The following is a 46,757-nucleotide window of genomic DNA, read 5'->3' as shown; positions in this document are numbered from 1 at the left end:
CCGTGCCGCCGAGGCGACCGCGCTGCTGACCGCCGACCTGCGTGCGCCCCAGGCCGACCTGGCCGCGCTGGCGCGCAGCGTCCGCCGTGGCCCGCAGGAGCGGGCCTGGCGGGTTGAGGCCAGGCGTCTGGAGAAGGCTGCACGTCGGCACCCGGCCGGGAGACACGCCGACCCGCCTGCCACCGCCACCCAACCTGGCGCCGACCGCAGCGGGGCCGGCACGAAGCCGGCCGACGACCCCGCCACCGGCTTAGGCGGCTTGGTCGGTCCGAGTGCGGCTGACGCCGTCGGGCTGGTTGCGGCATTGGCCCACCCGGAGTGGATCGCCCGCCGTCGCGGCCCCGCGCCCGGCGCGGGGCGTCCGGCCAGCTACGCCAGCGTCGGCGGGACCGGGCTGCGACTGCCCGCGGACTCACCGTTGGCCGCGGCGGAGTGGCTGGCGGTGGCCGACGTAGACCGCGCCCCGGGAACCGCCGAGGCGACGATCCGGGCGGCCGCACCGATCGACGAAGCGCTCGCGCTGGCGGTGGCCGACGCCTGGCTGTCCGAGGACGCGCACACCCGCTGGGATGGAGACCGGCTGCGGGTGGAACGGGTGCGCCGTCTGGGCGCGATTCAGCTGGCATCCGTTTCCGATGGGGCGCCGACACCGGCGCAGGTGGCGGACGCCATCGTCGAACGGTGCCGCGGCGAAGGGCTCGGAGTGCTGCCCTGGCGTGGTGCCGCCGAGCTGCGGGCGCGCTTGGCGCTACTGCACCGGACACTGGGCGAGCCCTGGCCCGCGGTCGACGACGCCGCGCTCCTACAACGCGCCGACGAGTGGCTGATTCCGGACGTAAAGGCGCTGGCGGCCAGGTCCGGCGGGCGCTTCGACCTGAGTCGACTGGACATAACGGCGTGCCTGCGTGCCCTGCTGCCCTGGCCGGCGGCCGCGCGACTGGACGAGTTGGTGCCGGAGCGACTGCAGGTGCCGTCGGGCTCGCAGGTGCGCGTGGACTATGTGGGTGAGCGGGGCGAGGCGCTGGAACGTCCGGTGCTGGCGGTGCGGGTGCAGGAGTGCTTCGGCTGGGCGGACACCCCGCGGATCGTCGACGGGCGCGTGAGCGTGGTCATTCATCTGCTGTCGCCGGCGCGGCGGCCGGTGGCGATCACCGATGACCTGCGCTCCTTCTGGCAGCAGGGCTACCCACAGGTGCGGGCCGAGCTGCGCGGACGCTACCCCAAGCACGCGTGGCCGGAGGACCCGTGGACAGCGCCGGCCATCCGCGGCACCGGGCGACGCCCGAACTAGCGGCGTCCCTTCGTTTCTGGACCTAGCCCTTGTCACCAAATGCACCACTTTCCGAGCGCCGACCGCCGTCAAGTGACGACTAACCGCGTGTCGCCGCGAGCGAGTCGGCAGATGCGACAACGGCTGGGCGTAAAGCGGTGCATTTCATGACACCGTCTAGAAACGGCTGGCGTCCAGGCGGCTGAAGCGCCAACCGGTTGGGTTGCGCGCGGTGCTGGCGGCGGGATCCGGGACGACGTACCCGACGATTTGCAGGTTCCAGGTGCCGCGCACGCCCCAGACCGTCGCGTTGGTGCGGGAGCGACCGCGCACCACGGGGAAGGCGTCGATGGTGTCGGGCTCGGCGGAGACGAACTGCGAGGAGTGGTAGGTCAGGGTTCCATCGCGGATGTCGGACAGCCACTCGACCTTGGGCTGGGGGTAGCCGGTCATATGGGTCAGGACGCAGTCCTCGGTGAGCAGGGCGTCGATGGCGGCCGTGTCCGCCGCAACCATGGCGTCGCAGAGTAGGCGGTACAGCCGGATCGACGCGCCTTCGGAGTCGGCCGGGTGCACGGGCGGTTTCATCGCAGGCATAGTCCGGACTTTATGGCTTGACGACGACGCCGAACCAGGCCCTGGCAGGACACCCGAGGTTGTGCGGACAACGGCGGGCGGGGCAGGTCGGCCCTTGCGAGTCCGCTCCCGGGCATGCGTCTGGTACACCGCGGCTCGTACACGAGTTCCCCGCAAAGACACGAGTCTTGGAGGTTGGTGGGTGCAGGGCACGTGCAAAGCTCCGAAACTCGTGTTCCTGACACAAACGCGTGTGCGTGGCTCCAGGGCACTAGCGGTCACGCCGCCCGCCGCGCGGGCCCAGGCCCGCACCCGGGCGACGCTCGTTCCGTTGTACCCACTGGGACCCCACCGCGACATGAAAAGATCCCCGGACTCCGACTTCTCGTCTGGACTCCGGGGATCGGTTTGGCGGTAGCGCTGGGATTCGAACCCAGGGTGGCTATGAACCACACAGACTTTCGAGATCTGCACCTTCGGCCGCTCGGACACGCTACCTAGCAGTCCGACAGGTTACACGTCGTGCCACCCAATGCCCAACCCCAGCTGCCTGCGAGGTCGCTCACGGCACCGCGGCGGGCCGCCTACTCCGACTGACCGGGCCGCCGGATGGCGAAGAAGTCCCGCAGCAGGGCCTCCGCGTCCTCCCCGCGCAGCCCCGCCACCACCTCCACCTGGTGGTTGCGCGCGGGTCGCGCAGGACATCGCGCACGCTGCCGCACGCCCCGGTCTTCGGCTCCCACGCGCCGAACACCACCCGCGCCAGGCGGGCCAGCTGCACGGCCCCGGCGCACATGGTGCACGGCTCCAGCGTGACCACCAGAGTGCAGCCGTCCAGGTGTGAGCCACCCAACGCCGCGCCCGCCGCCCGCAGGGCGCGGATCTCGGCATGCGCGGTCGGATCATGCTCCGTCTCTCGCGCGTTGGCGGCCTCGGCCAACACCTCGCCGTCGCCCCCCAGGACGACGGCACCCACGGGCACCTCCCCGGCCAGCCCCGCTGTCCGCGCCAATTCCAGCGCCCGGCGCATGGCGGCGTCGTAGCGCTGGCGGGTCAGACCGGGTAGGTTCACGCTCCCACCCTGCCACAGTTCACCCCTCCTTCCGGCGTCCGGACACGGCCGGACCAAAGTCCTACTCGACGGCTCGAAAACACCACAACATCGGGCGGCCCGTGAGGCTCGGAAGGGAAATGTGGGAAGAATCTCGCCGACACCCGTTTATCCCCGACCTCATGCGGCCGTCAAGTCCCCCCGCCACCCGCATTTCGGCGGCTTTCGCTTGCCAATCCGCGGAATCCCTGAAAGATTCACAATCTTGTAAACGCCACCACGGCCGTTTGCACACGGCCACATGTGTGCCCACGCATCACCAATGCATCCCCATGCATCAAGGAGTGCAAGTGCCTGATTCACCCAGCAATCAGACGACGCCAACAACATCCGAAGCCCCTGAGCAGCGCCGGCTGAACCCGGTGGTCTTCGCCGTCTCGGCGGCCATCATCGCCACCATCGCCGGCGCCGCCATCGTGGCCCCGGAGACGGTCTCCACCGCCTTCAATGCCGCCGTATCCTGGGCCGGACGCTGGTTCGGCTCCTTCTACATCCTGTTGGTAACGGCCGCGTTGCTGTTCGTGATCGTCCTGGCGTTGTCGAAGTTCGGGAAGATCCGCCTGGGACCGGACAACTCCACCCCGGACTTCTCCACCTTCTCCTGGGCCGCCATGCTCTTCGCCGCAGGTGTGGGGACGGGAATCATGTTCTACGCGGTCGCCGAGCCGGTGGCCCAATACATGAACCCGCCGACCGGTGACGCCCAGACCGTCGAGGCGGCACGCAACGGCATCGTGCTCACCCTGCTCCACTACGGCATCAGCGGCTGGGGCCTGTACTCGATCCTCGGTATGGCACTGGGCTACTTCGCCTACCGGCGGCACCAGCCGCTGGCCGTACGTTCCACCCTGCGGCCGCTGCTCGGCGACCGCGTGGACGGCCTGCTCGGCGACGTCGTCGACGCCGCCGCCCTGGTGGGTGGGGCCGTCGGCATCTCCGCCTCGCTCGGTGTGGGCGTCGTCCAGTTGAACGTAGCCCTCACCATCCTGTTCGGCCTCCCGCAGGGGACCGCCACCCAGATCGGCCTGATCGCACTGAGCGTCATCATGGCCACCGTCTCCGCCGTTTCCGGCGTCGACCGGGGCGTGCGCGTGCTGTCCAACATCAACGTGCTGCTCGCAGTCGGACTGGCCCTGTGGGTGCTGCTGACCGGGAACACCGCCTTCCTGATCGACGCCCTGGTCGGCAATATCGGCGACTTCGTCACCCACTTCCCCGGCCTGACCCTGGAGACCTACGCCTACGACCGTCCCACCGAGTGGCTCAACAGCTGGACACTGTTCTTCTGGGCCTGGTGGATCACCTGGGCCGCCTTCGTCGGCATGTTCCTGGCGCGCATCTCGCGCGGCCGTACCGTGCGCGAGTTCGTGGTCGGCTCCCTGGTACTGCCCTTCTCCTACGTCACCATGTGGGTGTCGATCTTCGGCAACAGCGCCCTGGACCTGATCCGCTCGGGCAACCTCGACTTCGCCGAGCTGACGGTGGAGCAGCCGGAACAGGGGCTGTACACGCTGCTCAGCTACCTGCCCGGAGGGAAGTTCCTGATCGCACTGTCCCTGTTCATCGGAATCCTGTTCTACGTCACCAGCGCAGACTCCGGCGCCCTGGTCATGGCCAACCTGTCCAGCCGCGCCCTGCCGACCTACCACGGCGACCCGCAGGACGCCCCCGCCTGGCTGCGCATCTTCTGGGCCGCCCTGACCGGTGTGCTCACCATCGCGATGCTCGTGGCCGGCGGTATCCCCATCCTGCAGCAGGCCACCATCGTCATGGCCCTGCCGTTCTCCTTCGTCATCATCGCCGTCATGGCCGGACTGTGGCGCGCCATGCGTACCGAGCCACCCGCGAGCAGGCCCGCGGCATCGCCAACCGCAACCGGCTGCTGGGGGCCACGGGCACCGCCGCCGGCATGAACCGGATTCCCTGGCGCGACCGGCTGTCGCACACCTTCGACGTCGTCTCCCCGGCCCGCGCCCAGCGCGCCATGTCCAACCGCGTCGTTCCGGCCCTGGAAGCGGTCGCCGACGAGCTGCGCAAGGAGGACCTGGTGGCCGAGGTCGTCGTCGCCGGTCCCGAGGCACAGGATCCCGACGACGAGCGCAACTTCCTGGGCTCCGCCACCCTCGAGGTCACACCCCCGCCGACGCTGGTGCAGGCGACCGAGACGCAGGGCGAGCGTCGCACCGGTTCCCACTTCCGTTACGCGGTGCGCATGGTGCAGGCACCGGTGCCAGCCTTCGGCGTGGTGATCCACGAGGCCGACGACCTCACCGTCCGCCTGGAGGTGCGCCCCCGCGGCGGCGGCCAGGGCTACGACGTCATGGACTGGTCGCGCGAGCAGGTCGCCCACGACGTCCTGGACCACTACGAGCGCTGGCTGGAGTACCTGGGCGCCGCCGAGACCGTCTGAGGCTGGACCTGCGACCCGCCCGCGGCGCGCGTGCGGCATTCAATGACGCCGTCGCCGAGCAACCAGGCGCAATACGTAACGCTGCGCCACTAGCGTCGCGACAGCAAGGGCGAACAGCACGGCCACGGCGATCCAGCTATGGACAATGCACTCGCGCGGCAGCCCCTCAAACTTCTGAAGTCGCGGGTCCAGCATGAATGCACAGCTGCTTCCGCACCATACCGCGCCGCCGCCGGGTCCGGTAGTCTGAACGTCCGCAAGCGTGTACGACCAGGTTATGCCGACCATGACAGCCGCGACTACGGTTGCCAAGACCCTGGCGCCACGGCCGGTACCATGTCCGAACCGCGTCCAGGGAAGTGCAATTGCTGTGACGAACAGCGCACCGAATAGCACATTCACAACAATGCCCAGAAGAATACCGGGGTTCATAGCTATGCTCCTGTGACTAACAGATTACACGACCCGATCGAAGTTCATCCTGAAGACCAGAGAACTCGACGCGCAGTTTCACTAGCATTTCATCACCCACACCACCGACATTCTGGATACGACAACGCCAGATCCACCCACCCTAGCCAATGAACTTAACCGAGAGTGTTATCGGCATTGCATTGACATTCTACCACCGAACCTACCTTGGAAGCATTTCATCACGCTGAAGTCCATACCAGACAATGCTTGTCTTACCCTGAGCCTCAGCATTGCGGATACTCTGAGTCAACGGAATATTGGACCGGTTGGGTGTCTTTTGACTGACCCGCGGAACACCCGTCAGACTGACAGACGTCACCACCATGACATGATCAATAGTCCCGTCCGCGACACCATCTGGATCCCAGTCCACATACAATAGATCACCAGCGGATGCGTTCCAAATGTTATCAAGATAGAAGTAGGAACCATTGACCACATAAGTGTATTGATATGCCGAGTTCACCCATGTCCGCGAAGCGCCAGCGGGCCCCCAAAGATTCGGAGCCCAGAAGCTCGTCGACCATGGATTAATCCCCTGATCGTACTCCCAACCTCCGGCACGCAACACTTGTGAGGCAAAGTTGGCGCAGTTGTTATTTAATACCGGATACTCGGAGTTGAAGTCATCCTCATCATCGCCATCGTTCGGCGAACTCGTCCAAGTCAGCGCATAATTCACCATAGCACCAACGTCGGGAGGTGATGTGTTATAGGCCGGCACGAACGCCACGGGGACCGCAGTACTACCGGCCGAACCGCCTCCCATGGAAGCAGAGCTACTGCGCGTATCGGAGGAGCGCTCTGGGGCGTAGTCGTCGGGGACATCCCCCGTTCCTGCAACTACTTCAGTGCTTTCGACAACGTCCTCAGCCACGCTGTAATTACCAGCATCATCGACCGTTAACTGGATGGAGTGCCGGTCACTCCAAACACCGGGAGCCTCAGAATCACCCATCCCCTCATAGGTGAAGGTTGTAGATATGCTCACCTCCGCCAGGACTGTGCCATCGTCTTGAACCGTCGCCTGAAGCAGAGTCACCTCGCTAGCAGCGGATGCGACCGGGGTACCGTCCTCATTCATCCCGTCACGAACCTCCATGACAACAGACTGAGCGGACGTCAAAAGCGATGCTGTTGTCGCCGTGTCAGGATCAGTCCACAGAGCGTCCAGACTGCTCTGATACTCCTCAACCGCCGCGAGAACCGCATCATCATCAACAACCGAGTTCGCGGCCACCGCAGACGTGAGAAACTGCGGTGTGACCGCGAGAGCGGTGGTGACCAGCGTGGCCGCGCCGAGCCCACGTACGACAACGATCTTCAGTCTGGCCATTGTTGTCTTACTCATCTTCAACCCCCAGGGCAGGTGGTAGTAGTGATCGAACTGGCGGCGCCTCTGTCGATAGCACACTCGCCGCCGCTTTGTAGCGTACACCACACCATGGGAACATGACGCAGCTCTCGAACGATCTCTTAATTCGCTCACGAGGCATCGAGGCGACACTAATATTACGCATAGACTTCATCCTTTAACGCGTTTGTATCTAGCGTTGTGAGGCTACCGGCATCCTGACGGGACCACACTCCGCCGCCCGCTCCGGTCTATTCCACCCTCAGCTCGTTTCGGGCGTCGTAGGCTTGGCCCATGCGCCTGCACGTTGCCGATCATCCGCTCATTGACCACAAGCTCTCCGTCCTGCGCGACGAGAAGACCCCCTCGGCCGTCTTCCGTCAGCTCGTAGACGAGCTGGTCACCCTCCTCGCCTACGAGGCCACGCGCGACGTGCGCACCGAGGAGATCAACATCCAGACGCCGGTGGCAGCCACAACCGGCCGTCACTTGGCCGAGCCACGGCCGATCGTGGTGCCGATCCTGCGGGCCGGACTGGGGATGCTCGAGGGAATGACCCGGCTGCTGCCCACCGCCGAGGTCGGCTTCCTCGGCATGAAGCGCAACGAGGACACCCTGGAGGTGGAGACCTATGCCAACCGGCTGCCGGACGACCTGTCCGGCCGCCAGTGCTTCGTCGTCGACCCCATGCTCGCCACCGGCCACACCCTGGTGGCCGCCATCAACTATCTGCTGGAGCGCGGCGCCCGCGACGTGACCGCCATCTGCCTGATCGCCGCCCCGGAGGGACTGGCAACCCTGGAGGCAGCCGTCGGCGACCGCGCCGACGTCACCGTCGTCACCGCCGCCCGCGACGAGCGCCTGAACGAGCACGCCTACATCGTGCCCGGCCTGGGCGACGCCGGCGACCGCCTGTACGGCATCGTCGACTGAGCGACGCTCTGCCTGTAGGCCTGTAGGCCTGTAGGCCGAGACCACAACAACGCCGAGACCGGCACAAGTTACGCACCCAAACCGGCACAAATGACGCTGCCCGGGAACTTGGTTCCCGGGCAGCGTCACCGTTATGCGCCACTTCTACCGGTCTCGGCACGTCATTAGTGCCGGTCTCGCGACTGGTGGGTGTGGCTCTCAGAAGGCGGGGATCACGGACTCGTCGGTCCAGGTCTCCTCGATGTAGGTGCGCAGTTCGTCGGAGTTCAGCAGCCCGGCGAGCTTGACCAGGTACTCGTTGTCCTTGTCGGCAGTGCGCACAACCAGCTGGTTGGCGTACGGGGAACCCTCACCCTGCTCCAGGACGAGCGCGTCCTCGCTGGGCTTGAGTCCGGCGTCGAGCGCGTAGTTGCCGTTGATGACGGCCAGCTCGGCGTCAGCCATCGACGCGGCCACCTGGGCGCCGTCGACCGTCACCAGATCGAAGTTCTTCGGGTTGTCGGTCACGTCCAGGGTGGTGGGGATCTCGACGTCGGGGTCGAGTGTGATCAGCCCGGCGGTCTCGAGCAGCTGCAGCCCGCGGGCGGTATTGGCGGGGTCGTTGTTGAGCAGGATGGTCCCGCCTTCGGCGGCCTCGTCGACCGAGCTGTAGCCCTTGTCCGTGTAGATGCCCATGGGCTCGATGTGGACGTCGGCGATGGCGACGAAGTCGTACCCCTTCTCGTCGATCTGCTGAGCCAGGAAGTTCGGCGTCTGGTAGAAGTTCGCCGCCAGGGAGCCGTCGTTCAAGGAGGTGTTGGGCGTCTGGTAGTCGTCGATCTCGACGATGTCGAGGTTGAGCCCGGCGTCGGCGGCCAGGTTGTCCTGCACCCACTGGAGGATGGTGACGTGCGGCTGCGGGGTGGCGCCGATGGTGATGGTGGCGACGTCGCCGTCGACACTGATGCCGTCGACGGCGGCCCCGGTGGCGGTGTCATCGGAGGAACCGCCGGAGCAGGCGGCCAGAGTGAGAGCGACGGCGGAGGCGAGGCCACCGGCCAGGACACTGCGACGGGTGATGCTGGAGGTCATGGTGAGAATCCTTGTCGTGAAGGTGGTTGAAGAGATTTGTCAGGCATGCGGGCGACCGACAATTGGCGGTTATGCCGCCCGGGGCCGATCCGGAACGGGGTAGCCGAGCCGTTGGGTCCGTAGGACCTCCGGTGACTCCGGCTGGTCGAGGCTCAGCGGTGGTCGACCAGCCGGCTGAGCATGTCGCCACACACCTGGATGACGGCGACGATGAGCACGATTAGCACGACGACGATCACCATGACGTCAGGGTCGTTCTGCCGGTAGCCATGCTGGATGGCCAGGTCGCCCAGGCCGCCGCCGCCCACGGTGCCGGCCATGGCGGTGTAGCCGAGCAGGGTGATCAGGGTGACCGTGGCGGACTGGATGAGGGTGGGCATGGCCTCGCGCACCAACACACCCCAGGTGATTTGGCGGCCGGAGGCACCCATCATGAGGGCGGCCTCGACCTTGCCGTGGTCGACGTCGTTGATGGCGGTCTCCACCAGGCGGGCGTAGAAGGGGATGGCGCCAATGGTGAGGGGCACGCAGGCCGCGCCCCAGCCCAGGGAGGTGCCCACGAGCATGCGGGTGAACGGGATCAGCGCCACCATGAGGATGATGAAGGGCATGGACCGTCCGATGTTGACGATCTGGGAGAGCACCTCGTAGACGGCCCGGTTGGGGTGCTGGCCGCGCTTGCCTGTGGTGACCAGCGCCAGTCCCAGCAGCAGGCCGATGGCGATCGTCAGTGCGCCGGACACGCCCAGCATCTGGAAGGTCTCCAGGGTGGCCGGGCCGAGTTTGCGCTGGATGGCGGGATTGTTGAACCAGGTGTCGTCACCGCTGGCGGCCAGGGTGAGGACTCCGGCGCGGGCGGTCGAGGCGATCGTCCCGGTGGAACCGATCAGCGTGTTCATGCGCGCACCTCCGCGGTGACGCCCGCTTCACGCAGGGCGGTAAGCGTGCCCGCCGCCTGATCGGCGGGGATGGTGAGGGCCAGACGGCCGACCTGGGCGGAGCCCAGGGTCTCGAACAGGCCGCCGGCGACGTCGGCGCCCCGCTCGGCCGCGAGCGCCAGCACGTGGGCGGCGGCGGGTTGGCCGGGATGGGCGGTGAGCGCAACGTCGATGACGACATTGCCGCCGTCGAGCGCCCCATCGGGGATCTCGGGGGTGGGGACGAGTTCGTGGGAGAGCCGGGAGTCGACGTCGGAGACGACCGTCTCGATCGGCCCGGACTCTACGACGCGGCCGGCCTGAAGCAGGCTCACGGAGTCGCAGATCTGCCGGACCACGCTCATCTCGTGGGTGATGATCACGACGGTGACGCCGAGGCGGTCGCGCACATCCCGGATCAGGCCCAGGATCTGGCGGGTGGTCTCCGGGTCCAGGGCGCTGGTGGGCTCGTCGCACAGCAGCACGGAGGCTGATCCGCGAGCGCCCGGGCGATGCCGACGCGCTGCTGCTGGCCGCCGGAGAGCTGGGAGGGGTAGGAGGAGCCGCGATCGGCCAGGCCGACCAGGTCGAGCATGCGGGCGACCGTCTCGTGGCGCTGCCCCTTGGGCACGCCGGCGAGCGCGAGCGGGTAGGCGACGTTCTGGGCGGTGGTGCGCGACTCGAGCAGATTGGCGTGCTGGAAGACCATGCCGATGGCGCGGCGGGCCTCGCGCAGGTCGCGGGCGGACAGGTCGGTCATGTCCTTGCCGGCGACGCGCACCTCCCCGAAGGTGGGACGCTCCAGGCTGGTCAGGCAGCGCACCAGCGTGGACTTGCCGGCGCCGGAGGTGCCGACGATGCCGTGGATGGAGCCGGCGCGCACGTCCAGGTTCACCCCGTCCAGGGCGCGCACGGTACTCCCGCCCGGGAGCTTGTACACCTTGTGGACGTCGCGCAGGGAGATCATGGGTTCCGTGAACGCGGCCGGTGCGGCACCGGCCGGCGTTTCCGCACCGTCTCCCCCTGCCGCAGCAGGTGGCGGGGATGCAGGTGATTGCGTCACGTGGTCCTCCATCGGTCCTGGCGGTAGCACCCTCACCGCGAACGGGGGTTGCTGCAACGTCGATGAGCCAGGTCTCTCGGTTGCTCTGGATGGTTGGCGCCTACGTTAGGCGGCAGGCGGCGCCCGGAGCAAGCCGACGGTCGAAAACGATGCGCGCATCACTACACCGAGACCGGCACTATGACGTACTGAAACCGACACAAGTTACGCACCGAGACCGCTATGGCGGCGCACGTGACAGGATGCAGCCATGACACCCACGAGCGCAATGACCCCGGCAACGCAGCCGGAACCAACCAGCCACCGATCCTCCCCCACCGCTGTGATGCCCGGGCGGACATCGGAACTAGTAACCGACATCCTGGGCGAGCCGTGGGTCGCGCGCACCATTCCCGTCACCGACTCCCCCGCCGCCCCGGGCGCGGATCACGCCGTGCTCGTCCACCAACGGGAGGCGGTGCCGCCTCCGAGCCCGGAGGGGCGTCCGGGGGCGCCCCGGCATGAGCGCGCGGTGCTGTACCTGCACGGCCGCAATGACTACTTCTTCCAGACCTGGCTGGCCGACGCGTTTTTGGACGCCGGGTACGAGTTCTACGCGCTAGACCTGCGCGCGTGTGGCCGGGCGGGCGTGGGCTACTGGTCCCCGCACGACGTACGCGACCTGCGCGTGCACGATGAGGAAATCGCCGAGGCGCTGCGCATCATCCGCCAGGAGCACGGGCACTCCACGGTGGTGCTCAACGGGCACTCCACCGGCGGGCTGCAGGCCGTCATCTGGGCCGGAGACCACCCCGGCTCGGTCGAGGCGGTCACGCTGAACTCTCCGTGGCTGCAGTTGAACTCCTCCGGCCTGGTGCGCTCCTACGGTTCGGCCTTCATCGACCTGCTCTCGCGTCGCGACCCCGACCGCATAATCGACAACCCCGCCGAAATCAGGCACTCGAGCCGGCCGAGGTTGCTTCCTCCGCGTGGCACACCGAAGGCGGGTCGGCAGGTTCTCCGCAGAAGGCCGACACCGCCATCGCCGTCCCGGTGGACACCGATCCCGGGCCGATCGAAGTGGACATCTACGCCCGCACCCTGCACCGCCGCTGGGGCGGCGAGTGGGACTGGGACCTGTCGTTGAAGCCCTCGCCGTCGTTCCCGGTACGCGCGGGCTTCCTGGCAGGTATCCGCCGCCTGCAGCGGGAGGTGCACCACGGGCTCGGCATCAGCGTGCCGGTGCTGGTGTGCTGCTCGACGGCGTCGGGCGGGCCGGGTATTTCACGCCAGGAGGCGCTGCGGTGCGACACGGTGCTGTCGGTGGAGCAGATCGTGGAGCGCTCGCGGTTCCTGGGGGATGACGTCACCGTGGTGCAGATCCCCGGTGGCGTGCACGACCTAGTGTTGTCGCCGTCCCCTGTGCGCGAGGAGTACCTGTCCACCCTGACGGGATGGCTCACCGAGCGGCTGGGCTGAGCCCGCCGTCGGTCCGGGGCACCGCTCACCTCGCTCCGGGCGCTCCCACCAGTTCCGCGAGGGCGGGGGCCAGGGCATCGCTGACGCGTTCGACGACGTCGAGGGTGTCGACGAAGTCGGCCATGGTGCCGTACCAGGGGTCGGGTACGTCCAGGGTTTCCGCGCGTCCAGATGCGCCGAGTGTGTCTGCCGCTGCCGTCGGGTCGTACTCGCGGAACATGCGAATGCGGCCAGGGTCGACGCCGAGGCGCTCACCGCGGCGCGTCAAGGCGCGCAGATGGGCGCTGGTCATTGCCAGGATGAGGTCGGCCCGGCGCAGTTCGGCGTCGGCAATGCGGTGGGCGGCGTGCTCAGTGATTGCGACGGCGGTGGCGCGAGCGGCCGGATCGGCACCAACGCCGTAGCCTCCCTCGGCCAGGATGCGCCGCGCGCGGGGGTCCATAGGGTTGCCGGACTCCTCGTCGGATACGCCCGCAGAGGTGACGACGACGCCGCCGGGGCCGCCGGTGGGGATATCGGCCGCGATGAGGCGATCGATGAGCACGACCTCGGCCATCGCGGAGCGGCAGATGTTGCCGGTGCACACCATGACGACGCCGTAGGGCGCGGCCGGATCACGCGGCGCGGGTAGGTCGAGGGCCGCAGCGTCGGTCGGCCAAGCGGCACCGGCCGTGGCGCCGTCGTCGGGTGTGGACGTTGCAAAGCCGAGTCGTGAGGTCATGACAGGAGAGTGGCGGACTCAAGGCGAGGTTTCAAGCTAAGACAGGTAGCGGAGCCTCCCCGGCGGGTCATAAGGCCGATCAGCTACTCGTCAACACGCCTGGGGCTCTGAACAGGCCCGGACGAGTCTCTGACCACGAGACTGCCATGAATCTTCTGGTGTTCAGGCCGCATAAAGCTCTCATCCGGTGCCCGATTCGCCGCTATTGCATCGACCAGCCTGTCGGCCGCCAGACGTCCCTTGGTACGGATGGACTGCCGCACCGTAGTCAGGCTCGGACGCGCCCACCGCGCCTCGGGAATGTCGTCGAAGCCAGTGACCGAAACCTGCCCCGGCACGTCAACGCCGCACTCCTCCAAGGCGTCCAGCGCACCGAGCGCAATCACATCGGAGAAGCACAGGAACGCGGACGGACGGTCCCCGGACTCCCAGATCATTCGCACTCCTTGGCTACCTGCCTCACGCGTACAAGGCAGCTCTGTCACGCGCAGTCTCACCTCACCAGTAAGCCCGCGTTCCGCGATCGCCTTACGGACACCCTCATACCGTTGCAGCAACGTGCCGTGCCACCCGCTCGGCCCAGCGTCCTGCCCGGACTCGAACACGAGCAACTGGATGTCACGGTGTCCGAGGTCAAGCAGGTGCCGAGCAACCTCACTTGTTGCCTCGATCTCATCGAGCCCAACCGCCGGGACCTCCGCCAACGGATCACCGTCAATGACGACGAACGGCATTCGTTGCCGTTGAATGGCCTTGATCTCGCTCCTGTCTCGTTCGATGCCAACGACGAGAAAGCCGTCGACTACCGACACGGGCACCGACTTGGCCAGCGACCCCTTCAATGGCGGGATCAAGAGTAGGAACAACCCTTCACGGGTGCAGACCTGGCCAATGCCCGCAATGAGTTCGGCATAGTAGGGGTTGGCGAAGATGCCATCGATCGGTTGCGGAAGCAGCAGGCCCAGGTTCCTGGTGGTCCGGGTCCTCAGCATCCGCGCCGCCGGATCTCGGACGTAACCGAGTTCTTCGGCTGCTTTGTGGATCTGTTCAACCGTGCTCCGAGCCAGCCGGCCCGGATTGTTGTAAGCGAAAGAGACCGCCGACGTCGAGACCCCAGCACGCTCGGCGACGTCCTTCATCGTCGCCCGCGGAGCACGAGGCGTCACCGTACCTCCTCAACGACCCAGACAGACCTTCCGGGGACTGCCAGCCAATCACCGAACACGTGCGTCGGCGGCGTCGCTAAACGACCTTCTACCAGCATCACCAAATCCCGCCCCTGCGGCGGCATCACGTCGGCGGGGAGCACTGTCGGTGCGGAGTTCCGATTAATAAGTGTGATGGTACTCCCCTTCGCGGTCTTGTTCCTTAGCGCGATCACGTCCCCGACAGCATACGGAATCTCCAACTTTCCGCGCCCCAACGAGACCGAATCTCGCCTCGCAGCGGTGAAAGACTTGAAGGCAGCCAGCAGTTCAACACTCCAGTCGCGCTGGTCCCACAGCATACAACCACGGCACCCAGGGTCATTGTCTCCAACCATGCCGATCTCGTCGCCATAGTAGATCATCGGCGCACCCGGGAACGCAAACAGCAGACCAAGCGCCTCACATACCGCCGCAACATCACCCCCACACTCTTGCAACAGCCTTGGAGTGTCGTGGCTTCCCAGTAAGTTCATCATCGCCGGCGCCGCATGTCGCGGGATCTGGTCTTGAAGCGCAAGCGCGGCGGACGCAGTCACGGTCGCATCGGCCGTCCTGGTAGCCGCGTAGCCAAGAGCCAGGTCGCGCACCCCGTAATTCATCGTGCCATCGAACATGTCGCCGTGTAGCCAGCGTGTTGGGGACCGCCACTCCTCACCGATCAGGCAGGCATCAGGGAAGCGATCCTTCACGACAACACGGAACCGCTTCCAAAATGCGTCATTGACAAAATATGGGACATCTAGCCGCCAGCCATCGGCTCCGCGTTCGAGCCAGTGCAGAGCGACCTTGAAGTGATGTTCACGCACATCCGGGTTGCACACGTTCCACTTCGGAAGATAAGCACATCCAGAGCACGTCGCATAGTTGGGCACCGGATGAGACGCCACGGGAAAGTCCTCTACCAGAAACCAATTGACGTACTCCGAGTCAGCTCCCTTCTCAACCACATCCTCGAAGTAGGGGTGGTGCCAGCCGCAATGATTGAACACACCGTCGAGCACAATCCGCATCCCCCGACGGTGCACCGCATCAACGAGCTCGTCGAATGCCGCGTCACCGCCCAGAACCGGATCGATCGCAAAATAGTCCTCGCCGTCGTACCGATGGTTTGTTCCAGCCGTAAACACCGGCGTCAGGTATAACGTATTGGCCCCCACAGCCCGTATATGGTCGAGATTCTTCACAATGCCCTGCAGGTCTCCACCGAAGAAGTTCTCACGAGTAGGCACACCGCCCCATGGCTCAACACCGGCCGGATCGTTACCGTAGTCGCCGTTGCAGAACCGCTCTGGGAATACCTGATAGAACACCGCAGATTCGAGCCACCGTGGCACCAACGCCCGTCTCGCAGTCTGTCGACCTATTGTCATTTCTTCCATGCGAACGCCTTTCATACTCACTGCTTGACCCCACCGGAGGTCAACCCTCTAATCAGAGACCGCTGGAAAAACAGGAACATTACGATCGTCGGGACGGTGGCCATCAACGTGCCAGCCATCAACAGGTGCCATGAGGTGCCGTACCGTCCCTGGAATGCCGTGAGGCCAACTTGGATGGTACGCATCTCGTCGCCGTTGGTAACCAGTAGCGGCCACAAGAAGTCGTTCCACGAGAACAGGGTCGCGAAGATCGTCAACGTTGCCAGCGCCGGACGCGCTAGTGGCAGGACTATCCTGACGAACACTTGAACCCTATTGCAGCCATCAATGCGCGCGGCATCCTCCAGCTCCCTAGGTATCGTTGCGAAGTACTGCCGCAACAGAACAATCCCGAACACATCCGCCAGCCGCGGGACAATAAGCGCGGAGTACGTATCGATCCACCCGAAAGCCACGATAATGGAGAATGCCGGGATGATTGTGACAAAGGTCGGCACCATCATCGTTGACAACAATACGAAGAACAGCAGCTTCTTGCCCGGGAAACTCAGTCTGGCGAACGCATAGGCCGCTAGCGAGTCAAGCACCAGGTGCCCAACAACAATACCCAGGGTCATTAGGATAGAGTTGATATAGTACCGCCCGAAGGGAGCTGCCTGCCAAGCGCGGACATAGTTCTCCCAATGCCACTCCGTCGGGATCACCGTTGTAAACACTTCCGAGCGCTTCTTCAGGGAGGTTAGTAGCATCCACAGGAACGGCGCCACCACTGTGAACGATCCCCCGATTAGCAAAGCATGGCGGAGGTATAGCGTTAGTCGCGTCTCTCTCATTGCTATTCCTTACGCCAGATCCGACTCGCCAGAACCAGACCAGCGCCACTGCACCGCGGTCACGCCAAGAACCAGCAGAAGGCAGACGAACGCTATAGCTGCACCATAACCGAAGTCACCTAACCGGAAAGAGGTACGGTACATCAACATACCAAGGACGTCCGTCCCTCCCGAGGGGCCACCTCCCGTGAGCACATACACTAAGTCAAATGATTGGAAAGCCGTAATTAGAGCCTGGACGACAACGAAGAATGTCATCGGTCGCAATAGCGGGATAGTTATGTGTCGTGTTTTCACCCACGCTCCCGCCCCGTCGAGCGCAGCCGCCTCGTAGCACGATACAGGAAGCGTCTGAAGTGCAGTTAGGTACATGATGGCGTTGAACCCAAGATTCTTCCATACGGTGAGTAGTACAAGCGCCGTTAGGGCACTCCAACGGTGGCCCAGCCAGTCGTAGCCAGCTAACCCCAGCGACTCCAGTGTCTTGTTCAGGATTCCCGAGGGGTCGAGGACATACTTCCAAATAATCGCCGCGGCAACCGACGAGGTCACCGTGGGCAGGAAGTATATCCCGCGGTATATTGCGCGCCCCCTTATCGGAGCGTCCAACAACAACGCGATTGTCATCCCCGATACGACCGACAGGACCGCGACGCCCGCCGCGTATATGACTGTCACCGCCAGGGAATTGATGACGGCTGGGTCGTGAGTCAAGTGTTTATAGTTCGCTAGTCCCGTGAATACCTGCTGCGTACCAAAGCCGCTCCATGATGTCAGCGAGAGGTATGCCGCGGAGACCATTGGGTATATCACGAACACCACAATGACAACGACGGCTGGCGCCAGGAACGCCGCGGCTACCAGGGACTCGCGAGACTTCGCAGAGAGCTGCCGTGACCGGGTCGGGCGCGACGATGACTCTGACGTCGGATTCCCGCGGCGACCCGCGCCCTCCCCGATCACAGCGCGCATGTCAGTTTCCTTCGCTGAGGGCCTCGTTGACTGCATCTTCTGCCGCCTGCAGGGCTTCGTCCACGCTTGCCGACCCGTTGAGAGCCTTCTCAATCTCGACAGCAAAGGCATACGAGGCCTTTGGATACAGCGGAGTTGCCGGCCGCGTGTTCGCGGTGTCCATCGCGTCTACATAAGGCTGCAGTAGTGGTTGCGTGTCGGCAACCCAAGATGTGTAGTCGTCCGACGTTCCGACGTCCTGCCGGACCGGCAGCATTCCGGTGGTCTTGCACCAGTCGAGCACCTGGTCTGGCTCGAGGAACCAGTTCAGGAACGCGATTGCCGTATCTGCACCGTCGCCTTCGAACACCAGAGCTTGCTCCCCACCGAGATTCGTCGCGGCCTTCCCGTCCTCGGGATACGGGGCCTGCCCGGAGCCGAAGTCAAATGGCGGGTCCTCCTGCCAAATCCCGACCATCCACGAGCCTTCCTGGGCCGCCGCCGCGGAACCCTTCTCGAACTCGCCCCATGAAGTAGACGGTGATGGCACTAGTCCCTCATCGATGAGATCGACCCAGAACTGAAGCGCTTTCTTGCCTTCCTCAGTGTTGAACGCCGCAGCGGTGTTGTCTTCGTTGAGGAACTGACCTCCGGCTTGCCACAAGTTGACTTGGAAGTTCCAAGTCAATCCTTCACCGTTGTCGCCGGCCTGCGTGTATAGCTCGTACGCGGGCTTACCCGTCTTGTCGAGAATGGTCCTACCGTTCTCCCGAAGCTCTTCCCAGGTCTCCGGCGGCGTCTCCGGATCGAGGCCGGCTTCGGCGTACAGGTCCTTGTTGTACAGAAGGCCGAGGTTGTTGGCCGACACGGGTACCGATCGCAAGGCGTCACCATCGCTGCCGTACGCCACAAGGTTGGGTAGATGGCGTCGATGACCTCCTGCGACAGCCCACTGGAGAGATCCGCAGTCTTACCTGTGGCCGCGATCTGCGGCGCCCACACTAGATCGCCGATCACCATCGTCGGCAGGGTGTCGGTCTGCGCGGCAGTCTGGATCTTCGTCAGCATGTCCGAGTTTGGGACATTCACAACGGTGAGCTTCACGCCCGGATGCTCGTCCTGGTACCGCTGGACCGCTGCGTCGAACGCGTCCGCGTTTGTCCCATCCCAGTAGTGCCAGATGGTCGCCTCGGTGGAGCCCTGCGAGGCTCCGCCTGAAGACGAGCTGCTACCGCCAGAGGAACCCGGTGCGCAGCCAGCAACCGATGCGAGCGTTCCCACTACCGCGCTCGCGAAGAGGAAGGTGCGTCTGTTCATGTCAACTCCTTGAGGGATGCCGTCACCATTGACTCGATGCTGTGCCCCTTGCCACATGTGCATCGATTTACTATCGTACACCACGAGCTCGGCCGGGTCGACCGAGCCACACCGACAAAGGAGTCAGTCCATGCGATCACGACCTCGTTGGCTTCGTGGTGCGCTTTCGCTCGCCGCCACAGCAGCACTCGCCCTGTCTGGGGCGGCCCTCGCACCCGCCGCCTCTGCAGAGGCATCCACCGCACCTGCCGCCGCGGTAGCATCCACCATCCCATCGCCCGGCCCCCTCGCCCAGGGCGACGTCATCTACCAAGTCCTCGTCGACCGCTTCGCCGACGGAGACACCAGCAACAACGACACCGGCAATGGCGAGTACAACCCGTCAGACCTCGGTTTCTATCACGGAGGTGACTGGAAAGGTCTCACTGACAAGCTTGATTACATCGCGAACCTCGGAGTAACGGCAATCTGGATATCTCCCGTCTCCGAGCAACAGCCTCTATCGAAAGACGGGAACGAAGCGAGTTACCACGGGTACTTTACGCGCGACTTCGCCACTCCCAACGAGCATTTTGGGTCAGCGGAAGAGCTTCAGCAACTCATAGATACGGCACACTCAAAAGGGCTCAAGATGATCCTCGACGTTGTGCCGAACCACACCGCAGACTATCTAGACGCATACGCCACCGAATACTCCTCAGACTCATACCAGCCCGCACAGCCGCTTAATAACGCCGCATACTTCCACCACAACGGCGATTGCAGGTTCGATGGGACCGAAACACAAGATCAAATCGAAAACTGCGATCTTGGTGGGCTCGACGATCTGGATCAGTCGAACCAGGTAGTTTCTGACTACCTTGTCAACACATACAGGGATTGGATCGACATGGGATTCGACGGCGTGAGGGTTGACGCGGCCCGCTCGATCCCCAAGACCTGGTTACAAACCTTCGAACAAGAGATTGGAGTGCCTTCATTCGGTGAGGTGTTCGTTGGAGACGTTGACTATGTGGCCGACTATGAGAACTACGAATGGGGAACACTTGATTTCCCATACTTCTTTACTACTCGCGAAGTCTTTTCTGCTGATACGGATATGACCGCACTTAGCACCCTCTTCGCTCAGGACTATAAATACGCGAACCCGAACCAACTCGAGACCTTTATTGACAATCACGATCGCGCACGTTTCTTAACCTGGGCCAACGACGACTACCAGCGCCTACGCTCGGCACTAGCGTTCCTGATGTCTACCCGCGGAGTTCCAGTCATTTACTACGGCACCGAACAAGCGATGGACGGCAACGGCAACGGCAACGAAGTGCCGATCGCAAACAAGGACAACCGCCAAGACATGACGTCGTTTGACGAGTCCGCAACCATATACACGTACATCCAAAGACTCAACACGGTAAGGGCGGCAGTACCTGCACTCCAGACAGGTACCCAGCGAGAAATGTGGTCAGACTCATCTTTCTACTCGTTCTCGCGACGCGATGACAGTACTGGCCTTGAATCTATCACCACATCCACCAACTCCTGGGACTCACAGACTCGCACTATTCCCCTGAGGGCCGAAAGCAGCCTTTCTGTAGGCACTGTGCTTGTCGATGCGATGAATACCTCGAATACCACGACAGTCACCGCGGGAGGCATAACCGGGAAGCAAATCACGGTTACGATTCCCGAGCACAGCACCGCCATCTTCGTACAGCAGGGAACGGTTTCCGCTTACACGCCGACCACTAATCCGACCACCGTCGTACGGGTGCACTACGACGCCGGATGGGGCAACAGCATCGCAATAAGAGGCAATGCCTACCCTTTCACCTGGGATGCAGGACGAGGAGCACACACAGTCAGCAATGACGTGTGGGAATACCGCACGGAACGAATCCCCGAGAATCAAACATTCGAAGTCAAGGCGCTGCTGAATGACGAAGTCTGGCAGACCGGAGGCAATATCACAGTGACAGGAGGTTCGACAGTAGACATATACCCGAACTTCTGATTGAATCCCACCAGCAGTTCACTCAAGCAGATCAGCGTGGTTCAAGGAACCCAGTTTCCTTGAACCACGCTGATCTGCCGTCTGAAGACAAAGGAGTCACCTGCCGCGGATGATCACGGAGCTGCCCAGGGCGAAGGGGAAGCCCGGGCGCAGCAGGCACTCCACCACCGGCTGCGCCATATCCGTCAGCCGCTCGAGATCCAGTCCTTGCGCCCCCTGCGGCCCTTCCCGGCCGAGCAGACTCTGATAGGGGACGTCCAGATCCAGCAGGGTCATGTTGTCAGCGCGCCTGGCGTGCGCCCAGGCGCCGTCGTCCATGTCCAGCAGGGTGCCCAGATGGAAGTGCATGACCTGGCGGGCGTCCACCTCACTGACCACGGAAAGCAGATGGTGGGCCTCGGGATCGCGCGGGGCGCGCAGCGTGAACAACAGGATCGCGCCGTCGCGCGCCGCCCGCAGCATGAGACGACCGATGTGAACAGAGAACCCGACGAGGTCCAGGCCGGTTCCGGCGCCCATGGCCTCCTCCACCGGCAGGGCCTTCGACAGGCGGATGGGCGCCCCGTCGCCAGGGTCGTTAATAGCGCGGCGACCCGACGGCGTGACCGCGCGCAGCCGCAGCACCGGGCCATCGTCGGAGTCGGGTGCCGCCGGCAGCAGGGTGGCGGCCTCGACCAGCTCCTGCCAGCCGCCGGGCGTGACCGACGGACCGGCTTCGGCCTGAACATGGCCCAGGCCCAGGATGGAGGAGAAGTCGACGTCGTCGAGCGGGCGGTGCCAGGTGATGTCGGCACCGTCGTGCCACAGGGGCAGAATTCCGTTGAACGGAACCCCGAAGCGGACATGCTCGGGCTGCGGCGGGGCGACATGGCGCCCATGGGACCGGCTGCGGCGCGGAGAGGAACGACCGGGAATTTGAGAGCCGGGGGTCGTCGCGGACCGACTACCGTGGAAAGGAGTCCAGGCTCCGCCTGCCCGTTCGGAAGGCCGCCTCGGGGCGCCTCGTCCCGCCTTCCCGCGAAGTACTCGCTCATGGGGCCAGCCTAAGGTGCCGACGCCGAAAGGTGTTACCGCGGCGCGACCCTCCTTTCCCGCGTGCGGACTCTCCGGCAAAGCGCTGGCGGATCGCCCCGACACCCTCCCAGCAGCCGACCACCGACACCGAGAACACGCCGGCGGGCGACTCCTCCAGGTGACGGTGCCGCACTCCGTCTCCCGTCCGGAGAACCCGCACTACGACGACGTGCTGCGCTCCCTGGCCCGGTGCAGTCCCGACTTCTACTACGACCGCCACCTGCACCGCTACACGCGCGCCGAACTCACCAAACTCCTGGACGCCGACCTGGCTTCGACCGACCTCGGTGAAGAGAGGTGAGTCAGTGGGCGGGCGGGGCGGTGGAACCGCGCACTACCAGCTCGGTGGGGATGACGATGCGCCGACTGCCGTCCTGCACGCCGGAGGCGACCTGCTCCAGTACCAGGTTGACCATCTCCACGCCCGCCCGGTAGAAGTCCTGCCGGATGGTGGTCAGCGGCGGGAAGCAGTACTCACCGAGCTCGAGCCCGTCGAAGCCCACCACGGACACGTCGTCGGGCACGCGCCGTCCCTGTTCGTGCAGGGCGCGGATCAGACCGATAGCCACCTCATCATTGGCGCAGAAGACCGCCGTAACCTCCGGATCGACGGCGAGCCTCTGACCGGCGGCATAGCCCGCCGCGGCGTCCCAGTCACCCGGGACGGCCTCGGGCACCTCCCGGCCGGCCTCCTCCAGCAGGCCGCCCAGGCGGCAGAGCGGATCAACGCCGACTGGGAATCGGCCGGGCCGGTGATGTGATGGACGGTGCGGTGCCCGAGCTCAAGCAGGTGCCCCACCGCGGCGCGCACGCCTCCAACCTGGTCGGCCGACGCCGACGGGTAGTAACCCACAAGCGCCGAGTCGGAAACGGCCACGGGCATGCCGGCGGGCAGCGCCAGGTGCTCACGGCCCGCGCGCCCCGCCTGGACCACGACGAGCCCGTCCACCGCCTGCGCGGCCAACCGGTGAACGGCGGCCCCCATGTCCTCGGACTGGGGGCGGTCCACCTGCACCATCGACACGGTGTAACCGGCGTCCCAGGCGGCCTGCAGCACCCCATTGGTGGTCTGAGCCTCGCCGGTGCGCAGGATCTGCTGGGTGAGCACGCCGATGGCCTTGAAGGACCCGCTGCGCAGTGCCTGGGCGGCGCGGTTGGGCGTATAGCCGAGCTGCTGCATGGCATGCAGCACCCGGTCTCGAGTGGCAGGACGCACGTTCGTGGCACCGGCCGAGACACGGGAAACGGTCTGGGAGGAGACGCCGGCCAGGCGGGCGACGTCGGCGACCGACGGCGCACCTAGATCGCGTTTTTTCCCAGCCACCTTCGTGAGCCTAGCAGCCCGCCTGGGCGCAAGCGGCAGCCCAATCCATGACCACGGTAATGATAACGTCATCATAATAGACGCACGCCTCCTCGGTGATGCCTTCGAGTTAACCCACTAGTTGCTGGACAAACTCACATCTTCTCAACTCGTCCCATAGTATGTTAACGTCGACATACGTGGAGCGCCAGCCCCCCACCGCCCACGCGCTTCGCACCGGCGCCACCGGCGTCGTCCGGCACCAGACCCAGGCGAGCCGCCCGGCCCGCCACCGCACACAGGAGAGTCAGCGATGATCCTTCCCGGGCACCACGAGGACCTCACCGTCCTGCACGAAGGCACCCTCCCCCACCGCGCCTACTACATCCCCGCCTCCGAGCCCGCCTGCACCGCACCCTGGCAGCGAGAGTCCTCCGACCGCTTTCAACTACTGGGCGGCGATTGGGCCTTCGCCTACTATCCGGGCTCTTACGCCGTTCCCGAGGAGTTCTGGGCGCCCGCGACCCCCACCGCCGGGCTGGAACGCATCCCGGTCCCCTCCAGCTGGCAGCACCAGGGCTACGACCACCACCAGTACACGAACTACCGCTACCCCATCCCCCTGGACCCGCCCTACGTGCCGCAGGACAACCCCTGCGGCACCTACGTGCTCGACTTCGAACACACCGCCCCGGCTGCCGCCCCGCGCACCCATCTGGTGTTCGAGGGCGTCGACTCCTGCTTCTACGTGTGGCTGAACGGCCGCTACCTCGGCTACAGCCAGGTCTCCCACGCCACCAGCGAGTTCGACGTCACCGACTACCTGCTCCCGGGCACCAACCGGCTGGCCGTGCTCGTGCTCAAGTGGTGCGACGGCACCTACCTGGAGGACCAGGACAAGTTCCGCACCTCCGGCATCTTCCGGGACGTCTACCTGCTGGACCGTCCCCAGGACTGCCTGTTCGACTACGCCGTCGTCACCACACTCGACGGCGACACCGGCACCGTCACCATCCGCGGCGCCTTCCGCGGCCGGCCGGTCCCCACCCGCCTTGAGCTGCGCGACGCCACGGGCGCCCTCGTCGCCGACGGCGAGCTGGAACCTGCCGACGCCGTCTCCCCGTACTCGCATGCCGCCGTCCTGCAGCTGACCGACCCGCACCCCTGGTGCGCGGAGGACCCCTACCTGTACACGCTACACATCACCACCCCCGGGGAAGTCATCACCGAACGCGTGGGACTGCGCGAGGTCACCACCGCGGGCGCCGTCCTGTACGTCAACGGCGCCCCGGTAACCCTGCGCGGGGTGAACCGGCACGAGTCCGATCCGGTGACCGGGCCGGTGGTCGGCGTCGAACACATGCTGCGCGACCTGAAGCTGATGAAGCAGCACAACATCAACGCGGTGCGCACCGCCCACTACCCCAACGACCCGCGCTTCTACCAGCTGTGCGACGAGTACGGCTTCTTCGTCATGTCCGAGGCGGATGTGGAATCCCACGGCACCCAGGTGCGGGTGTTGGCCGACTCCTCCTGGGAGAGCCAGGTGGAGCACTGGAACGAGCCCATCGCGGACAACCCCGAGTGGACCGAGCCCACCCTGGACCGGGTGCGCGCACTGGTGGAGCGGGAGAAGAACCGCCCCTGTGTGATCTCCTGGTCGGCCGGCAACGAGTGCGCCTACGGGTGCACCTTCGAGGCGGCGCTTGCCTGGATCAAGGCCGCCGACCCCACCCGGGTCACTCACTACGAGAGCGCCTTCTACCGCGACTCCAAGCGCAGCTACGACTACTCCGGCATCGACCTGTACGGGCGCATGTACCCCGCGCTAGACGAGGTGCGCGACTACCTGGACGCCGACCCGGACCAGCCCTTCCTGCTGGTGGAGTACTGCCATTCCATGGGAAACAGTCCCGGCGACCTGGAGGAGTACTGGAAGCTGATCCTGGCGGAGCCGCGCATGTGCGGCGGCTTCGTGTGGGAGTGGTGCGACCACGCCATCCGCGCCGGGAGCGTAGACGGGCGCCCCGTCTACCTGTACGGCGGAGACAGCGGGGAGCTGCTGCACGACGGCAACTTCTGCGTGGACGGGCTAGTCTCCCCCGACCGCGTCCCGCACACCGGACTGCTGGAACTGAAGAACGTGCAGCGGCCCGCGCGCGTGGTCGACTTCGACGCGGGCGCCGGCACGCTCACGCTGCGCAACGACCTGGACGCCACCGACCTGGCCGAGTACCTGGAGATCACCTACCAGGTGCGGTGCGACGGCCTCGTCGTCGACTCCGGAGTGGTGCCGTTGCCGGAGTCGGTGCCGCCGCACACCACCGTCACCGTCCCCTGTGCCGCGCAAGTACCCGAGTCCGGCCGCTGCCACCTGCTGCTCTCCTACCGGCTCAGGGCCCAGGTGCCGCTGTTGGAACGCGGGCACGATCTCGGCTTCGACGAGGTACCACTGCCCACCGCCCACCCGCGCCACCTCGTGCTGGACCGGCTGGCCGAACTGGCCGATGCGTCGTCGGACGCGACGGCGGCCACGCCCACGGTGACGACGACGGGACCGACCGGACTGGTAGTGGCCGGAGACTCCTTCAACTACGAGTTCGACACCCGCACCGGCCTACCCAGCCGGCTGGTGGTGGGCGGCCGCAGTCTGCTCACCCGCCCCATGGAGATCAACACCTGGCGCGCCCCCACGGACAACGACGCCGAAGTGCGCAAGCAGTGGGAGACGGCCCAGTACCACCGCACCTCCGCCCGCGCCTACCGAGTGGCCGCCGAGGAGCGAGCGGACGCCGTCGTCGTGCAGGTGGAGCTGTCGGTGGGCGCGCCCGCGGTACAGCCGGTGCTGCGGGCCTCCGGCACGTGGACCATCACTCCCTCCGGGCTGATCGAGTTGGAGGCGCGGGTCCAGCTCGACCCGGCCTTCCCGCCGCTGCCGCGCCTGGGCCTGCGCCTGTTCCTGCCACCGTCCATGACCGCCGTCGCCTACCACGGGCTGGGACCTCACGAGAGCTACGCGGACAAGCGCCGCGCCGCCTATCACGACACCTTCCACAGCGATGTCGACGCCCTCCACGTGCCCTACCTGCGTCCGCAGGAGGGCGGCAGCCACGCCGACTGCGACTACGTCACCGTCAGCGACGACGTCGCCTCTCTGACCGCGGCCGGTCTTGGCCCACTGTCCTTCAACGCCTCCCGGTATACCCAGGAGGAGCTCACCCGTGCCCGCCACGACGTCGAGTTGCGGCCGTGCGCCGCCACGGTGCTGTGCCTGGACCGAGCCATGGCCGGAATCGGCTCCGCCTCCTGCGGGCCCGCCCTGCGGGACATCTACCAGGTCGATCCCAAACACCTGACGGACCTGGGCATTCATCTCTTCCTCCTTCCATCCATCACCCCCACCCGCGGCGAATCTGTGCTCGCGGACTCGACTCACAGTGAGGTCAACTGATGCAAGAGAAGAAGTACCTCAAGTGGTACAACAAGGTCGGTTACGGCTCCGGCGACGTGGCCGGGAACGTGGTGTACGCGCTGCTGTCCGCGTTCGTCATGATCTACCTGACCGACACCGTCGGGCTGAACTCCGGCGTGGTCGGCACGCTCATGATGCTGTCGAAGTTCTTCGACGGCTTCTCCGACATCATCTTCGGGACCCTGCTGGACCGCACCCGCACCCGCATGGGTAAGGCCCGCCCCTGGATGCTATGGGGCTTCGTGGGCTGCGCGCTGATGATCATCGCCGTCTTCGCCATTCCGCCTAGCCTGGGCGAGACCGCCCAGTACGCCTGGTTCTTCATCGCCTACACGCTGCTGAACTCGGTGTTCTACACGGCCAACAACATCGCTTACTCCTCGCTGACCGCCCTGATCACCAAGAACAGCGCCGAGCGCGTGCAGATGGGCTCCATTCGCTTCATGTTCGCCTTCGGCACCAGCCTGCTGATCCAGACCTTCACCGTTAAGGGTGTGGAGCTGCTGGGCGGAGGCGCCGAGGGCTGGCGCACCATCGCCATCATCTACGCGCTCATTGGCCTGGCGGTGAACACCCTGTCGGTGATGTCGGTGCGTGAGCTGTCCCCCGAGGAGCTCGCCGACCGCTCCGGCATGCCGGCCGAGGACGCCGAGCGTGCCGCGGCCGCCGACGCGGCCGGCTCGGAGAAGCTGCCGTTCAGGGAGTCCATGCAGCTGCTGCTGGCCAACAAGTACTACCTGATCATCCTGGTGGTCTTCCTGATGACCCAGATCTTCACCGCCACGCTCAACATGGGCATCTACTTCATGACCTATATCCTGGGCGACGCGAACCTGCTGGGCGTGTTCGCCTGGGCGATCAACATCCCGCTGATCGCCGGCCTGTTGGCCACCCCCTGGGTGGTATCCCGGGTGGGCGGCATGTACCACGTCAACATCGTCGGCTACATCATCGCGATCCTCGGGCGGCTCGGAGTGGTGGCCGCGGCCTACGCGGGCAGCCTGCCGCTGATGCTGATCTGCTCTGGAATCGCCTCCATCGGCATGAGCCCGCTGCAGGGGACCGTAAACGCGCTGATCGCGGAGGCCTCTGAGCACACCTTCCTGCGCTCGGGCAAGCGCATCGACGGATTGATGTTCTCCTGCACCTCGCTGGGCGTGAAGGTCGGCGGCGGCCTGGGCACGGCGCTGGCGGGCTGGCTGCTGGCCGCGAGTGGTTATATCGCCAACGCCCCGGTGCAGCCCGATTCGGCGATCAACATGCTGTACTTCATGTACCTGTGGATCCCGGCGATCGTCAACGGCATCATCCTGTTCCTGCTCTCCCGGCTGGACGTGGAGCGCTCCAACGATCGCCTGCGTGCCCAGACGGTCGAAGGGGCGGCCGCCGCGCAGCCGCTGGAGCGCTAACCGACGTCGGTGCGCCGCTCAGCCTGCGATTTACGACCCCGGGGGTGCGTTTCACGACCTCCCCGGGGTCGTATTTCGTACTCCAAGGTCGTAAAGCGCGCGAGCCGCACCGGTTCACCGCACCGCTCCCGCACTGAGGTGCCGCTACCCAGCGCGCCTCGCCACGATTTCGCATCGCGCCGGTAACATTTGCATCATGCTCCCTTCGGCACTCTCCCGGCAGCAAGACCTCGAGCTCCGCTACCGATCGGCAGCAGTGCGCGATTTGCTGGCCACCGGAGTACGCGTGGCACGCAGCCGTGGCCTGTCGGAGGTCAACCGCGACTCGGTGACCACCACGCTGGCCGTCGGGCTTGGTCGCCTGTACGAGATCGTCCTCGGCCTGCGCAATCTGAAGCTGCACGGGCAGTGGGCGCCGCAGACGGATGGTGTCGGCCCCTTCCTTCCCGACCTGCTGTCCATGCACGACGCGGTCTTCGACTTCCTCAGCCTGTCGTCGCAGGACCCCGGGGAGGCAACTCGTTGGCTCAGCCGGATCAATACCGATCCGACCGTGCCGCGACTCGTATCCGCCCTGAGCGCCTACTGGGACTGCGCCGCGGCCGGCCCCGCCAGCACACACGGCACCGTGCGCGCGTGGAACGACGTCGAGGGGGCCGTGCAACCGACTCCGGAGGAACCCGCACTGAACATTCTGGGCGGTCCCAACGGAGAGCCTGCCGAGTATCTGGCTTGGCGGCGCGCGGTGAGCACCTCCCGGAGCTCCGCGAGATCATCCACCGGCGAGCGGCTGGCCGATGCGGTGGAGGCCATCTGGTTCGCACTGGGCATCTGCGGGCGCGACGGCGCGCTCGGCCGCCCCGGGGAGGTCTTCGCCGCAGAGGTACTACCCATCCGCGCCACGTTGGCTGCGGCCTAGACGACGTCGCGCGGCGAGTGCGACCGACGGCCGGAAGCACACGCCGGAGGCGACCTACACGGCTTCGGCGGCGGGCCGTCCGCTCCTGCCATCGAGTCATCGCCGTCGGCGCCTCCACCATGGCCGTCGCGGCCCCTCAATCGACCCTTTTTATGAGAACCGTTCTCGCATATAATCGTTCGTGCCCGAGCTGGCTCAGCCGCCAACGCCGCGACAACGTCGTCCCGAGCACTCGCACAATCCAGCCAGGAGGCACATCATGCCCACCCAATCGCGCCCCGACCAGCGCGCCCAGATGGACCGGATCCGGCACGGCGCCGGCTTCATCGCCGCCCTCGATCAGTCCGGCGGCTCCACCCCGCGCGCGCTGAAGGCCTACGGCATCGAACCCGATGCGTGGAGCAGTGAGGAGGAGATGTTCGACCTCGTCCACGCCATGCGCACCCGCGTCATGACCAGCCCCGCCTTCACCTCCGAGCGGATTCTCGCCGCCATCCTGTTCGAGCGCACCCTCGACTCCGAGGTTGAGGGCCGCCCCACCGCCGACTACCTGTGGGATGTCAAGGGCATCGTCCCCTTCCTGAAGGTGGACAAGGGCCTGGCCGAGGAGGCTCACGGCGCCCGCGTCATGAAGCCGATCCCGAATCTGGAAGACACCCTGGCCAAGGCCGCGGACAAGCACGTCTTCGGCACCAAGATGCGCTCGGTCATTCTGCACGCCGACACCCAGGGCGTGGCCGCCGTCGTCGACCAGCAGTTCGAGATCGCGAACCAGATCCTCGACGCCGGACTCACCCCCATTATCGAGCCGGAGGTGGACATCCACGCCCCGGACAAGACCGGCATCGAGTTGCTCCTGCTCGCCTCGCTCAACGCCCACCTGGACGACCTGCGCGAGGGCCGCGACGTGGTCCTCAAGCTGACCATCCCGTCGGTCACGGACTTCTACCACGCACTCATGCACCACCCGCGCGTCGCCCGCGTGGCCGCCCTGTCCGGCGGCTACACGCGTGCCGAGGCCGTCCGCCGCCTGGCCCGCAACCGCGGCCTGATCGCCAGCTTCTCCCGCGCCCTGCTGGAGGGGCTGGACGTCTCGCAGACACAGGCGGAGTTTGACGCCGCCCTGGAGGCCTCGATCGCCGAGGTCTACCGCGCCTCGACCACCTGAGCGCGGCCGCGTGGAATGCTGGACCGGTGCGTACCCGACCCGGCTTCCGCAAACAGGACGATCTACCCGGCGCCACCCGCCTGGAGGCGCAGGGACTGGCCTGGCTCGGCCAGGCGATGGCCGACGGCGGCGCGTACGTGGTGCCCGCGCGCGCCGGCGACGGCTGGCTGGAGGAGCCGCGACTCACCGATTCTCGCGTGACGCCGGCCGCCGCCGAGGCCTTCGGACGGGCCCTGGCCGTCACCCACGCCGCCGGGGCGCCCGCCTTCGGGTGTGCCCCTCCCGGGTGGGATGGGCGCACCCAGATGGGGCGCAGCAACATCCGCCTGCGCCCGCACGCGTTCGAGTCCGGCACCCCGCGTCGCTGGGGGGAGTTCTACGCGGCGGACCGCATTGCCCCATACATCCGCCCGGGTCGGGATGCGGGCACGCTCAGCGCCGCCGACGCCGTCCTCCTGGAGCGGGTCTGTGAGCGCCTGGTCGACGGCGACTTCGACTCCGAGCAGCCCGAGCTCACCCGCCGCGCCGCGGCCGGGCGGGGCGCCGCGGTAGCCGTGGCCCGCACACACGGCGACCTGTGGACCGGCAACGTCATGTGGGTGCCCGCCGCGGAGGTCGCCGCCTGGGCGCCCGCCGCAGCCGGGCGCGGACCACGGCGGGAGGACGCCGAAGCCGAGACCGTGCCGACCGTCTCGGCGACCGCGACCACCGGCAATGAGCGCCGTCGGAACCGCGGGGAGGAGGACACGGTCGGCGTGCTCATCGACCCGCTCGCCCAGGGCGCACACGCCGAGACCGACCTGGCGGCACTGGGCGTGTTCGGGCAGCCGTACCTGGAGCGGATCGTGGCCGCCTACAACGAGGTCTCCCCGCTGGCGGACGGGTGGCGCGAACGCGTGGGGCTGCACCAGCTGCACCTGCTGATGATCCACGTGTTCCTGTTCGGGGGCGGCTACGGGCCGCAGGCGGTGTCGGTGGCCCGCCGCTACGCCTGAGCCCTACGGCGGCGGGCGCCGCGGGCGCGCGCAGCTTGCTGCGCGGCCGGCCCGTCCGGCGGCAGGGAAGCGTCGGCCAGCGGCCCGCCGCCGGCCTAACGCCCTACAGGTTCACCTGGCGGGAGATGATGCCGGCCTTGGCGCGGCGCGCCTCGGCGTCGAGCGGGGCGTCGTCTGCCAGGGCTGCCTCGAGGCGCTGCCCCATGGCCCGCATGGGCTCGGTGAGTTCCTCGGCCTCGGTGCCGGGCACGAGTTCCCACACAGGGATGGCCAGGCCGCAGGCGCGGAAGGCGCCGAGGAAGCGGGCGCCCTCCTCCAGGTCGGACTCGCGCGCGGCGTGGACGCGGGCGAAGGCGTTGAAGAAGGCGTCCTCGTCCTCGCCGCGCACCCAGCGGACGAACTCCTTGCCGTTCATGCGGCACCAGTAGGCGTGCTCGACGCCGGGCACCGGCACGGTGGGGGCGATCCCCTCCTTGGCGTCCTCGACGATGCGGACCGCCTCGGGCTCCTCGGCCTGTTCGGCGGTCAGCCAGAAGTCGAAGGACTCGCGCACGTCGATGCTGGGAGTGAAGGCCGCGTCGAGGATGTCCTGGAGGCGCTCACCGGGCCCCGGCAGACCGTTGGCCGACAGCCCGGTGCCGGGCTCGAGGTCGAGAGCCTCCAGCAGGGCGGCGGCGACGTCGCGGCTGGCGTCCCCGGAGCGGACGGTGGTCTGCATGGCCACGAGCACCTCGCCGTCGGCACGCTTCATGGAGCGGGCCAGCTCGGGGAGCAGGGTGACCAACTGGACGTCCTGGCCGCCGTGGTCGGCGTCCAGACGGACCGTCATGGAGGCGGCGGGGATGATCTGCATCATCGCCACCAGGTCCGGCTCGGCGGCCAGTCCCTCGAAGGGGCGGGCCACGAAGGGGATCTGCTGCTTCTTGGCGGCCTTGCGGTCGTCGCGACGCCGCTGGCGGTTCTTCTTCGACATGCGCGCCAGCCTACCGGCTGCGACCGGCGGCGTCCTCCCGCCCGGGCGATGCGGGCCGCGTCCCCGGCCGGTGGCGACGGCGGCAGGTGGTGGCGCAAGGCGGCATCGGTCTAAGTCTCAGAAGCGGGAGGAGGAGCCGGAGCCGTGGAAGCTGCCGCCGCCACCGCTGTGGCCGCCGCTGAAGTGACTGGAGGAGCCGGAACCCGAGAAACCGCCCCCGCCGGAGGAGGAGGGCGTGTAGGTGGCCGCCTTGCTGTATCCGGTGACGAGTCCGGACACCGGCCGCGAGAACTGGGGCACGGCGCCGGCCCCGGTCGCGTGCACGCCTGCGGGGCGCAGACCCGGGGCCCGCAGACCCGGCGACTGGGAGTTGATACGGATCGTGGTGGCAGGGTTGTAGCGCACGCGGCCACTGTGGGAGTTCCACCAGCCTGATAGTCGGCCGCGTCGCGGCGGTATGCACTCCGCACGGAGTCGTACTCGTAGCGGGCAAGCCGATCCCGCCCCAGCCGGGAGGTGTCCGCCGCGAGCGCCCGCCGGGCCAGGGCGTCGCAACGGTGGCGCACGTCTGCGGCGATCGTGTCGAGTTCATCCAGGGCCGCCGCCGGCGTCAGGGTCCTCAGGGCGAGCTCCACCGTCATGGCCGCCAGCCGATCATTGCGGCTGCGGATCCACGCGCGATCCGGCTCGACGTCGAAGCTGACGCGTACCCGTTGCGTGCTGGCGGCGACGGAGGCGCACAGCGCGGCGTAGGAGGCGAGGTCCTCGTGCACCGGGCCCTGCTCGTTCTCCCACACCTTCTCCCAGCCGGGCCCGCGGGTTAGGAAGGTGGAGGCGGCCGCGATGACGTCGTCGACGCGATCGAGTTCCGCAGCGCTGGTCTCCAACTTCTGGGCCCGGCGCCGGCGGCTGTCCACGAACCACTGAGCGCCACGTGGGGAGCCGAAGTCGCGGAAGAGGCGGACGAGCCTGGCGTAACGCTCTTCGAACCAGGCGAAACGGGCCAGTACCTGGGCGCCGTGAGCGTTGTCGGCGGGGATGGTGCCGGCGCGGATCTGGGTGGCATCGTAGTCGGTGGTGATCTGGCCGAAGTGACGACGGGCCTGCCGGAAGGCGTCGCGCGCCACGCGGCGGGACCAGAACATCCACGACAGCAGCGCGATGGCGGCGGCCAGGCTCGCAAACGCCACGAGCAGCGCCACCTCTGTGGAGGCTATCGGCCTGCCGAGTGAGTCGGCGGTGCGCTGGGCCATGGTCTCCAGGCCGACGTCCCAGCGCGCCAGGCGGAAGGAGCCCTTGGCGGCGTCCTGTATCTGCTGCTGAGTGCGCAGGTCGACCTTGACGTCCTCGCCGAAGTAGCAGCCGACCCAGCGACCGTGTGGCGAGACGGCGAGAATTACGAGCCCGTCGGCCCAGACATCGGGGTCTGCGGTGGAGATCCACGACGGTTCGTGCTCTAGGGCGTAGTCGAGGACGGCGTCGTTGAAGACGGTGTCGGAGCTGGCGTAGGGGTCGACGTCATCAGTGGTGAGGATGGCCAGGCGGATATCGTGGCGGAAGCCGATGTCCTCCAGGGCGGTCTGGAGGCGTCGTCGTCGAGCACGTCGGCCTCATCGTGGATCTGGACCGCGGGCGTGTGCGTGGCGCCGAAGGGGTCCAATGCGTACAGCGGCACGAACACGGCGAGCACGACGATGAGCAGGGTCTTAACGGTGAGGGCGGCGACGGCGCGCAGGCCACCCCAGCGGACAATCAGGTCGGACACGGGCACCTCCGGGGCTGTTGGCAGCACCATAACGGCGGGGTCGCTGCGGGGCCATGGGGAGCACTGCCCGGGAGCGGGAGACGTCGGGCCAAGCACCGGTCCCGACGGCATAGGCTCCGTCGGCAACCTACCCCGGATGCCATCCCGGCCTGGTCCACTTCGACGTCGGCCTTGGCGGTGGGCGGGCCCGCGATCGACACGCATTAGTGGTCTACTTCGAGCTTTTGTGCTCTGGTGTGCGGGTACTCCCCGCACACCAGAGCACAAAACATCGCAGCAGAGGACAAAGGCTCGCAGCAGGCCAAGCCAAGCCCGGGACCCACCCCAGGGGCGGGACACCTTGAACGGCCGCCACTTCCCCGGAGCTTCTCAGCCGGCGGGGGTGTGCTTCCAGGTCGGAGGGGTTATATGAGTCCTGCCGCCGGACGGTGCCGGTCGCGAGGGTTGGGGACCCCGAAGACCGACCCACCACCGAGAACCAGGCCGGGTACATGGGAGCCCGCGCCGGTCCGCTCCGGCGAAGGAGGCAGAGCCCCCGGGGATGTGGAAACCCCCGGAAGCGGCCGCCTCACCGCCAAGGCCGGTGGGGCCGGGACAGACAACCCGACCCCACCGGCCAAAACACATCCCGAGCGGGCAACACCCTGCAGGCATCCCCTGGTAAGGGCGCCGATTATCGCCCACTTCGCACTCACGATGATGCTCTCAACCTGGATGTCCGGGGATTCCTGTTTGGGGCGTGCTGTTCGTACAGCCTCGGCGAGTGGCGTGGGTACGTCGGCCGTGGCGGACGACGGCGCCACGGCGCGCGCGGGGTCAGCGGGCGTGCAGCGGCGCAGGCGCACCACCCACTGACACCGCCGATCAGGCACCCGGCGGACGTGGACGACGGTGTGGACGGTGGACCCCCGTCGGGCGTGCCTCGAACTCGCAAGCAGTCGGCCCACAACGCGGTCGAGCCGCCCAGGACGCGGTCCAACGCCGACAACGCTCCCTCGCCGTCGAGAACGCCCTCCGGGTCGGCGTCCTCGACGACTACCCCACGTCCTCGACGGCTTTACCGCCCCTTCGATGTCCGTAGGACTCGTCGCCAACGCACCAACCCGCAAACCGGACAATCCGGACGTCTTCAGTGAGAACCTCACTCTCTAGAGTGACAACGTCACTTTCTACAGTGAGATCCTCACTCTATAGAGTGAGCACGTCACTCTTTCCAACCCACCCCGAAAACCTGGTTGATGAGCAGCACGGGGACCGCACGTCTAGCCGCACTTAACAGACACACTGAGCCCAACCCTCACCGCCCGAAGGTCCTGGCCACCAGCGGGTTGCGCTCCAGGTAGCCGTCCAGCACCCGCCGCGCCACGTTGACGGAGTCAATGAGCGGGTGCCCGGCCAGCGCCCGCCACGCCAGGGTCTCGTCCCCGCTGAGCGCGGCGTCGATCACCAGCTCCTCGCAGCCCTTTACCGTGGCCACCAGCCCGAGCTCGGTACCCGCGAGCGCCCCCACCCGCTGCGGGTGCACGCCGTCACCGTCGACGACGCACGGGACCTCCACCACGGCGTCCTCGCGCAGCTGGGGCACCAGCAGCCCGCCGCCGTCGGCGGAGCATGCGTCGCCATTGCCGACGTCGAGGATCATGCGGGCGGGCACCCCGGTGTGGACGGCGGTCATCAGGTCCAGGGCCACCTGCTGGTAGCCGCCGCCAGCAATGTCCTCCTCGCGGCGCCCGGCCCGGTCGGCGGCGTCGCGAGACTCGGCCATGTACGTGGCCTCCCGCTCGGCGTGCGCGCGCCGCCACAGCTCCCCGGCCCGCTGCGGCTGCGCGGCGACGGCGTCGTAGAACTCCCCCTGTCTGCGCTCCAGGAACTGGCCGCGGGTCTCCGCCTCGGCGCGGATGCGCTCCAGCGACTCCCGGCCCAGGTAGTAGTAGAAGAGGTACTCGTTGGGCAGCATCCCGAGCGCCCGCACCCAGTCGAAGCCGATGACGCGCGCCTCCTCCAGGTGGTCCAGCGCGGCGTCGTCGGCCAGCAGTCCGGGCAGCCGGTCCCGGCCGTCGACGACGAGGCTGCGCAGCCAGCCCAAGTGGTTCAGACCCACGTAGTCGAACTCCACGCCCACGCCCGCACCGACCCGAGACACGCACGCGGCGTCCCCGCCGACCGCCGTCGTCGCCCGCCGCACCAGCCCGATCGGGGTGTCGCAGATGCCGACGACGCGCCCGCCGAGCACCGTGCGCATGGCCTGGGTGATGATGCCGGCGGGGTTGGTGAAGTTGATGACCCAGGCCTCGGGGGCCAGGTCGCGGACCGTGCGCGCCAGCTCCATGGCCGCGGGGATGGTACGGAAGGCGTAGGCGTAGCCGCCGGCCCCCACCGTCTCCTGCCCCAGCACGCCCTGCTCCAGGGCGACGAGCTCGTCCAGCACCCGCCCATGCGTGCCGCCCTCGCGCATGGCGGAGAAGATGAAGTCGGCCCCCCGCACCGCCTCCTCCAGGCGAGTGGTGGAGGCGAGCGCGGGCGCGAGCGGGAAGTCCAGATCGGCCAACACGGCCCGCATGGCGTCCAGGCGCTGCGGGGAGATGTCGTACAGGCACACCTCGTCCACCACCAGGCCCGGATGGGGGCCCGAGCCCGCCCGGGCGGCGGCAAGCACCTCGATCACCTGGGGCACGCGGAATCCGCCGCCGCCGACGATGAGCAGTTTCATGCGAACAGCACCTCCGTGTTGGCGCCCGCCAACTCCGGCAGCGGTGCGACGCCGGGAGCGGCGGTGGTGATGACGACGTCGAGTTCGGTGATGGGGCAGACCGGCAGCAACCCGGATCCGGGAAACTTGTCCGCAGTGGCCAGCAGGCAGGTGCGCTCGGCCGCCGCCCGTAGCGCGTGCTTGACGGGCACCTCGATGCCGGTGGAGTCCAGGACCATACCGTCCGCCCGCACGCCAGAGGTGCCCATGAAGCGATGTCGGCGCTGATCTGCGCCAGGGCGTTCTCGGTCAGCCCGCCCACCAGCGACAGGTAGGAGGGACGCAGCACCCCGCCTAGCACGATCAGCTCCACGTGCCGTTCCTCACGCAGCACGTCGACGACGGCGAGGGAGGCGGTAACGACGGTGACGTCCCGGCCCAGCAGGTGCCGGGCGACGGCGGCGCCCGTGGTGCCGATGTCGATCAGGACGACGTCACGGTCGCGCACGAGCCCGGCTGCCGCGGCGCCGATACGGTCCTTCTCCTCGGCCGCCCGGGCGGCGACGTGGGCGAAGGGCTGGGCGTCCGCCTCGATCGTGCCTCCGCCGCGCACCCGCTGGAGCCTGCCCTCGCGCCCCAGGGCGTTCAGGTCGCGGCGAATGGTGGAGGCGGAGACGTCGAGCGCGCGGGCGAGATCAGTGACCGAGACGCCGCCGCGCTCCCTGACCATCTCCACGATCGCCGTGCGTCGTTGCTGAGCCAACATGGACACAGTCTATCGTATTGACATCAATCATGCGCAAGAGTGAGCAGTTTTAAGCAACTTCGCGTACAGTGGTGTGCGCCGCAGCAACCAGCGCGTCTGACGAGGAGGTCACATGTCGCACCGCGCCGCACCCGCCGACTCCGGTCGCCCGGTCCTCGTCGTCGGCCCGACCTTCCTCGATGTCGTCATGAGCGGCCTGAACCACGCCACCGCCCCCGGCGAGGAGCAGTGGGTCGAGGGCTGCGCCCTCATGCCGGGCGGCGCCGCCAATCAGGCGGTCGCCCTGGCCCGCCTCGGTCTGCCGACCGGACTGTGCACGTACCTGGGCACGGACCCGGCCGGCCGGCTGGTGCGCGACATGCTGGAGTCCGAGGGGATCGGCCTGTCCGGCGCGCGAACCGCCCCGCAGCAGAGCGTCACCGTGTCCCTGGCCCTGGACGGCGACCGCGCCATGACCACCTGCGGGAGCGACGCCGCCCCGGGCCTGCCGGCGAGGGCTCCCGCGCCCGCCGCGCTCGTGGCGGACCTGGGGGCCGTTCGAGCGGGCCGGGAGACGATCGCCCGCTGGCGCGGCGACCTCGTACCCACCATGGTGTTCGCCGACGCCGCCTGGGACCCGACCGGGCGCTGGAGCGCGGACGATCTCGCCCCGCTGGACCGCGTGGATGTGTTCACCCCGAACGAGACCGAGGCGCTCCACTACACCCGGGCCGATAGCGCCGCCGAGGCGGCCCAGCTACTGGCCAAGCGGGTACCCGTCGTGGTGGTCACCTGCGGGCGCGAGGGCGTGATCGCCTGCGACGGGGAGGAGCTGCTGACGCTGCCGGCCCTGGAGGTACCCGTGGTGGACACCACCGGCGCCGGGGACGCCTTCACCGCCGGGCTCGTGTGGGCCCGCCTGCACGGTCTGGGGCTGCGCGCGGCCGTCAGCCTGGCCTCCGCCACGGCTGCCGCCACCCTGGGGCGTCCGGGCGGTTCGCTCAACGCGCCCACACCGGCCCAGGTGGCGGCACTCGTCCGCGCCACGCCCCTGCCGGATGCTTCAGCGCCGAGTTCCTGGACCTCATCGATAAGGACGCAGCCTTCCCGCCTAGCCACGCCGATCGGGGTGTGGCGCAGTGAAGATCAGCACCTACACCGCTCCTGAAACGCACCTAATACTGCCACCCGCAGTTGACCTATGGTGTCGGTCATGAATGAGCCGCCCACCGAAGTCCGGCCCCTTGAGGAAAGGACGCGACAACGCCCCGGCCGCTCCGCAGCACGTCTCCGGGAGGCGATCGCGGGTTATCTCTTTCTCGCGCCGAGCGTGATTGGCGTGTCACTGTTCATGGTTGTGCCGGTCGGCATCGTGCTCTGGCTCACCATGCACAAGTGGGATATGATTTCTGATCCCGAATACGTTGGACTTACGCAGATCAGCGAGGTCCTCGGCGATCCAGAATTCCTCTCCTCCCTGAGAGTGACGTTGCTACTAGTCTCCCTGGTAGTGCCGATTCAGATCGGCTTGGGACTCGCGCTCGCCAATATGCTCACCAAAGGTGTACGCGGCACGAACGTATTGCGCACCCTTATCGTCATCCCCTGGATCTCCTCACCTCTGGCTCTGGGTGTTGTGTGGTCGTGGATCTTTGCACCCACAGGCGGCCTGCTGTCGGCCATCGCCGGAACCCGCCTGGAGATCCTCGTCTCGGAGACGTGGGCGCTGCCCGCGGTCGCCTTCGTCGTCATTTGGAACAACGTCGGCTACACATCCCTGTTCTTCATCGCCGGTCTGCTGTCCATTCCCGCCGAGCTCATCGAGGCGGCATGGGTCGACGGTGCCTCACCCAGCCAGATCTTCTGGCGGATCAAAGTGCCGCTACTGCGCCCGACCTTCTTCTTCGTGTCGGTAACCACCATCATTGCGGCGTTCAATATCTTCGACCAGGTTTTCGCGCTCACGCACGGCGGACCATCCGGATCGACGTCGGTTCTCGCCTATGCGATATACGAGCAGGCCTTCGTCAATTGGGACATGGGCAAGGCCGCCGTCATGGCGGTTGTCATGATGGTCATCCTGATGATCATCACCGTCGCCCAGAATCTCTACTTCCGCAGGAGGACGACCTATGAGCTCCTCTGACGACGCCGTCGTGATCAGCGGCACGGCCACTCCCACGCGACCGAGTCTCGGCCTGCAACGCCGTGGCGGGCGGGAGCCGGGGCCTGCCGGCAGCCGGCGCGGTCCACTCGCCATTCTGGGAATCTACCTGGGACTGGGCCTTGCCGCGAGCGTCATGGTTCTGCCCTTCCTGTTCAGCTTCATGACGGCATTCAAGTCTCCCAGAGACTTCGCCTCCCATTCGCCGTTGGCCCCACCCAGCCCCTGGACGCTCGAGTCCTTCGCCGCGGTGTTGGGCGGTCGTATCGACTTCGCCAGCGCTATCTGGACCACTCTGGCGATGGTCGCCGTCATGGTCATCGCCCAGATCGGCTCCTCCGTTATGGCCGCCTACGCCTTCGCACGTCTCTCCTTCCCTGGACGCGACATCATCTTTTGGATATTCCTGGCGACGATGATGCTGCCCTCCAGCGTGCTCGTGATCCCGCTGTACCTCATGATGGCCAGAGCCGGGATGAACAATACCTTCTGGGGCATCGTCATCCCCTTCATGCTGGCATCGCCCTACGCCGTTTTCCTCCTGCGGGAGAACTTCCGCTCCATCCCGCAAGAACTCATAGACGCCGCGCGCGTCGACGGCGCCGGGCATGTACGCACACTGCTTCAAATAGTACTGCCGATCTCGCGCCCCATCCTGGCGACTCTGACTCTCATAACGGTGGTCAGCCAGTGGAACTCCTTCATGTGGCCGCGTGTCATCGCCAGTCAGCAGCCCAAGGTGATAACCGTGGCTACGGCCGCCTTGCAGTCTCAGTACAACGCCAATTGGACGTACGTAATGGCAGCTACGACCATTGCGCTCGTGCCCCTCATCATCTTGTTCATCGCCTTCCAGAAACAGATCGTAGCCTCGATCGTACTGACCGGACTGAAATAGATCCACCCGCCCAGCCGCATTCCGAACACATCGATCCATAACGCCACTCGCCACCGGCCGGCCCCCGGGAACGATGTCTACACCGAAACCGAGAGTGAGGAAACCTCATGTCACGCACCACCGCCAATATCTCCCGACGCACCGCACTGCACGCCACCGGAATGACCCTCTCCGTCGGCGTCGTCGCGTCCGTACTCGCCGCCTGCGGCTCGTCCTCATCCTCGGACTCGTCCGAGGGCGGCTCGATCACCTTCCGTCTGTGGGACGAGCAGGCGGCCTCCGCCTACGAAGACGCCCTCAAGACCTTCACGGCAGACACCGGCATCGATGTCAGAGTCGAACAGGTCGCCTGGTCGGACTACTTCACGACGCTACGCAATGACATAGCCGCGGACTCCGCACCCGACGTCTTCTGGACCAACAGCTCCAACTTTGTCGACTACGCGGCTGCCGGCAGGCTGCTTAACATCGATGAGACATTCTCCGAGTCCGAACGGGATGGCTGGCTCGACGCCGCGATCACGCAGTACACCCACGATGGCGCTTTGTGGGGCGTTCCGGCTCTGGCCGACCCGAATATCGCCGTGTACTACAACAAGGAACTGCTCGATAAGGCGGGCATAGCCGTCGCCGATCTCGAGGAGCTTGCCTGGGACCCCCATGCCTCAACCGATACGCTGCGGGAGACAGCCGCACGTCTCACCCTGGACGGCAACGGCATGACGCCAACGGAAGACGGTTTCAACCCGAACAACATCGTCCAGTTCGGCTACAACGCCGCGCTCGATCTGCAGGCGATCTACCTCCCCTGGCTCGGCGCCAACGGCGCCTCCTACCAGGACTCCGAGGGCACGATGAACTTCGCCTCCACGGAGGGCATCGACACCTTTCAATACATCGTCGACCTCATCAACCAGGACCACGTGGCACCGTCCGCCGCGGACACCAACAACAACGGCGACTTCTCCCGCGACCAGTTCATACAGGGCAAGATGGGACTGTTCCAATCAGGTGCCTACAACCTCGCCAACGTAAATGACGGCGCGAGCTTCGAATGGGGGATAGTCCCACTGCCGCAAGGGCCTAAGGGTCGGGGAGGCGTCATCAATGCCATTGTCGCGGCGGGCTCCGCCAATTCGGCCAATCCGGCCGCTCAGAAGCAGCTCCTCGCCTGGATCGCCAGCGCCGATGGCTCGAGATGTCTTGGGGAGACCGGCGTCGGGCTCCCGGGCAATACCGAGGCCCAGGAGTCGTGGACGGACTACTGGAATGAGCAGGGAATAGACGTCTCCGCAATGACGGAGATCGATACCGATACGGCTCTGCCGGGACCATTCGGTTCGAACATTCAGGGAGCCATGGACGCCTCCGTGAAGATCCTGTCCGAGGTGTTCCTCGGCCGCCAGGACGTTGCCGAGGGGGTTAAGGCGGCCCAGGATGCCGGGAATAAGGTCATCGAGGGCTGATCTTCAAGCGCGCCGGTCGGCGGACCCCGCACTCTCCCAAGGGGGTGCGTATAGGCGGCGGGGACGACCTCCCCGCATGGAAGGAGATCATCGTGGAGTATCAGCACGTGCTGGGCATCTACGCCCACCCCGACGACGCCGACGTCGGGGCCGGCGCCACCCTCGCCCGCCTCGCACGGGAAGGCGCCGACGTTGTCCTGCTGCTCGTCACCGCCGGAGACGCCGGCGGTTTCACGGCCGAGGGCCAGGAGCGCATGGCCGAGCGGCGCCGGAAGGAGCAGACCGCGGCCGCGGCTCATCTCGCATCAGCGATGTCTCCTTCCTGAGCGGCATCGCCGACGGCCATGTTCGCGAGGCCACAGGACTGGTGCATGAGATCGTCGCCGCGATCCGGAGCCATACCCCCGATCTGATCCTTACCACCTCACCGGAGTACAACTTCAGTTCCACCGCCGCAAACCACCCCGATCATCGGGCGGTGGGACAAGCCGTCGTCGAGGCCGTCTATCCGGCTGCCGGCAACCCCTTCGACTACCGAGATCTCATCGCGCAGGGCTTGGAGCCCCACGACCCGAGCGAGGTCTGGTTCCAGGGACACAAGGAGATCAACTACATATCACCCGTAGCCCAGGACGATCTGGACCGGAAGATCGCGGCCGTGCGCAGCCATGTGAGCCAGTTCCCCGATCTGGACCGGATGGAGCGCCTGCTACGTGAGGCTGCCGTACGCGACGCAGCAGGCGCGGCCGAAGGGGTGAAGTACGCCGAGTGTTTCTTCCGTTGGCAGGTGCACTGACCCGTGTTCATCTTGGAGGCGAGAGGGCGCCGTCAAGGGGTGAGCACGCCGTTGCTCCCCACCTCGGCCGGGGTATAGCGTCGTTGCCATCCTGCCGGAGTCGAAGGAGCTCCATGAGCCGCGACACCCACGCCACCGCCCACACCCCCGTTCCACCCGAGCGCGCCCCACGCTATCCGCACCACCCGCCCGCTCCCGAGACGACGCGCCCCTACAGCGCCCCCATGCCCGACCAGAGCCCGGCCCCGCCGCCGGACGGGCCGGTGCGTTTCGGCGTCGTCGGCGCGGGCTGGCGCGCCCGCTTCTTCCTGCGTCTGGCCGCCATGGCCCCCGCGCGCCTGGAGTGCGTCGGCGCCCTGGCCCGCCGCAGCGAATCGCGCGCGGCCCTGGCCGAGGAGTTCGGCGTCGCCGTCACCGACTCGCTCGACGACCTGCTGGCCCGCACCCCCGAGATGGTCCTGCCGCTGGTCAGCTGGGCGGCCGCACCGGATCTAATCCGCGATCTGGTGGACCACCGTACCCCCGTCCTGTCGGAGACCCCGCCCGCGCCCGACCCCGACTCACTACGCTCCCTGTGGCACGACGTCGGAGCCTCCGGCCTGGTCCAGGTCGCCGAGCAGTACACGCGCATGCCCGGTCACGCCGCCCGCCTCGCGGCCATCCGCGCCGGCACCATCGGCACCCCCACCTGGGCGCAGGTCTCCTCCACCCACGGCTATCACGCCGTCTCGCTGCTGCGGCACTTTCTCGCCGACGACGACGCCCCGCTGGTCGGCCCCGTCACCGTCACCGCCCGCAGCTTCCACGCCCCGCTGCTCCAACCGCTGGACCGCAACGGCTGGAGCACCGTGCCCACGGTCGAACCCGGTCAGACGGTGCTGGCCGCCCTCGCCTTCGACTCCGAGCGCACCGGCGTCTATGAGTTCACCGCCAACCAGTGGCACAACCCGCTGCTGTCCCGGCGGGTGCTCGTGCGCGGCACCCTGGGGAGATCGTCGACGACGCCGTCACCCGCTGGGTACCGGACGCCGGGGCGGTGACCAGCCGAATCGAGTACCGGCGCACCGGGCGCGACCTGAACCTCGAGGGCAACGACCTGGTCCACGCCAGCCTGGACGGGCGCGTCGTCTACCGCAACCCGTGGGTGGGCACGCGCATGAGCGAGGACGACCTCGCCGTCGCCACCATCCTGGCCGACGTCGGCCGCTGGGCGCGCGAGGAGGGTCCGGCCCCCTACCCGCTGGCGCAGGCTTGCCAGGACCACCTGCTGTCCTGCGCCATCGACGAGGCCGTCGCGTCGGGTCGGGACGTGACCACCGACGTCGAGGACTGGGCCTGAGGTCCAGCGCCCACCGACCAGGACTGCCAACTACTGACAACTACTGTTAAGAAATTAACAGTAGTTGTCAGTAGCGTTGTCAGTAGGCCTGTCAACAGGGTCGCGGTCGGTCGGAGCCGGCGCTCCCGGCCTCAGGGCCGCACCGCTACGGCCTCGATCTCCACGCCCGCGCCCAGCGGCAGCGCCGCCACCTGGAAGGCCGCCCGGGCGGGCAGCACCGCGCCGGTGAAGAAGCGCGCGTAGACCTCGTTGACGGCGGTGAAGTCGGCGATGTCGGCCAGCAGCACCGTGGTCTTGACGACGTGCTCGTACCCCAGGCCCGCGGCCTCGAGGATCGCGCCGATGTTCATCAGCACCCGCTCGGCCTGCACCTGAATCCCGCCGTCGACCAGCTTGCCGGTCACCGGGTCGAGCGGCACCTGCCCGGAGACGTAGACGGTGGCGCCGGGGCCCTCCCCGGCGGAGACGGCCTGGGAGTAGGGGCCGACGGCGGCCGGGGCGCTGGTGGTGGCGATGGCGGTCTGTGCAGCGGTCGACATGCCGGCATCCTAGCCGCGCGCTCGCCAAGCGCGTGCGCGACCGGCGTCGCCCCGCGAGACCGGTACCAATGACGTACCTAGCCCCACGCCGTCGCCGCCGCGAGCACCGCGCCGAGTCCGGCACCACTAAGACCAATGCGTCCGACTTCCGGGATTCCCAAGACACACCCAGTGTCCGTGACACACTGCACCCATGCACGAACGCGCAGGACTTCCCGCCCAACCAGAGGACCTCATTGACGTCGATGAGGTCGTGAACGCCTACTACGAACTCGTCCCGGACCCAGCCGTCCCGGCCCAGCAGGTCGTCTTCGGCACCTCCGGGCACCGCGGCTCCTCCCTGGACACCGCCTTCAACGAGGCCCACATCGTCGCCATCACGGCGGCCATCGTCGAGTACCGCCGCTCCCAGGGCACCGACGGTGTGCTCTACATCGGCCGCGACACCCACGCCCTGTCCGAGCCGGCCTGGCGCACCGCCATCGAGGTGCTCTCCGGCGCCGGCGTCACCACCGCCGTCGACGCCCGCGGCTCCTACACGCCCACCCCCGCCGTCTCCCACTCGATCCTGCTGGCCAACGGCGCCGGCACCGAGTCCGGCGTGCGCACCACCGGCCCCGGCCTGGCCGACGGCATCGTCGTCACCCCCTCGCACAACCCGCCCCGCGACGGCGGCTTCAAGTACAACCCGCCGCACGGCGGCCCCGCCGACTCCGACGCCACCAGCTGGATCGCCGCGCGCGCCAATGAGCTGCTGGCCGGCGGCTGGCGGGATGTTCCGCGCGTACCGATCGCCGACGCGCTCGACGGCAACTACGTCATCAAGCACGACTACCTCGAGACCTACGTGGCCGACCTCGAGAACGTCATCGACATGGATGCCATCCGCGAGGCCGGCGTGCGCATCGGCGCCGACCCACTGGGCGGTGCCTCGGTGGACTACTGGGGCGCCATCGGTGAGCGCTACGGTCTGGACCTGACCGTGGTCAACCCCAAGGTGGACCCGACCTGGTCGTTCATGACCCTGGACTGGGACGGCAAGATCCGCATGGACTGCTCCTCCCCCAACGCCATGGCCTCGCTGCGCGATGCCATGACCCCCGACGCCGACGGCAACACCCCCTACGACGTCGCCACCGGCAACGACGCCGACTCCGACCGCCACGGCATCGTCACCCCCGACGGGCTGATGAATCCCAATCACTATCTGGCCGTGGCCATCGAGTACCTGTTCACTCACCGGGCCGGCTGGCCCGCGGACGCGGCCGTCGGCAAGACGCTGGTCTCCTCCAGCCTGATCGACCGGGTGGTGGCCGCGATGGGCCGCAAGCTGGTGGAGGTGCCGGTCGGCTTCAAGCACTTCGTGCCCGGCCTGCTGGACGGCTCCGTCGGCTTCGGCGGCGAGGAGAGCGCCGGAGCCTCCTTCCTGCGCAAGGACGGCACCGTGTGGAGCACGGACAAGGACGGCATCATCCTGGCCCTGCTGGCCAGCGAGATCATCGCCGTCACCGGCAAGACCCCCTCCCAGCTGCACGAGGAGCAGGTGGAGCGCTTCGGCGCCTCCGCCTACGCCCGCATTGATGCCGCCGCCACCAAGGAGGAGAAGGCCAAGCTGGCCGCGCTGTCCCCGGAGGACGTCACCGCCACCGAGCTGGCCGGGGAGCCGATCACCGACCGCCTGGTGCGCGCCCCCGGCAACGACGCCCCCATCGGCGGCCTGAAGGTCACCACCGAGAACGCCTGGTTCGCCGCGCGCCCCTCGGGCACGGAGGACGTGTACAAGATCTACGCGGAGTCCTTCAAGGGCACAGAGCACCTGGCGCAGGTCCAGGAGGAGGCCAAGCAGGTGGTCTCCGCCGCCCTCGGCGCCTGACCGCCTCACGGTAGGCACAGCACCGAACCACAACACAGCCGGGGTCCGGCGACGGTGCTCCCGTCGCCGGACCCCGGCGTGTCCGTCCCGGCTGACCTCCATCGCCGTCC

Annotated in this window: 37 protein-coding genes, 1 tRNA gene, 6 pseudogenes and 1 riboswitch; of the genes and pseudogenes, 21 read left to right on the top strand and 23 right to left on the bottom strand. The window is 66.9% G+C overall.

The annotated features are described in order from the left end of the window. Positions 1-1,291: ATP-dependent helicase C-terminal domain-containing protein (locus tag BW737_RS03840; RefSeq protein WP_276567337.1), on the top strand; the 1,291-nt coding region annotated here is incomplete at its 5' end. A gap of 156 nt (positions 1,292-1,447) precedes the next feature. Here BW737_RS03840 and BW737_RS03835 read toward each other — a convergent pair. The 3 genes and pseudogenes from BW737_RS03835 to tadA all read right to left on the bottom strand — a co-directional run bounded on the left by BW737_RS03835 (position 1,448) and on the right by tadA (position 2,876). Continuing rightward, a complete protein-coding gene (locus BW737_RS03835) occupies positions 1,448-1,858 on the bottom strand; it encodes a nuclear transport factor 2 family protein (protein WP_257210438.1) in 411 nt (136 codons plus the stop codon). A gap of 397 nt (positions 1,859-2,255) precedes the next feature. Then, positions 2,256-2,344, bottom strand: a tRNA-Ser gene (locus tag BW737_RS16010). Positions 2,345-2,430: 86 nt separating this feature from the next. Further along, positions 2,431-2,876, bottom strand: a pseudogene (gene tadA / locus BW737_RS03830) (tRNA adenosine(34) deaminase TadA). 353 nt (positions 2,877-3,229) lie between these two features. Here tadA and betT point away from each other — a divergent pair. After that, a pseudogene (gene betT, locus BW737_RS03825) lies at positions 3,230-5,367 on the top strand (choline BCCT transporter BetT). A gap of 39 nt (positions 5,368-5,406) precedes the next feature. On the opposite strand, the gene BW737_RS03820 reads toward betT, so the two are convergent. Together BW737_RS03820 and BW737_RS03815 are read right to left on the bottom strand one after the other, a co-directional pair. Continuing rightward, positions 5,407-5,799: a hypothetical protein gene (locus BW737_RS03820; RefSeq protein ID WP_086615489.1), complete on the bottom strand. Its 393-nt coding sequence runs from the start codon at positions 5,797-5,799 to the stop codon at positions 5,407-5,409. A gap of 202 nt (positions 5,800-6,001) precedes the next feature. Then, the gene (locus BW737_RS03815) at positions 6,002-7,192 is read right to left on the bottom strand and encodes an amidase domain-containing protein (RefSeq protein ID WP_143233252.1); all 1,191 of its coding nucleotides are present in this window, start codon (positions 7,190-7,192) and stop codon (positions 6,002-6,004) included. Positions 7,193-7,489: 297 nt separating this feature from the next. On the opposite strand from BW737_RS03815, the gene upp reads away from it, so the two are divergent. Then, on the top strand, positions 7,490-8,128 hold the full coding sequence (upp, locus tag BW737_RS03810) for a uracil phosphoribosyltransferase (RefSeq protein WP_086615487.1): 639 nt from the start codon (positions 7,490-7,492) through the stop codon (positions 8,126-8,128). A 198-nt stretch (positions 8,129-8,326) separates the two neighbouring features. Here the strand turns inward: upp and BW737_RS03805 are convergent, their stop codons facing one another. The 3 genes and pseudogenes from BW737_RS03805 to BW737_RS03795 form a co-directional block, all read right to left on the bottom strand. After that, a complete protein-coding gene (locus BW737_RS03805; RefSeq protein WP_086615486.1) occupies positions 8,327-9,199 on the bottom strand; it encodes a MetQ/NlpA family ABC transporter substrate-binding protein in 873 nt (290 codons plus the stop codon). 152 nt (positions 9,200-9,351) lie between these two features. Then, entirely contained in the window at positions 9,352-10,098 is a 747-nt protein-coding gene (locus tag BW737_RS03800; RefSeq protein ID WP_086615485.1) for a methionine ABC transporter permease, read from the bottom strand. Beyond that, positions 10,095-11,083, bottom strand: a pseudogene (locus BW737_RS03795) (methionine ABC transporter ATP-binding protein). The gene BW737_RS03800 and the pseudogene BW737_RS03795 overlap by 4 nt, the downstream one beginning before the upstream one ends. 101 nt (positions 11,084-11,184) lie before the next feature. Beyond that, positions 11,185-11,275, bottom strand: a riboswitch (SAM riboswitch). A gap of 154 nt (positions 11,276-11,429) precedes the next feature. Here BW737_RS03795 and BW737_RS19380 point away from each other — a divergent pair. Next, positions 11,430-12,305 (top strand): alpha/beta hydrolase, encoded by an 876-nt coding sequence (locus tag BW737_RS19380; RefSeq protein ID WP_338063852.1) that lies wholly within the window; start codon positions 11,430-11,432, stop codon positions 12,303-12,305. After that, positions 12,239-12,637 (top strand): alpha/beta fold hydrolase, encoded by a 399-nt coding sequence (locus BW737_RS19375; RefSeq protein WP_420835699.1) that lies wholly within the window; start codon positions 12,239-12,241, stop codon positions 12,635-12,637. Before BW737_RS19380 ends, BW737_RS19375 begins: the two co-directional genes overlap by 67 nt. 25 nt (positions 12,638-12,662) lie before the next feature. On the opposite strand, the gene BW737_RS03785 is transcribed toward BW737_RS19375, so the two are convergent. The 7 genes and pseudogenes from BW737_RS03785 to BW737_RS17590 all read right to left on the bottom strand — a co-directional run. Next, a complete protein-coding gene (locus tag BW737_RS03785; protein WP_086615494.1) occupies positions 12,663-13,226 on the bottom strand; it encodes a low molecular weight protein-tyrosine-phosphatase in 564 nt (187 codons plus the stop codon). Positions 13,227-13,441: 215 nt separating this feature from the next. Then, positions 13,442-14,497 (bottom strand): LacI family DNA-binding transcriptional regulator, encoded by a 1,056-nt coding sequence (locus tag BW737_RS03780; protein ID WP_086615484.1) that lies wholly within the window; start codon positions 14,495-14,497, stop codon positions 13,442-13,444. 23 nt (positions 14,498-14,520) lie between these two features. After that, positions 14,521-15,945: a glycoside hydrolase family 13 protein gene (locus BW737_RS03775; protein ID WP_180272046.1), complete on the bottom strand. Its 1,425-nt coding sequence runs from the start codon at positions 15,943-15,945 to the stop codon at positions 14,521-14,523. A 17-nt stretch (positions 15,946-15,962) separates the two neighbouring features. Next, positions 15,963-16,715 (bottom strand): carbohydrate ABC transporter permease, encoded by a 753-nt coding sequence (locus tag BW737_RS03770; protein ID WP_257210437.1) that lies wholly within the window; start codon positions 16,713-16,715, stop codon positions 15,963-15,965. Positions 16,716-16,787: 72 nt separating this feature from the next. Then, complete coding sequence (locus BW737_RS03765; RefSeq protein WP_086615481.1) at positions 16,788-17,750, bottom strand: carbohydrate ABC transporter permease; 963 nt, start codon at positions 17,748-17,750, stop codon at positions 16,788-16,790. Between the two features lies 1 nt (position 17,751). Next, positions 17,752-18,597, bottom strand: a complete 846-nt coding sequence (locus tag BW737_RS03760; protein WP_257210436.1) for an extracellular solute-binding protein — start codon at positions 18,595-18,597, stop codon at positions 17,752-17,754. Between the two features lie 92 nt (positions 18,598-18,689). After that, positions 18,690-19,046 (bottom strand): annotated as a pseudogene (locus tag BW737_RS17590) (extracellular solute-binding protein); the annotation flags it as partial. 130 nt (positions 19,047-19,176) lie between these two features. Here BW737_RS17590 and BW737_RS03755 point away from each other — a divergent pair. Beyond that, the gene (locus tag BW737_RS03755) at positions 19,177-21,060 is read left to right on the top strand and encodes an alpha-amylase family glycosyl hydrolase (RefSeq protein ID WP_086615480.1); all 1,884 of its coding nucleotides are present in this window, start codon (positions 19,177-19,179) and stop codon (positions 21,058-21,060) included. A gap of 96 nt (positions 21,061-21,156) precedes the next feature. Here BW737_RS03755 and BW737_RS03750 read toward each other — a convergent pair whose 3' ends face one another. Next, on the bottom strand, positions 21,157-22,173 hold the full coding sequence (locus tag BW737_RS03750; protein WP_257210435.1) for a hypothetical protein: 1,017 nt from the start codon (positions 22,171-22,173) through the stop codon (positions 21,157-21,159). Positions 22,174-22,258: 85 nt separating this feature from the next. Here BW737_RS03750 and BW737_RS16005 point away from each other — a divergent pair, with 85 nt between their 5' ends. Next, entirely contained in the window at positions 22,259-22,435 is a 177-nt protein-coding gene (locus BW737_RS16005) for a hypothetical protein (protein WP_180272045.1), read from the top strand. Position 22,436: 1 nt separating this feature from the next. Here the strand turns inward: BW737_RS16005 and BW737_RS03745 are convergent. Continuing rightward, positions 22,437-23,458, bottom strand: a pseudogene (locus BW737_RS03745) (LacI family DNA-binding transcriptional regulator). Positions 23,459-23,750: 292 nt separating this feature from the next. Here BW737_RS03745 and BW737_RS03740 point away from each other — a divergent pair. The 5 genes from BW737_RS03740 to BW737_RS03720 all read left to right on the top strand — a co-directional run bounded on the left by BW737_RS03740 (position 23,751) and on the right by BW737_RS03720 (position 31,400). After that, positions 23,751-26,888 (top strand): glycoside hydrolase family 2 TIM barrel-domain containing protein, encoded by a 3,138-nt coding sequence (locus BW737_RS03740; protein ID WP_086615479.1) that lies wholly within the window; start codon positions 23,751-23,753, stop codon positions 26,886-26,888. Continuing rightward, a complete protein-coding gene (locus tag BW737_RS03735; RefSeq protein ID WP_086615478.1) occupies positions 26,888-28,318 on the top strand; it encodes an MFS transporter in 1,431 nt (476 codons plus the stop codon). The genes BW737_RS03740 and BW737_RS03735 overlap by 1 nt, the downstream gene beginning before the upstream one ends. A 196-nt stretch (positions 28,319-28,514) precedes the next feature. Beyond that, complete coding sequence (locus BW737_RS03730; RefSeq protein ID WP_143233251.1) at positions 28,515-29,237, top strand: hypothetical protein; 723 nt, start codon at positions 28,515-28,517, stop codon at positions 29,235-29,237. Positions 29,238-29,496: 259 nt separating this feature from the next. Next, positions 29,497-30,405: a fructose bisphosphate aldolase gene (locus BW737_RS03725; protein WP_180272044.1), complete on the top strand. Its 909-nt coding sequence runs from the start codon at positions 29,497-29,499 to the stop codon at positions 30,403-30,405. A 26-nt stretch (positions 30,406-30,431) separates the two neighbouring features. Continuing rightward, positions 30,432-31,400, top strand: coding sequence for a fructosamine kinase family protein (locus BW737_RS03720; RefSeq protein WP_257210434.1), 969 nt, complete (start codon positions 30,432-30,434; stop codon positions 31,398-31,400). A 103-nt stretch (positions 31,401-31,503) separates the two neighbouring features. On the opposite strand, the gene BW737_RS03715 is transcribed toward BW737_RS03720, so the two are convergent. From BW737_RS03715 to BW737_RS17580, 5 genes and pseudogenes are all read right to left on the bottom strand, one after another. Beyond that, positions 31,504-32,373 carry a DUF5926 family protein gene (locus BW737_RS03715; RefSeq protein WP_086615476.1) on the bottom strand — a complete coding sequence of 290 codons (870 nt, stop codon included), beginning with the start codon at positions 32,371-32,373 and terminating at the stop codon, positions 31,504-31,506. A gap of 110 nt (positions 32,374-32,483) precedes the next feature. Next, positions 32,484-33,908 carry a DUF5129 domain-containing protein gene (locus BW737_RS03710; protein ID WP_257210439.1) on the bottom strand — a complete coding sequence of 475 codons (1,425 nt, stop codon included), beginning with the start codon at positions 33,906-33,908 and terminating at the stop codon, positions 32,484-32,486. After that, on the bottom strand, positions 33,830-34,168 hold the full coding sequence (locus tag BW737_RS17585; protein WP_257210433.1) for a hypothetical protein: 339 nt from the start codon (positions 34,166-34,168) through the stop codon (positions 33,830-33,832). The genes BW737_RS03710 and BW737_RS17585 overlap by 79 nt, the downstream gene beginning before the upstream one ends. Before the next feature lie 1,267 nt (positions 34,169-35,435). Further along, positions 35,436-36,848, bottom strand: a complete 1,413-nt coding sequence (locus tag BW737_RS03705) for a family 4 glycosyl hydrolase (protein WP_086615475.1) — start codon at positions 36,846-36,848, stop codon at positions 35,436-35,438. After that, positions 36,845-37,557 (bottom strand): annotated as a pseudogene (locus tag BW737_RS17580) (DeoR/GlpR family DNA-binding transcription regulator). Before BW737_RS17580 ends, BW737_RS03705 begins: the two are co-directional and overlap by 4 nt. 148 nt (positions 37,558-37,705) lie before the next feature. Here BW737_RS17580 and BW737_RS03690 point away from each other — a divergent pair. From BW737_RS03690 to BW737_RS16660, 8 genes are all read left to right on the top strand, one after another. Beyond that, positions 37,706-38,740 carry a carbohydrate kinase family protein gene (locus BW737_RS03690; protein WP_086615473.1) on the top strand — a complete coding sequence of 345 codons (1,035 nt, stop codon included), beginning with the start codon at positions 37,706-37,708 and terminating at the stop codon, positions 38,738-38,740. 33 nt (positions 38,741-38,773) lie between these two features. Next, positions 38,774-39,718: a carbohydrate ABC transporter permease gene (locus BW737_RS03685; protein ID WP_257210432.1), complete on the top strand. Its 945-nt coding sequence runs from the start codon at positions 38,774-38,776 to the stop codon at positions 39,716-39,718. Continuing rightward, a complete protein-coding gene (locus BW737_RS03680) occupies positions 39,705-40,634 on the top strand; it encodes a carbohydrate ABC transporter permease (RefSeq protein ID WP_086615472.1) in 930 nt (309 codons plus the stop codon). The genes BW737_RS03685 and BW737_RS03680 overlap by 14 nt, the downstream gene beginning before the upstream one ends. A gap of 107 nt (positions 40,635-40,741) precedes the next feature. Next, positions 40,742-42,100, top strand: coding sequence for an ABC transporter substrate-binding protein (locus tag BW737_RS03675; protein WP_086615471.1), 1,359 nt, complete (start codon positions 40,742-40,744; stop codon positions 42,098-42,100). Between the two features lie 92 nt (positions 42,101-42,192). Continuing rightward, positions 42,193-42,426 carry a PIG-L deacetylase family protein gene (locus BW737_RS19370; protein ID WP_338063854.1) on the top strand — a complete coding sequence of 78 codons (234 nt, stop codon included), beginning with the start codon at positions 42,193-42,195 and terminating at the stop codon, positions 42,424-42,426. Continuing rightward, complete coding sequence (locus BW737_RS03670; protein ID WP_338063853.1) at positions 42,405-42,896, top strand: PIG-L deacetylase family protein; 492 nt, start codon at positions 42,405-42,407, stop codon at positions 42,894-42,896. Before BW737_RS19370 ends, BW737_RS03670 begins: the two co-directional genes overlap by 22 nt. 113 nt (positions 42,897-43,009) lie before the next feature. Beyond that, on the top strand, positions 43,010-43,936 hold the full coding sequence (locus BW737_RS03665; RefSeq protein WP_218961775.1) for a Gfo/Idh/MocA family protein: 927 nt from the start codon (positions 43,010-43,012) through the stop codon (positions 43,934-43,936). After that, positions 43,933-44,235, top strand: coding sequence for a hypothetical protein (locus BW737_RS16660; RefSeq protein ID WP_218961774.1), 303 nt, complete (start codon positions 43,933-43,935; stop codon positions 44,233-44,235). The genes BW737_RS03665 and BW737_RS16660 overlap by 4 nt, the downstream gene beginning before the upstream one ends. A gap of 131 nt (positions 44,236-44,366) precedes the next feature. Here BW737_RS16660 and BW737_RS03660 read toward each other — a convergent pair whose 3' ends face one another. After that, entirely contained in the window at positions 44,367-44,774 is a 408-nt protein-coding gene (locus BW737_RS03660; protein ID WP_086615470.1) for a Rid family detoxifying hydrolase, read from the bottom strand. A gap of 193 nt (positions 44,775-44,967) precedes the next feature. Between BW737_RS03660 and pgm the strand changes: the two genes are divergently transcribed. Further along, entirely contained in the window at positions 44,968-46,647 is a 1,680-nt protein-coding gene (pgm, locus tag BW737_RS03655) for a phosphoglucomutase (alpha-D-glucose-1,6-bisphosphate-dependent) (RefSeq protein WP_086615469.1), read from the top strand. The last annotated feature ends 110 nt before the right edge of the window (positions 46,648-46,757 follow it).

Source organism: Actinomyces ruminis, assembly GCF_002154335.2.
GTDB classification, from domain to species: Bacteria; Actinomycetota; Actinomycetes; order Actinomycetales; family Actinomycetaceae; genus Actinomyces; species Actinomyces ruminis.
The sequence above is the reverse complement of the archived record's forward strand: the minus strand, read 5'-3'. Positions and strand labels throughout refer to the sequence as shown.

Bases quoted from the DNA above. Each gene is read 5' to 3' on its own strand.
- BW737_RS03835 (WP_257210438.1), bottom strand. From the start codon at position 1,858: ATGAAACCGCCCGTGCACCCGGCCGACTCCGAAGGCGCGTCGATCCGG.
- BW737_RS03820 (WP_086615489.1), bottom strand. From the start codon at position 5,799: ATGAACCCCGGTATTCTTCTGGGCATTGTTGTGAATGTGCTATTCGGT.
- BW737_RS03815 (WP_143233252.1), bottom strand. From the start codon at position 7,192: ATGAGTAAGACAACAATGGCCAGACTGAAGATCGTTGTCGTACGTGGG.
- upp (WP_086615487.1), top strand. From the start codon at position 7,490: ATGCGCCTGCACGTTGCCGATCATCCGCTCATTGACCACAAGCTCTCC.
- BW737_RS03805 (WP_086615486.1), bottom strand. From the start codon at position 9,199: ATGACCTCCAGCATCACCCGTCGCAGTGTCCTGGCCGGTGGCCTCGCC.
- BW737_RS03800 (WP_086615485.1), bottom strand. From the start codon at position 10,098: ATGAACACGCTGATCGGTTCCACCGGGACGATCGCCTCGACCGCCCGC.
- BW737_RS19380 (WP_338063852.1), top strand. From the start codon at position 11,430: ATGACACCCACGAGCGCAATGACCCCGGCAACGCAGCCGGAACCAACC.
- BW737_RS03785 (WP_086615494.1), bottom strand. From the start codon at position 13,226: ATGGTGTGCACCGGCAACATCTGCCGCTCCGCGATGGCCGAGGTCGTG.
- BW737_RS03780 (WP_086615484.1), bottom strand. From the start codon at position 14,497: ATGAAGGACGTCGCCGAGCGTGCTGGGGTCTCGACGTCGGCGGTCTCT.
- BW737_RS03775 (WP_180272046.1), bottom strand. From the start codon at position 15,945: ATGGAAGAAATGACAATAGGTCGACAGACTGCGAGACGGGCGTTGGTG.
- BW737_RS03765 (WP_086615481.1), bottom strand. From the start codon at position 17,750: ATGCGCGCTGTGATCGGGGAGGGCGCGGGTCGCCGCGGGAATCCGACG.
- BW737_RS03755 (WP_086615480.1), top strand. From the start codon at position 19,177: ATGCGATCACGACCTCGTTGGCTTCGTGGTGCGCTTTCGCTCGCCGCC.
- BW737_RS03740 (WP_086615479.1), top strand. From the start codon at position 23,751: ATGATCCTTCCCGGGCACCACGAGGACCTCACCGTCCTGCACGAAGGC.
- BW737_RS03735 (WP_086615478.1), top strand. From the start codon at position 26,888: ATGCAAGAGAAGAAGTACCTCAAGTGGTACAACAAGGTCGGTTACGGC.
- BW737_RS03730 (WP_143233251.1), top strand. From the start codon at position 28,515: ATGCTCCCTTCGGCACTCTCCCGGCAGCAAGACCTCGAGCTCCGCTAC.
- BW737_RS03725 (WP_180272044.1), top strand. From the start codon at position 29,497: ATGCCCACCCAATCGCGCCCCGACCAGCGCGCCCAGATGGACCGGATC.
- BW737_RS03715 (WP_086615476.1), bottom strand. From the start codon at position 32,373: ATGTCGAAGAAGAACCGCCAGCGGCGTCGCGACGACCGCAAGGCCGCC.
- BW737_RS17585 (WP_257210433.1), bottom strand. From the start codon at position 34,168: ATGGTGCTGCCAACAGCCCCGGAGGTGCCCGTGTCCGACCTGATTGTC.
- BW737_RS03705 (WP_086615475.1), bottom strand. From the start codon at position 36,848: ATGAAACTGCTCATCGTCGGCGGCGGCGGATTCCGCGTGCCCCAGGTG.
- BW737_RS03690 (WP_086615473.1), top strand. From the start codon at position 37,706: ATGTCGCACCGCGCCGCACCCGCCGACTCCGGTCGCCCGGTCCTCGTC.
- BW737_RS03685 (WP_257210432.1), top strand. From the start codon at position 38,774: ATGGTGTCGGTCATGAATGAGCCGCCCACCGAAGTCCGGCCCCTTGAG.
- BW737_RS03680 (WP_086615472.1), top strand. From the start codon at position 39,705: ATGAGCTCCTCTGACGACGCCGTCGTGATCAGCGGCACGGCCACTCCC.
- BW737_RS03675 (WP_086615471.1), top strand. From the start codon at position 40,742: ATGTCACGCACCACCGCCAATATCTCCCGACGCACCGCACTGCACGCC.
- BW737_RS03665 (WP_218961775.1), top strand. From the start codon at position 43,010: ATGAGCCGCGACACCCACGCCACCGCCCACACCCCCGTTCCACCCGAG.
- BW737_RS03660 (WP_086615470.1), bottom strand. From the start codon at position 44,774: ATGTCGACCGCTGCACAGACCGCCATCGCCACCACCAGCGCCCCGGCC.
- pgm (WP_086615469.1), top strand. From the start codon at position 44,968: ATGCACGAACGCGCAGGACTTCCCGCCCAACCAGAGGACCTCATTGAC.